The organism is Stenotrophomonas sp. STEN054 (assembly GCF_056854535.1).
In genome coordinates, this window is sequence record NZ_JBXFWG010000037.1 from 1 (window position 1) to 43180 (window position 43180).

Genomic DNA, 43180 nt, shown 5'->3' on the forward strand with positions numbered 1-43180 from the left:
GGCGCGGGTTGCGCGCCGTAGCCCTCCGGCGGGGGCGGGGGGGGGGCCCCCGCCCGCGGGCCCGGGGGCCTCCACACTCGGGGGGCCCGGCGGCCCCCCCCCGGCGAGCGCAGCGGAGACGCCTTACGCCAGCCCCAGCCAGCCGCCGATCACGCCGCGGGCTTCGTCCACGCCGGTGCGGTCCTCACCGGAGAACACCTGCACGCTGACGCTGTCGCCATAGGCCGAATGCAGTTCCTTGCGGACCTTCTGCAGGGTCTGCATCTGCTGGCTGCGGCTGAGCTTGTCGGCCTTGGTCAGCAGTGCGTGCGCGGGCATGCCACGCTGCACGGCGTAGGACAGCATCTGCCGGTCGTAGTCCTTCAGCGGGTGGCGGATGTCCATCACCACCACCAGGCCCTTGAGGGCTTCGCGGGTGCGGAAATACCGGTCGATGAAGGCCTGCCAGTGCGCCTGCAGGTCCAGCGGCACCTTGGCGTAGCCGTAACCGGGCAGGTCGACCAGGTGCGCTTCCGGGGTGATCTGGAAGAACACCAGCTGCTGGGTTCGGCCGGGGGTCTTGGACACGCGGGCCAGGGAGTTCTGCCGGGTCAGCGCGTTGAGGGCGCTGGACTTGCCGGCGTTGGAGCGGCCGGCGAAGGCCACTTCGGCCCCTTCATCGGGCGGCAGCTGCCGCACGTTGTGGGCCGAGAGGTGGTAACGGGCGCGTTCGATGAGCAATGACATGCGCCTAGGATCGCATGTTGCGGCGCCGCGCGCCCGTTCCCGGGGCCGCAGGCCGGGAAATGCTGCACTGCTGCGTTGACCGTGCGCGGAAACGGCGTTGATAATCCGGGCGATGCCGGCGGCCACGCCCCGGCCCGGTCCATACGGAGCTTTAGCATGCGCCACGCTCGCGTTCTTGCCGTATCCGCTCTTGCCACTGCCGTCGTCGTTGCCGCCGCTGCGTTCGCGCAGACCACGCTGACCCCGCTGCCCGACAACGGGCCGATCCGCACCGCCTCGCTGGAAGTGGATTTCAGCAAGACCACGTGGGGCGACGCCAAGGCCGGCCAGACCAAGGCTTCGGCCTGCGCGGCCTGCCATGGGGCCGACGGCAATTCCACGGTGGAGATGTACCCGTCCATCGCCGGCCAGAGCGAACGCTACGTGGCCCAGCAGATGGCCCTGATCGCCAACGGCCAGCGCAGTTCCGGCGCGTCGGTGGCGATGGTGCCCTTCGTGGAGAACCTCACCCCGCAGGACATGCGCGATATCGGCGCGTTCTTCGCCACCCAGAAGGCCACCGCCGGCATCGCCGACGACACCGCCGTGGCCGACGGCCCCTACAAGGGCATGAAGTTCTACGAGATCGGCCAGCAGCTGTACCGCGGTGGCGACGGCACGCGCGGCCTGCCGGCCTGCATGGCCTGCCACGGCCCCAGCGGCGCCGGCAACCCCGGCCCGGCCTACCCGCACATCGGCGGCCAGCACGCCAGTTATGTCGCCCGCCGCCTGCAGGAATACCAGGCCGGGCAGACCAACGAGACCGACAAGGCGCACTTCCAGATCATGGCCGCCGTCGCCCAGAAGCTGAGCGAGCAGGAAGTCCAAGCGCTCTCCAGTTACCTCCAGGGCCTGCACAACAAGGCCGATGACATCGCCGCCGAGGCCGTCGCCACGCAACCGGCCGCCGCCCCCTGACCGCCACTGGTCGGCCCAGGTCGCCACGGCGACCCGCGGCTGAGGTATGTTTCCTTCACGCCGGCGGCTGCGCCGGCGTTGTTATTTTCAATGGAGATGCGTGTCGATGAGGTTGATTCCCCGCCTTCTGCTGTCCCTGCTGGTGATGCTGCCGCTGGCCGCCTGCGCCGCCACCCCCGCCAATGCCCCGCTGGTTGAAGGCAAAGACTACGAGCGCATCGCCAAGTCCGGCCCGTTCCAGCCGCTGGCCGGCAAGATCGAAGTCGTTGAAGTGTTCGGCTACACCTGCCCGCACTGCGCCCACTTCGAGCCGCAGCTGGAAGCCTGGGCTGCCAAGCTGCCGGCCGACGTGCGCTTCACCCCGGTCCCGGCTGCCTTCGGCGGTGTCTGGGATGCCTGGGCCCTGGCCTATTACGCGGCCGATGAAGTGGGCGTTGCCAAGCGCAGCCACGCCGCCGTGTTCAAGGCCCTGCATGAGGACGGCTCGCTGCCGATGCAGAACGTCTCCGCCGATGAGCTCGCCAACTTCTATACCGCCTATGGCGTGAGCGCCGACCGCTACAAGCAGGCCCTGCGTGGCGATGCGGTGCAGAAAAAGGTCGCCGAAGCCCGTGCCTTCGCCCAGCGCACCCAGGTGCCGGGCACCCCGGCCATCATCATCAACGGCCAGTATCTGGTGCGTGGCAACAGCTTCGAGGACCAGCTGCGCGTGGCCTCCAAGCTGATCTCCGAAGCCCGCGCCCGCGGCGGCCGCTGAACCGATCCCGACCATCGACACGGCGCTGTCGCCGCCGCATGTCATCATTTCCCCCTGGCCGGCGCCCGCCGCTGGCCCCACTTTTCCAGATGCTGGAGACGTTTGAATGAAGACCCGTATCGCTGCTTTCGCACTTGCAGCCCTGCTGCCGATCCTGGCGGCCTGCAAGGCTGACGACGGCACCACCAACACCACCGCCCCGGCTGAAGCCGCCACCACACCGGCTGCCGCCGAGCCTGCCGCGGCCCCCGCCGCCGAGCCCGCTGCCGCCACCGAAGGCGCTGCCCCGGCTGCCACCGAGGCCGCTCCGGCCGCCGCACCGGCCCCGACCACCACCGCGCTGACCGGCCCGGCCCCGGTGGAAGGCAGCGACTACCAGGTCATCAGCAACGGCCAGCCGTTCCAGCCGGCCGCCGGCAAGGTCGAAGTGGTCGAGATCTTCGGCTACGTCTGCCCGGCCTGTGCCGCGTTCCAGCCGCTGGTTGGCCCGTGGAAGGCAGGCCTGCCGAGCGACGTGAACTTCGTCTACGTGCCGGCCATGTTCGGCGGCACCTGGGACAACTACGCCCGTGCCTTCTACGCTGCGCAGACCCTGGGCGTGCAGGAGAAGACCCACGAAGCGCTGTATGCCGCCATCCACTCGCAGCAGACCCTGAAGGGTGAGCGCGGCGCCGACTCGGTCGACGACATCGCCAAGTTCTACGCCGGCTACGGCGTGGATCCGAAGCAGTTCGCCGCCACCATGGGCAGCTTCGCGGTGAACGCCAAGACCAACTCCGCCAAGCAGTTTGCCCAGCGCAGCGCGATCAGCGGCACCCCGTCGATCATCATCAACGGCAAGTATCTGGTGAAGGGCAAGAGCTTCCCGGACATGCTGCGCATCGCCGACCACCTGATCGCCCGCGAACGCGGTGCGGCCCAGGCTCACTGATCCAAGAGGCAGTTTCCCCGGCCGTGACTTCCCCCACCACACGGACCCTGCGCTTGCTGACGGCCAACATCCAGGCCGGCTCAAGCACCCGCCGCTACAGCGACTATGTGACCCGCAGCTGGTCACATGCGCTGCCGGCGGGACGCAAGCGCAGCAGCCTGGACGCGATCGCCACCCTGGCGCGCGGCCATGACATCGTCGGCCTGCAGGAGGCCGACCCGGGCAGCCTGCGGTCGGGCTTCACCAACCAGACCCACTACCTGGCCCAGCGTGCCGGCTTCAATTACTGGAGTCACCAGCCGAACCGGCGCATGGGCGGGGTGGCGTCCAGCGCCAACGGCCTGCTGAGCAAGCTGGAACCGGTGGAAGTACAGGACCATGCCCTGCCCGGCCGCATCGGCGGGCGCGGCGTGCTGCTGGCCAAGTTCGGCGATGGCGAGGACGGCCTGGCCGTGGCCGTGGCCCACCTGTCGCTGGGCGCGGGTTCGCGGATGTCCCAGCTCGGCTTCATCGCCGAGTTGCTGTCCGACCACCCGAACGCGGTGCTGATGGGCGATTTCAACTGCCTGGCCGAGCGCCCGGAAATGCAGGTGCTTTACCAGAAGACCCGGCTGCAGCCTCCGGGCTGCGTGGTGCCGACCTTTCCCAGCTGGCGTCCGGACCGGGCCATCGACCACATCCTGGTCAGCAGCAACCTGCAGACCCGCAGCGTGGAAGCCGTACCGGCCGCGTTCTCCGACCACCTGGCCCTGGCCATGGCCATCGACGTGCCGGCTGACGCCCTGCGCTGACCTATCGCACCGGTGGGCGTGCCTTCTGCTGCTCTGGTGGTGCGGACCTTTGGTCCGCATGCTCTCCGCCGCGCGGTCATCGTGCTGCCCCGAGCGCCATCATCCGGGCGACATCTGGATCGCGCAGTCGCTACTACCGGCTGTGTAGAGTCGAGCTTGCTCGACTGCAGTTGCCTCTGCCGTCGTAGAGTCGAGCTTGCTCGACTGCTGTTCAATCCAGTCGAGCATGGCTCGACTCTACATTGCGGCCAGTCGAGCAAGCTTGACTCTACCTATGGACCTCATGACCACACCACCCTCCCCTGCCCGACGCCTGCGCCGCTGGTTGCTTTCCGGCGCACTGCTGCTGATCGCCGGCATCGCAGCGCTGTCCCTGTGGAACAGCCCGTGGGCGGCGGCACCGAAGATGCTCTGGTCATTGGCACGCATGCCACCGGCCACCGAGCTGCCCGTACCCGTGGACGGCGTGCGCCCGCGACAGATCGCCGACACCTTCGGTGCCCCGCGCGGCAGTAACCGCACGCATGCCGGCATCGACATCTTCGGCAAACGCGGCACGCCCGTGCGCAGCGTTACCGCAGGCGTAATCGCCGATGTGAGCGAACGCGGGCTCGGCGGGCGCCAGGTATGGGTGATCGGGCCCGGCCGCGAGCGCTACTACTATGCGCATCTGGAAGACTGGGCCGAGGGCCTGGCGCGAGGCCAGGTGGTACAGGCCGGGCAGCTGCTGGGCCATGTCGGCGACAGCGGCAACGCCAAAGGCACACCGCCGCACCTGCACTGGGGCATCTACGGCAAGGACGGCGCCCGCGACCCGTTGCCGCTGCTGCGTTGAGCGTAGTGACGCTGCGGCTGGACGCCACGACGGCCCCGTCGCATCATCAACCGCAGTGGCAAGGAGAGCACGCCGATGGCCCAGCTTCGCCCCACCCCGCTGTTGATCGCTACCGTGATCCTGGCCACCGGCTGCAGCACCCTGCAGGCACACCGCGACCCGTGGTGCAGGCAACTGGCTGCCTACGCCAACACCGCAAAGGTCGGTGCCCCGCGTTCGATTGAACTGGTGACCGACTGGAGCCGCTGGAGCAAGGGCTGCAAGGACGATGGCAGCGACGCGGGCAAGCAGTTCTGCCAGTGGCTGATCCCCAACACGTCGACCGAATTCGCCTCGGCCAACATCCGCCATGCGCTGGCCTGCCTGGATCCGGAGGCCACCTATGCCGGGCCGCCGCGCGCCACCCCGGTATACATGACCGGCAAGGTGCAGGTGTACGGTGCGTCCATGATCGATGAAGACGTCATGGTCACCCTCGAATATGCCGATGGCATCGAGGACCATTTGCCGCGCATGAAGATCCAGGCCGAACGGACCCCGCTGGATGACTGAGGCGGCGAAGGGACTGGCACGCCCCATCGCCATTTGTGAATAGCAACAATTCGCATTACCATAGTTGCGTTTTCCGGGCAGCCAGGACGGTTCGCCCTCCTCGCATTGCCCAGCCACCGTCCTGCAACGCAGGGCCCCGCCAGCGGCGTGAGACCCCCACCAGCCGCGGCGCCAGACCATCCGGGAAGCCGGTCGGACGCACGCACGTGCCCGTCCAGGAACCTATATGATCCGCTCGACCCCTGCTCTCCTGCCGCATCGCCTGTCCGCGGCGGTGCTCGCCGCCCTGTGCCTGGCCGCCGCGCCGGCCGCCTTCGCCGAAACCGCCGCCGACCCGACCACCCTCGACAAGGTCGTGGTGAAGGGCGAGCGCGCCGAAGGCTATTCGGTGCGCAAGACCTCGGCCGGTACCCGCTTCGACCTGGCCCCGCGCGAGATCCCGCAGTCGGTCAGCATCATCAGCCACCAGCGCATCGAGGACCAGAACCTCGACGACATCATCGACGTGCTGGGCAACACCACCGGCGTGAGCAGCACCCAGTCCGACACCGAGCGCACCGAGTTCTACGCACGCGGTTTCTACATCGACAGCTATCAGTTCGATGGCCTGCCGACGCAGATGGTGCAGAACTGGAGCTATGGTGATTCCGGCCTGGACCTGGCCCTGTACGACCGCGTGGAAGTGGTGCGCGGCGCCACCGGCCTGCTCAGCGGCGCCGGCAACCCGTCGGCGTCGGTGAACCTGATCCGCAAGCACGCCGACAGCGCCGAGCTGGCCGGCAGCGTCTCGGTCAACGTCGGCAGCTGGGGCCGCACCCGCACCACCGTGGACGTGGGCAGCGCGCTGAATGCCAGCGGCACCGTGCGTGGTCGTGTCATCGGCAGCTACCTGGACACCGATGCGCAGATGGACCGCTACAACCAGCACAAGACGCTGGGCTACATGGTCATCGACGCCGACCTGACCCCCGACACGCAGCTGAGCGTGGGCTACGACTACCAGCAGAAGCGCGCCAACGGCGCCACCTGGGGCGGCTTCCCGATGCTGTTCTCCGATGGCACCAGCACCGGCTACGACGAATCGTTCAATGCCAGCCCGAACTGGACCTACTGGGACACCACCAGCAAGCGCGCATTCGCCACCCTGGAACATGGCTTCGCCAACGGCTGGAAGTTCAAGATCGGCGCCACGCATGACGAGACAAAGGCCGACGACAAGCTGTTCTACCCGGCCTACAACGACTGGGTCACCGGCGCCTCGTACTTTGACAAGAACACCGGTGCCGGCATTTCGCCATCGGCCGGCTTCTACAACACCGAGCGCAAGGTCGACGCGATCGATGGCTTCGTCGACGGCCCGTTCCAGCTGTTCGGCCGCGAGCACCAGTTCATGGCAGGCCTGAGCTACAACAAGCGCGACTACGCCAACTACGGCGACTACCAGGTCGGCGGCGCCGGCCTCGCGTGGGATCCCTTCTCCAGCTACCTGAACTGGAACGGCAACATCAGCGAACCGGACTGGAACCCGCTGAGCCTGGCCAGCGAAGGCACCATTACCCAGAAGGCGGGCTATGCCGCCACGCGCCTGTCACTGGCTGATCGGCTGAAGCTGATCATCGGTGCACGCTATACCGACTGGAAGAGTGAAGGCGAAGGCGCCGATCGTTCGCACAAGGTGACCACGCCGTATGCCGGCCTGGTGCTCGACATCAATGACACCTACTCGACCTACGCCTCGTACACCGAAATCTTCCAGCCGCAGATGCTGAAGGACCGCAACGGCAGCTACCTCGACCCGGTCGACGGCAAGAGCTACGAGGTGGGCGTGAAGGGTGCCTGGTTCGACAACCGACTGAATGCTTCGGTGGCCGTGTTCCGCATCGAGCAGGACAACGTGGGCCAGTCAACCGGTGAGCCGGTGATTGGCGGAACCGGCGGCGAAACCGCCTACGTCGCCGCACGCGGCACGGTCAGCCGTGGCTTCGAGTTCGAGCTGAACGGCGAACTGGCACCGGGCTGGAACGCCACCTTCGGCGCCTCGCGCTACGTGGCCAAGGACATCAGCGATGCGGACATCAACACCAACCTGCCGCAGACCACGCTGAAGCTGTTCACCAGCTACACCCCGCAGTCGTTGCAGGACCTGACCGTCGGCGGCGGTGCCAACTGGCAGAACCGCATCTACTACGCGGTGCCGGCGTACGGCCGCATCGAACAGGACGGCTACGCGCTGGTCAGCGCCTTCGTGCGCTACCGCATCTCGCCGGAGTTCAGCGTGCAGGCCAACCTCAACAACCTGCTGGACAAGAAGTACTACTCGCAGATCAACGGCTACGGTGCGTTCGGCGACGGCCGCAATGGCTCGCTGACCTTCACCTGGTCGTTCTGATGCAGACGGCGCCGGGTAGCCCCCGGCGCCGTGGGTCGTTGTAGAGTCGAGCCATGCTCGACTGGCTTTCGCAAAGAGCAGCCGAGCATGGGCTCGGCTCTACAAAGGCATGAAGCAGCCGAGCATGGCTCGGCTCTACATGACCGCGAAAAGCCGCCGGGCATGGCCCGGCGCTACCGGTGAAAAGCAGGTGCCGTTCCCTGGCACCTGCCGGTCAACCTAGAACCGCAGGTCCGCGCGCATGTACCAGTAGCGGCCACGCGGGATGTCGTAGGTCGAGGCGTCGTAGCCGTTCAACGAGCACGACAGGCAGATCGGCGGATCCTTGTCGAACACGTTGTTCAGGCCCGCCGTCAGCTGCAGCCCCTTCATCCAGTCGATTTTGTAGCCCACCTGCAGGTCGTGGTACGTAGTGGCGGCCAGCGTGTTGGTGCCGGCGGCCTGGTTGCTGCACACCGGGAAGGCCACTGCATCACCGCAGTCCTCGGTCAGCTCGGAGATGTGGCGCACCGTCCAGTTGGCGCTCCAGTTGTCCAGCGTCCAGCCGATGCTGGCGTTGCTGGTCCACTCCGGAATCGAGCTGTCGGCCACTTCCACGCCCGGCTTCTGCGGCTGCCGCTGGCCGGCCGCACCGGTCGCCTCGTAGCGGCCGACGAAGGTGTTCTTCCAGCCCAGCTTGAACTGGCCGATGTCGCTCTGCGGCAGCGTCCAGAACAGGTCCACGTCCCAGCCATCGGTCTTGATCGAACCCAGGTTGGTCAGGCGGTTGTTGAAACTGTTGACCGCACCGGTGCTGGCGCGGGTGATGCCATCGCAGTAGACCGGGTCCAGCGTGTCCACGCACAGGTCCAGCTGCGTCTGCGCATTGATCGCCTGGATCGCGCCGTCGATGTTGTGGCGGTAGAAGGTCACCTCCACGTCGAAGCGTTCGGACCAGGTGGCGTTGTTGCCGAACCACGGGCTCCACACGAAGCCGGCACTGAAGCTGCGCGAACGCTCCGGTTCCAGTTCGCGGTTGCCGCCGGTGGTCACCGAGATCTGCGAGTTGGCCTGCTGGAACCCGGCCGGCACGCCCAGCGCGGCGCAGTTGGCAGGATTGCCCCGCGGCGCGGTCCCGCCCAGGCCCACCGAGCAGGGATCGAACAACTGCAGGTCGGCACGCGCGGCCGAGCCGTACAGCTCGCCGATGGACGGTGCACGGAAACCCTCGGCATAGGTGGTGCGCAGCACGAAGTCATCGGTCACCTGCCAGCGCAGACCGTACTTGGGGGTAAATTCGCCACCGAAGGTGGAGTAATCCGAATAGCGCCCGGCCAGGCTCAGGTCCAGCTTCTTGCCCAGCGACGAGTCGGCGAAGATCGGTACGCTCAGCTCCAGGTAGGCCTCGTTGACGTCGTAGGAACCGGATGTCGGCTGCGAAGGCACGCCGTTGTAGTGGCCGATCACCGTCAGCGGGTCGGGCTGGTACCAGCCTTCATAGCGCCGGTGTTCGAGGCCGGTGGCGAAGGACACCGGGCCGGCCGGCAGAGTGAACAGATCGCTGGACAGGTTGGCGGTGACCAGGCTCAGCTCGTTCTGGCTGCGGTCGCGCACCACCGGCTGGATCCAGCGCAGCATGTCCGGGGTGATCGAGCCGACGCCGCCGAAGATGTTCAGCGGCACGCAGCCGGCCGTGGCCGCGCACAGTGCCGGATCGCCCAGCGCCAGGTTCACGTTGTAGATGTTGTAGCTGCCGTAGTTGGTCTGCTCGGCCTTGTTCTTGCTGTACATGCCGTTGACGTCCCAGTACCAGCTGCGGTTCGCCGCCTGGAAGCTGCCCACCAGGCCGGTGGCGAAGTACGTGGTGTTGACCTCCTGTTCGAACACACGCGCGCCACCTTCCACCGGGCGGCGGCCGATCAGGCTCATGTTGCCGCCGGACACCAGGTCGAAGCCGAACGGGTTGTACGGGTTCAGCGCCGACACCACGATGTTGTCGGCCAGCGGATTGCCGGTGGCACCGTCCGGCCCGAAGAACAGCGGTTCCGGGCCCGCCTGGTTGGTCGATTCGCGGCGGTTGCCCAGCGCTTTGACGTACCACTGCACGTCGTCGGTGATGTCGAAGCGGAACTGTCCGAACACGCCTTTGCGCTCGGACGGCGTCAGCACCATGTTGTATTCGGCGAAGTTGAAGCGGTCGGCGCTGGTGAAGCAGTGATAGTCGTCGCTGCGGTTGCAGCCGGCGCTGCCGTCATAGCGTGGGTTGCTCACGCCGGTGTTGGGCACGATGTCCTGTTCGGCGCCGGTGTTGGGGTCGACGAAGGCGAAGCGCCCCTGCGGAATGCCGCCACTGCCGAAGGCCAGGCCGGTGCCGGGAATCGGGAAGCGCGACTGTTCGCGGTCGCGCGCATAGACCGCATCCTGCCTGGTCCAGCTCGCGCCGAGGAACAGGCTGTAGCGCTCGCCGCTGGTGCCCCAGGCCAGGTCCACGCCCTTCTGCGTGCCATCGCCCTTGCTGTACTCGCCGTAGTTCAGGGTCACCTGCCCGCCATCGAAATCGCGGCGGGTGATGATGTTGACCACCCCGGCGATCGCATCGGAGCCGTACAGCGACGAGGCACCGTCTTCCAGCACTTCGATGCGTTCGACAATCGCCAGCGGAATGGTATTGAGATCGGTGGCCGCGCCCACGCCCGACGCCGAGGATTCATTGACCCAGCGGATGCCATCCACCAGCACCAGCACGCGCTTGGCGCCCAGGTGGCGCAGGTCGACCTGCGCCGAACCGGCACCGACACCACTGCCATCCGGCGGGAAGCCGAAATTGCCGGAGGAATTGAACTTGGCGTTCAACGCCGAACCCGAACCGGTGAGCTGCTGCAGCACTTCACCGATCGAGCTCAGGCCCGTGCGTTCGATGTCGCCCCGGCTCAGCGTCTGGATCGGCACCTGGCCTTCCACTTCAGCACGCTTGATGCGGGTGCCGGTCACTTCGACGGCATCCAGGGTGGTGGCCGTCTGGGCCATTGCCCCCAGCGGTGCCAGGGCCGTCACGCACAGCGCGACAGCGACCGCCAAGGGGCGGTAATGCAGGTGATTCATTCGCTCTCTCTCCAAAGGAATGTCGGGACATGGGCTGCCGCGCTCCCCCCTGCGTGGCGGCAGCGTCTCCTTTGTAAACAAGCTGTAAAAACATTGGCGTGACCAGCGACACTCTTTCACGCCGTTCTGACGAATGAAACGCGCTCATTCCGCCCTGAAGACCAAGACAGGCCGGCGCCCTAGGAACAATCCGAAATTCCTGGGGTTGAGCGCACTCGCGCCGAAATCAAGGCGAAACTGACATTCCGGAACTGTCCAAGGTGTGCGTGATGAAGGGACATCCTGCCGTCCTGGCCGCGACACTGCTCGCGACACTGGCGCTGCTCTTCACGGGCAGCGCCCGTGCCGGCGGCGTGATCGAATGCAACAACTGCGCATCGCCCAGCGATGTGGCACTTCAATCCGGGCCGGGCCTGACGGTCATTGTGGATTTCGGGCGCGCGCAGCTGACGGCTTTCAACGTTGAATTCGATCACGCGCAGGGGCGGTGGCAGGCCAGCGAGACACCGGTTCCAGCCCAGATCCAGATGAATTTCCTGCGGATTGTGGAGTCCACACTGCCTGCCACGGACCTGCTGCATCAGCAGGTACCCGGCGGCCATCGCGAGGCACCGCATCCCTGAGCTCCGCTGAGGGAGCCGCGCTCCCTCAACGAAGCCCAAGCCCTTTCACCGCACGAAGGCGATCCGCTCCATCCCCGTGGCCTCGGCCGCCGCCAGGATCTTCGCCATGCCTTCGTATTCGGCAGACGGATCGGTGGCGATGCGCAGCTCCGGCAGGTTGCCGGCATGCTCGCTGGCCTGGGTACGCAGGCGCGCCTGCAGATCACCGATGGGCATCGGCTGGCCGTTCCAGCTCAGCTGGCTGGACGCATCCAGGCGCAGCTCGATCGGCGGTGGTGGATCCGGACGGTCGACCACCCTGTCCGTCGCCTGTGGCAGCTGCACCGCGATGGGCCGCGACAGCATCGGCGCGGTCACGATGAAGATGATCAACAACACCAGCATCACATCCACCAGCGGCGTGACATTGATCTCCGCCAAGGGGCCGCTTTTTCCTGCGCTACTGAACGCCATGTGCCACTCCTTGCACCCGGGCCGTTCGTCCACGCCGACAGTACGTCGCCGGTGCAGGCTGGCGGCAGTGTCTGCGCGCGGAGCATTCAGCTGCCGTTGCCCGGTGCGATCCGTGCACGCGATGCGAAACTGAATTCAGCCAGCGCCCGCTATGCTGGGCCCATGATCCGACGCTCTTCGACCGCCCTGTCCCTGCTCCCGCTGTCCGCATCGCTGCTGATCGGCTGCGCCAGCGCCCAGTCACTCGACGCCCAGAGCGGCCAGCTCAAGGCCGCCATCGATGCGGCCGAACGCGGCCAGCTCGAACCGCGCCAGGCCGCCGCGCTCAGCCGCCACCCGGCCTATGGCTGGGTCGAGTTCGCCCAGCTTCGCCGCAACATCGATACGGTCGATAGCGGCCAGGCCCAGGCCTTCCTCAAGCGCTATGACGGCCAAGCCGTTGCCAACAGTTTCCGCAGCGTCTGGCTGCCCTCGGTGGCGCGCCGCCAGGATTGGCCTACCCTGCTGGCCAACTGGGCGCCCACCGACAACGTCGGTCTGCGCTGCGCGCAGCTGACCGCACGCCAGGCGACCGGCAAGGTCGACCCACAGTGGATCAGCGAGGCACAGGACCTGTGGCGCAAGAACGGCAAGTCGCTGCCCGATGCCTGTGACGCGGTGTTCGCCGTACTGCAGGCGCAGGGTGGGATGAGTGATGCGCTGCGCTGGGAACGCATCGATGCCGCTGCCGACGCACAGCAGCCAGCGGTGATGCGCAGCGCCGCGCGGGGCCTGCCGGCGACCGACCTGGCCCTGGCCAGCACCTACGCCGCCTTCGTCGACAAGCCCAACGCCAGCGCGCTGAACTGGCCGCGTAACGAGCGCAGCCGGCGCATCGCCACCGACGGTCTGGAAAAGCTGGCCAAGGCCGACCCCGGTGCCACCGAACAGCAGCTGCCGCAGTACGCGCAGGCACTGGGCCTGAGCGCCGACCAGCAGGCCCAGGTGCGCTACCAGATCGCGCTGTGGACGGTGGCCTCCTACCTGCCCGACTCCGCGCGCAGGCTCAACGCCGTGCCCGAATCGGCCTACGACGAGCGCCTGCACGAATGGCGCGTGCGTGAGGCGATGTCGCGCGGTGACTGGGCGGCCGCGCTGACCGCCATCCGCAAGATGGGCAGCAAGCAGCGCAACGATTCGCGCTGGGCGTATTTCGAAGGACGCATGCTGGAAAAGACCGGACAGGCGCAGCAGGCCCAGCCGCTGTTCCGCACCGCCGCGCGCGCGCCGACCTTCCACGGCTTCCTGGCCGCCGACAAGCTGCAGCAGAACTACACGCTGTGCCCGTGGAAGCCCAACGACAGTGCGCAGGCGCAGGCCGCCGTCGCCCGCGACCCGGCCATCCAGCGCGCGATGGCGCTGTACCAGATCGATCGCAACGGTTGGGCCGTGGCCGAATGGAACAGCGCGCTGTCGCGTTTCGATGACACCCAGCGCCGCCTGGCGGTGCGCGTGGCGCAAGACAACGGCTGGTTCGACCGCGCCGTGTTCGCGCTCGGCAAGCAGCCGCAGGAACAGCGCCTGTACGACCTGCGCTTCCCGCTGCACCACGACAGCACCATCCGCCGCGAATCCTCGCGCAACGCCATCGACCCGGCCTGGGTGGCCGCGGAGATCCGCGCCGAAAGCACCTTCACCCCGCGTGCGCGCTCGCCTGCCAACGCCATGGGCCTGATGCAGGTGCTGCCGGCGACCGGTGCGGGCGTGGCGAAGAACATCGGCCTGACCGCCTACGGCGGCGCCGACAGCCTGTACGACCCGGACACCAACATCGCCATCGGCACGGCCTACCTGCGCCAGCTGATGAACAAGTACGACGGCCTGCCCTACGTGACCATCGCCGCCTACAACGCCGGCCCGACCCCGACCGCACGCTGGCAGAGCCAGCGCCCGGGCTTCGACCCGGACCTGTGGATCGAGACGATCAGCTACAAGGAAACGCGCGAGTATGTCGCCCGCGTGCTGGCCTTCAGCGTGATCTACGACTGGCGCCTCAACGGCAATGCGTTGCCCCTGAGCGACCGCCTGATGGGCCGCCTGGTGGACAAGCGCAAGGCGTTCACCTGTGCGGCGGACGCCGACCAGGGCGGGGATTGATCGACGCGGGTAGTGCCGTCCGATCCGGTAGCGCCGGGCCATGCCCGGCGAGCACGCAGCACGGCGGCACACGCCCATGCGATCATCACCGGCATGAAGATCTATCTTGTCGGCGGCGCCGTACGCGACCGCCTGCTGCAGCGCCCCGCCGGCGACCGTGACTGGGTGGTGGTCGGCGCCACCCCCGCGCAGATGGAAGCGCAGGGCTACACCGCCGTGGGTCGCGATTTCCCGGTGTTCCTGCACCCCAAGACCGGCGAGGAATACGCGCTGGCACGTACCGAGCGCAAATCCGGCCGCGGCTACCGCGGCTTCGTGGTCGATGCCGATCCTGGGGTCACTCTGGAAGAAGACCTGCAGCGCCGCGATTTCACCATCAATGCCATCGCCTGCGATGAAGCAGACGGCAGCCTGGTCGATCCCTATGGCGGCGCGCGCGACATCCAGCAGCGCGTGCTGCGCCACGTCGGTCCCGCCTTCGTCGAAGACCCGCTGCGCGTGCTGCGTGCGGCGCGCTTCATGGCCCGCTTCGCGCCGCTTGGCTTTACCGTCGCCGAGGAAACCATGGCGCTGATGCGCGAGGTCGCCGCCAGTGGCGAGCTGGACGCGCTGGTGCCCGAACGCGTGTGGCAGGAACTGCGCAAGGCGCTGGTCTGCGAGCGGCCATCGGCCTTCCTGCGCACCCTGCACGACGCGCATGCACTCGGCCCGATCCTGCCGGAACTGGAAGCGTTGTATGGCGTCCCGCAGCGCGCCGAATTCCACCCGGAAGTGGATACCGGCATCCACCAGGAGATGGTCAGCGACATGGCCGCCCGGCTGGCACCGGGCGATGACCTGGTTGGCTTCGCCGCGCTCACCCACGACCTCGGCAAGGGCCTGACGCCGCCGGACGAATGGCCGCGCCACATCATGCACGAGCAGCGTGGCCTGAAGCCGCTGAAGGAGCTGTGCGCGCGCCTGAAGATTCCCACCGAGCACCAGCAGCTGGCCGAAGCAGTCTGCCGCGAGCATTTGAACGTGCACCGCATCGACGAGCTGCGTGATGCCACCGTGCTGGACCTGCTGTGCCGTTGCGATGCCCTGCGCCGCCCCGAGCGCGTGGCCCGCATCGCCCTGTGCTGCGAGGCCGACAAGCGCGGCCGGCTGGGCTTTGAGGACGGCGACTACCCTCAGGGTGAAACGCTCAAGCGCCTGCACCAGGCGGCGTTGTCGGTACAGGCGCGGGATCTGGACCTGACCCATCTGAAGGGCCCCGCCGTTGGCGAGGCGCTGGCCAGGGCGCGGGTGAAGGCGATCGCGGCCGCGCGCTGATTGTTACAGGGAGTGCCGGCCGCTGGCCGGCAACCAGAAATCCCCGAAATCAGTGCGCCATCCCACGGGTGATCGCCGCAGCGCGATCCTTCAGCTGGGCCACCGCATCGGGAATCATCTCCATGCCCACGTCAAGGCCCGGGTTCAGCACCAGGCCCACGCCCTCGCCGATCCCCGCCAGAAGCGCGTGCACGGCAATCGGCATGGCATGGGCGAACTGCGGCAGCTGCTCGTGCCAGAGACCGGCGCGCTCGGGCGCGGTGAACACTGCGAACATCGGCTCGCCGCCCTCGCTGGTCAGCACCAGCGGCGAAATGCTCTCGTCCCAGGCGCCATCCTCGCCGATGGCCTTGTCCAGCAGCACGAACACCGGCGCGGTCAGCAGGCCATCGAGGAACTGCGAAGCAGTCAGCGTACCGTCCTGTGCCTGCAGCAGGCGGACCTCCAGGTCGTTGAGGGGTTCGAACGGCGTGTCGTGGTCCATGGTCGGTTCCGGTACGTGATTGCAGGATGCCACTTTAGCAGGCTGGCGCCTCAGGCCATGTGCCCGTGCCGCCACATCCACCCTGCCACCGCCAGCCCAGCCACCACCACCAGCATCACCGGCAGGCCGAAGCGGTGCCGGAACGGGATCGGCACCCCGCCCAGCTGCTGGTCCATGGTGTCGGTATCCAGCACCCAGCCATCCGCGCAGCCGGTACAGGCCAGCTCGTAACGGCGCTGGTAGACGAAGCCGAACAGCAGGTCGATGCGCGCCATGCGGTAGCGCAGCTGCGGGGCGAAGTCGGTTTCGGTCTGGCAGCGCAGGCAGTGGTGGGCCTCGGTCGGGCCGACCACCACCACCCGCTCCTGCTGGCCGATCATCATCACCGGTCAGCCGCCCGTGCAGGCAGGCTGGGCCAGCAACCAGGCCTGCGCGGCGGCGGCGGTGGCTGCATCGCCATCGGTGCGCTGGTCCGGCTCGATCTTCAACCCATCTCCGCCACCCTTGCGGTCCTGCATCACGCTGGTGGTCAGCAGCAGCGCGCTGCCATCGACCAGCGGCCGCATCTCGTTGGCAGTGGACAGCCCTGCAGTGGGTTGGCCAAAACTGCGTGTCTGCGGGCGACCGCGGAAAGCGAGCACGGATGCCTCGCCGGAACTGGCGGAGCGCGGTCCGATCAGCACAGCCACGGGAGCGCCCGGGTGCTTCAACTGATAGCCGGGCGCACCAAGATCGACGCGCACACGCTTGCCCAGGCGCACCGAGGATGGCGTCAGCTGCCAGCGCGATGGCCCTTCGGCCGTGGCAAAGGAACCGACATCCTCAATGGCCCCCGGCGTGGTGCGCAGCAACGGTGCCGCACCCAGCAGCATCGGCCACATGTTGCCACCGGTATTGCCGCGCAGATCCACGATCCAGCCACACCGGCTGCCAGTGTCCTGGTCGCGGATGATCGCCTGCCAGCGCTGCGCACGTTCCTTCATCTGCTGGTGTGCGGCCGGCCCCTGCATGACAGCGTAGCCGCCGATCTCCACGCGACCGATGCGCGGGTCCAGCGCTTCGACTGGCCTGATGGGTCCCGAGGCAGGTCCAGCTGCGCCATTGCTACGTTCCAGGCGTTGCGCCGTGCCATGCAGCTGCGTTGCACTGATCCAGAGTCCATGTCCCCCCGAGCTCCGGCCGGTAGCCTCCTGCAGTACCTCACGGGCCTTGGCCGGATCAGCCTGTGCCGCTTTCAGGCGCGCACGGATGACCGGCCAGTCGACTCGGTCGCGGTACAGCGATTCCTTCTCCAGCATGTCCAGCAACTGGGCCTGGGCCTCGGGCGCAGGCAGCTCGGTGGTGTTCGGGACGGTGCCATGTGCGGAGATACTGGACACTGCGACCAGTGCAATGGCCATCATGTGGTGATCAAGCGCCATTCGACGTTCCTTCGTCGGGTCGGTGAGGTGCCCAGCATACGCCCTCGGCCATGGCGCAACGTGTCGGAATTCGTACTCAGGGCTGCTGCATGCCGTGGTGGTGATGGCCGATCATGCGGGCGCGTTGGTGGCGCCGGATGCGGCCACAGGGTCATGACGCCGGGGGATGGGTGTCGACCAAGGTCGACACCTACCAGAGCGGGGCATTCCACCGGGCATGGCCCGGCGCTACCAGTCCGCGCGCAGGCCGATGTTGCCTTCGATGATCCGGCGCTTCTCGTTGCGGTCACCGCCCAGCTCACGCGTGTAGTCGGCCACGGCGTACGCGCTGATGCTGCGGTTGAAGCGCGCGACCACGCCTACGCCCGCTTCCAGCGCGCGCGAGCGCTGCGCATTGAGGATCGTGTCACTGTCGAACTGGATGCGGTCCTCGCCCGCGCGGCCGTGCCAGTAGTTCACCTTGAAGTACGGCTGCCAGCCGTTGTCGGCCAACTGGTAATCACCGGCCAGGCGCAGGCCGACGCGGCCGGTCCAGGCGTTGTCACTGTCGAAGCGCACCGCAGAGACTTCGTCGCGCCGGTCATCCAGCGAACTGCGCTGCCAGATCACCTGTACCTGCGGTTCCAGCCACCACGAGGACTGCCCGAACTGCAGCAGCGGCTTGCCCACCTCCAGCGACAATGTGGTGCCATCACCCTTGACGTCGATGCCGAGCCCGCGCGAGGAACGCACACGGCCGTCGTAGCGGCTCTGCAGGGCCACCGCGTCGAGGTAGCCGCCCTCGCTGCCGGTCAGGGTCCAGTAGAGGCCCACGTGCTTGTCATCCAGCCGGCTCTGGCCGACCTGCACGTTCTCCCAGCCCAGCGCCAGGCCGGTGGTCCTGCCCTGCGCGCGGGTGCGGCCGACCAACACGCCCACCTGGTTGCGATGGTCGTCAGCGGCGGCCGCCCACACATCCAGACCGGCCTGCACGCCCATCACATCGCCATTGAAGCCAGGCTGTGCGTCGCCCTTCCAGTGGATCTCGCTGCTCTGTCCCACCAGTCGCCCCCAGGCAGTGCGGAAGGCGCCGTTGCCGTAGAGCAGGCGCTGTTCGCCCTGCCGCTCGTGGAAGGTACCGAGGCTGGCCAGCGAGGTCTCGCGCAGCAGCGGCGGCACCACCGCGTAGGCGGCGGTTTCCAGGCGGTACAGCGGCACCACGTCGCCCTGCGCCGGTCGTGCACCCGGGCTGGGCGGGGTCGAGCCTGCACCGGGCAGGCTGCTGCCGGCCACCGGTACATCGGGTACGGCCGGGTCGCTGGGCGGTGCCACGGGCGCCGGCTCCGGCGGTGGCGGCGGCGGTGTCGTCTCACCGGCGGTCAGATCGGGATCAATCGGATCCTCCGGCGGCGGTGGCGGTGCGGGCGTGATCGGCGGCGGCGGCGCGACGTCGGGAGTGGGTGGCGGCGGCGTGGCGTTGCCGTCGCCGTTCGGTGCCGGTGTCGGGCCAGCCACCAGGGTCGAACGCAGGTACCAGTTCTCGCCCGTGCCTGCGTTGACGCCGCCCTTGAACAGGAAGTACTCATAGGCACCGGCCGATACCGGTGCGAACAGCGAGAACGCATTCGCCGCGGTGGTGCCGCCATTCAAGGCCTGCACCACCAGGATGCCGTCGGCCAACGTCGCCGCGCCACCGCCGCCGGCATTGAGGATGCCGATGCCGGTGGTGCCGGTGGCACTGCCGGCATCAATCACCAGGCGGTCGCTGCTGGAGCCATCCCCCGCCAGCACCGTGCGCAGGTACAGGCCGCCGCCCTCGCCGCGGTAATTGCCGCGGATGCTGAAGATATCGCCTGCGCCCGAGCCGGTGAGATCGATGCGCCCGGCGTTGACCACGTTGACCAGCGCGCCCGCAGCGAACGGCCGCAGCGCATGCGCGCCGTTACCCGCATAGAGCGTACTGGTGTCGTCCAGGGTAAGCGTGCCGGTGCCCGTACCGCTGTCGCCGAGCACGAGGTCGCCGTCGAAGGTCAGCTCGGTGCTGCTGGCCAGGCTGATCGCCTCCCAGTTCTGGAAGCGGGCCACGCCGGTGGTCTTGACGTTGCTGAAGTTGAGCTGGTCATTGCCGCTGCTACCGTTGAACAGCGGCACTGCACCCAGGTTGGCCTGGTTGAGGTTGCTGAGGTTGGCCACGTCATCGTCCGGTCCGCCGTCGATGGCGCCGTAGACGATGCCACCGCCATTCCAGTTGAAGGTGTCGTTGCCGGTACTGAGCAGCACCTGCCCGCGCACGGTGCCATCGGTGATGGTCACGCTGTCATTGCCGCCGCTGACGCTGATGTTGCCGCCGATGTACGCGGTGCCGGAGATGATGATGGTATCGGTGTCGAAGCCGGTGACCACGTTGCCGTCGACCGTGCCGCCGGACTGGTCCCACAGGTTCTTGTCCAGCTTCATGTTGACCCGGCCAATGCGGCCGCCGGTCATCCACGCCTGGTCGCCATCCTCGAAGGCGCCGATGATGCGGCCGCCGCTCATGCGGAACGTGTCGATGTTGTCGCCCTGCTGCAGCGCGCCGATGGTGCCGCCGGTCATGACAAAATCATCGCGGCCGCTGCCCTGCGTCACCAGGCCGGTGATGGTGCCGCCGCTGACCGTCATCCGGTCATCGCCGTTGCCCTGCTCAACGCTGTCGAGCGTGCCGCCACTGATCAGCAGCACGTCGTTGCCATCGCCCTGCAGCACGCCGCCGCTGATGCTGCCGTCCAGCATCTCCAGGCGATCATTGCCGGCACCGAACTGCACGCCGGTGCGGCCGCTGATGGTGCCGCGGTTGACCAGCACGCTGTCGCCGGCACCGATGAACTGCAGTGCGGTGGTGTTGCCGGTGCTGATGCTGCCAAGGTTGTCGACACGGCTGCCGCCACCCAGCTGCACCGCGATGCCACCGACCGAACTGATCGCCCCCTGGTTGCCGAGCTGGTGGCCGCCGGCGCCGACCAAGCTAATGGCGCTGCCGCCACCGCTCTGCTGCAGCTGTGCGCCGCTGGTGACGTCGAGGGTGATGCCGGCCTCGCCGTTGGCGCTGACCGGCACGGTCTGCGGGTTGGGCGCTGCGGCACTGCAGATGACGGTCTGCCCGGCCAGCGGGGCGACGTTGTCACAGCCCGCCCACGCGATGGGCACGGTGGCAGCCAGTGCAGCGGGGATGGCGAGGGCCTGCAGCAGGCAGCGGGTCAAGCGGCGCGGACGCGGGGCGGCAACGGACATACGGCACTCCTGGATCGGGACGTCACGTACTGCGGATATGCACACTGCTGGCGCCGCAGAGGCGCACTAAGCATTCAGGTCCCACGTTATGCCGGATGCAGCACACGTCGCGCGTGAAGTAATTCATGCATCACACCGAGTACATGTGCATGAAAGCGTTCATGTTTTTCATGCATCACGGCGACATGCAGCCACGCGTGGCGTGGCTCTACTGACGGCCGCCGTAGGTTCACGCACGAAGCGCGGGTACCACGCATGACGCGTGCGCAGGTAGATCCACGCCATGCGTGGATAACAGCTTGTCCGTGTCGCAGTCAGATCTTCAGGTAGATGCGACGCCGGTCCAGCCACCACGCCACGACCCACCACAGCGCAACGAAGGCGATCGCCTGCAGCATCGAGGCCAGTTCCAGTGCGCCCGGCATCGCCGTGGCCAGCTGCTGCCACACCCGACCCCAGACGCCGGTGGCCAACAGCACCACCGACATCATCGAGGCGCCCACGTAGGCGGTGATGGCATTGACGCCGAAGCGGCGGCCCAGCGCGGGCCAGCCCCTGCGGTCGATCAGCAGGTGCCCGAGCCATAGCGCCAGGGCCGCCAGGCCGCCGGTCCACAGCACGTAGCTCGGCGTCCACAGCTGCTTGTTGAGCGGCAGCACCGTGGCCAGCAGCAGACCCAGCACGGTGGCCGCCACGCCCAGCCCGGCCAGTGCGGAAGCGCGCCCGTTGCGCAGCAGGCCACCGGCCAGCAGGCCCAGCACGGTGCTGGCGAATGCGCCGAGGCTGCTCAACAGGCCTTCCGGATCGTGGCCGAGGCCGGTGCCGGCCTGCCACTGGTAGATGAAGGGCGCGAACAGTGTGGTATCCAGGCGGCTGGCAGGGTTGGTCCACGGCGCCAGATCGCCGATGCCCAGCAGCAGCACGGTGTAGCCCGCCAGCAGTACGACCAGCAGCGCCACTTGGATGCGCGGCCGCACGTACACCGCCACCACGCCGACCACGGCCGCACACAGCGCAATGCGCTGCAGGACACCCCAGATGCGGAAATGATGCGTGTTCAGCGCCCACCACACCAGCAGGTGCAGCAGCACGCCGGCGAGGGCGATGCGCAACGCGCGTTGCAGCACGCCACGGGCCAGCGCCGGGCGCGCGGCGGCGGCGTGCGCGCGCGGCGCTACGCTGAACGCCATCGACACGCCGACCAGGAACAGGAAGAACGGGAACACCAGGTCGGTGGGCGTGCAGCCATGCCAGTCCGCATGGCGCAGCGGCGCGAACACCGCGCTCCAGTCACCGGGGTTGTTGACCAGCAGCATCGCCGCCACGGTGAGGCCGCGCAGGGCGTCGATCGAGCCCAGCCGGCGTGGCGGCGCTGCGTCCATCAAGCCGCCTCGTACTGTCCGGCAATCCAGGTGCCGCGCACCTGCAGGGCATCATCCAGCAGCACCAGGTCGGCCTGGTAGCCCTCGGCGATGTGGCCCAGGCGGTCATCCACGTTGAGGAATTCCGCTGGATAGGTGGACGCCATGCGCGCCGCCTCGGCCAGCGGCTGGCCGAGCAGCTGCACGGTGTTGCGCACGGCCGTGGCCATGTCCAGCGCCGAACCGGCCAACGCACCGGCCGCATTGCGCACCACGCCATTGACGGCGGTGATGGTCTCGCCGTACAGCACGTAGCTGGGATCGTCCGCACCAACCGGCGGCATCGCGTCGGTCACCAGCAGCAGGCGGCCGCGCGGCTTGGCGGCCAGCGCCACGCGCAGGCTGGCCGGGTGCACGTGCACGCCATCGACGATGATGCCAATCCAGCTGTCGCGGTCTTCCAGCGCTGCACCCACGGCACCGGGCTCACGCCCCTGCAGCGGCGACATCGCGTTGTACAGATGGGTGAAGCCGCGTACACCGGCATCCAGGCCGTCGCGGATCTCTTCATAGGTACCGGCGGTATGCCCGGCCGCCACGATCACGCCGCGCTCGACCAGCGCGCGGATCGTCTCCAGCGGCACGCGCTCCGGCGCCAGCGTCAGCAGGGTCACGCCGTTGTCCAGCGACGCGGCCAGTGTGATTTCCCCGGCATCGGGCACGCGGAACTTGCTGGCATCGTGGGTGCCCTTGCGCGCCGGCGCGATGTACGGGCCTTCCAGATGGATGCCGATGACGCCCGGCACCTGCTGCGCGATCGCCTCGCGCATCGCACCGATCGCCTCGCGCATCACGTTCACGTCGTCGCTGATCAGGGTCGGCAACATCGCGGTGGTACCGAAGCGCCGGTGGGCCTGCGCGATGGTGCGCAGCGAGGCGACATCCGGCGTGTTGTTGAACAGCGCACCGCCACCGCCGTTGACCTGTACATCGATGAAGCCCGGCAGCAGCCAGCCGCCGCCGAGGTCCACCTGTTCGTCGGCCTCGCCCAGCTGCGGGGCGGCGTCGGGCAGCAGCGCGATGATGCGGCCGTCTTCGATCACCACCGCCAGGTCGTCGCGGAAATCATCGCCGGTGAGGATGCGGGCATTGCGCAGGACCGTGGCCATCAGACCGTCTCCGTAACCTTGTTCAGGTGCGGCGGCAGGTCGGGATTGAAGCCACGGCGGATCGCCAGTGCGTTGATGGCGCGGTAGAAGCTCTGCACGGTCAGCAGCGGTGCGCACAGCGGGTGCGGCGCGACCGCCACAGGCAGGTTGCCACCGGCGCCGGCCATCCACACCTGGGCGCCGCGCGCACTGAATTCCTCGACCACCGCACGGGTGCCGGCACCGGTTTCATCGGGCTGGGCAAAGGCCAGCACCGGGAAGCCGCGGCCGACCAGCGCCATCGGCCCATGCTTGACCTCGGCCGAGCTGTAGGCCTCGGCATGCAGGCTGCAGGTTTCCTTGAACTTCAACGCGGCTTCCTGCGCGGCGCCGAGACCGAGGCCACGGCCGAGCACGAACAGGTTGGTGGCATTAACCAGGCCATCGGAAACCGCACTCCAGTCGCACTGCCACGCCGCACGCAGCGCATCGGGCAGCAGGTCCAGCGCATTGCGCAGGCTGCTGTCCTGCTTCCAGTAGGCGGCCAGCTGCAGCAGCGCGGCCAGCGAGGCCAGGTAACTCTTGGTCGCGGCCACGCTCTTCTCGGTGCCGGCATGCAGCGGGATGACCGTGTCGGCCAGCTGCGCCAGCGGCGAATCCTCGACGTTGACCAGCGCGACCACGCGCGCACCGGCGGCCTTGGCGGCTTCTGCATTGCGCAGCAGGTCCGGACTCTTGCCCGACTGCGAGATGACGATGAACAACGCACCGCGCAGCTGCAGCGGTGCGGCGTAGACCGAACCCACCGATGGCGACGCCGAGGCGACCACCAGGCCCAGCTGGGTTTCCAGCAGGTACTTGCCGTAGGTGGCGGCATGGTCGGAGCTGCCGCGTGCGCAGGTCACCACGAACGGCGGCGGCGCCGCACGCAGGCTGGCGGCCAGCGTTTCCATCGTGGCGTGGTTGCGTGCGAACTGGCGGGCAACCACGTCGGCCGCTTCAGCAGCCTCGGCGAACATCAGGGTGGCGGTGGGGTCGGACAGCGACATGGCGGACTCAGGCGGGTTCGGAAGGAAGGGGGCGCACGCCGGCCGGGCGCATCGGTGCGGTGGAGCCGCGCACCACCAGCTGCGGCACGAAGCCCTGGTTCTGCAGGGCGGCCGGTGCATCGTCGTAGGCATCGCTGCGCAGCTGCGCGATCAGCAGGCGCGCGGCGTGGCGGGCGATGTCCTCGGTGGCCTGCTTGGCGGTGGTCAGCGGCGGCCACGACTGGCGCGAGAACGGGCTGTCCTCGAAGCCGGCGATGGAGAGGTCGTAGGGCACGTTCATGCCGGCCGACTTCGCGGCCGCCAGCACGCCGGCGGCGATCTCATCGTTGGAGCCGAAGATGGCGGTAGGCGGCTCACGCAGTGCCAGCAGGCGACGCGCACCACGGAAGCCATCGTCGAAGGTGTAGTCACCCTGCACCACCAGATGCTTGTCCACGGTCATGCCGTAGTCCTTCAGCGCGGCCTCGTAGCCGGCGTAGCGCTCGCCCGAGGAACGGTGCGAGGAACCACCCCAGAGGAATCCGATGCGCTGGTGGCCAAGCTGGATCAGGTGCTCGGTGACTTCGTAGGCGGCCTCGCGGTCGTCGACGAACACGCAGGCACCGTCGGCGGGGTCTTCGGTGGCAGCAATGATCCGCACCAGCTTGATGCCGCGCGCGGTCAGCGTCTGGATCAGGTCGCGACGCTCGGACATCGGCGCGGTCAGCACCAGCCCGGCCAGGCGCGAACGCTGCACCCAGTCGGCCAGTTCATCGGCCAGCATCGGCGAGCTCGAATCGCAGGGATGGATCTGCAGGCCGAAGCCGGTTTCGCGGCACGCGGCGAGCACGCCGTTCTGCACGCCGATGATGTGGTACGGGTTCGGGTTGTCGTACACCAGCCCGATCACGAACGTGGTGCCGCTGCGCAGGTTGCGCGCCGACGGATCGGGTTCGTAGTCGAGCTCGGCGATGGCACGCAGCACCCGCGCACGGGTGGCCTGCATCACCGACGGTTCGTTGTTGATGACCCGCGATACCGTCTTCAGCGAGACCTTGGCCTTTTCGGCAACGTCCTTGATGGTCGCTCTGCGCATCGGCTTTTCCTGGGGTTGGCTGCCGTCCATCATCGCCGATCAGGCCTTGTCCTGCGGCAGGCCGGCGCGATGGCCGATCACCGAGTAGAACAGGATGTAGAGGTAGCACGGCACCATCAGCAGGACGAACACCAGCTGGAAATCGATGTGCTGCTTGAGCACGGCGAACAGCTGCGGAATGATCGCGCCGCCGGCGATGCCCATCACCAGCAGGGCCGAGCCGGTTTCGGTGAAACGACCCAGGCCGCGGATGGCCAGCGGGAAGATGGCCGGCCACATCATCGCGTTGGCGAAGCCCAGCAGCGCCACGAAGGCCACCGAGACATAGCCGTGGGTGGCCCACGCGCCCAGGCAGAACAGCACGCCCAGCACCGCCGAGACGGTGAGGTAGCGCGACTGCGAGACCACCTTCGAAATCAACGCCAGGCCGACCACGTAGCCGATGAGCATGGCGAACAGGGTCAGCGAGGTGAACATCTTGGTCTGGTCCAGCGGCAGGTCGAAGCCGTGGCCGTAGGTACCGATGGCGTCACCGGCCATCACTTCCACGCCCACGTAGACGAACAGGCACAGCACGCCCAGCCACAGGTGCGGGAACTGGAAGATGCTGCGGCGCTCGGCGGCACCCGCTGCCGTCGGCGTGGCGTTGGCTTCGGACGGCTTGATTTCCGGCAACGGCGAGAACAGCACCGCCACCGCCAGCACCACCAGCACACCGGCCATGGCCAGGTACGGCGCGTGGATCTTGGCGGCGAATTCGTTGAGCAGCTGCGCCTTGGTCGCTTCATCGGCAGCGGCCACGCTGGCCGACAGATCGCCGATGCCGTGCAGCACCAGCGTGCCGATCAGCACCGGTGCCAGCATGCCGGCGATCTTGTTGCAGATGCCCATCAGCGCGATGCGGCGCGCGGCCGTTTCGATCGGGCCGAGGATGGAGATGTAGGGGTTGATGGCGGTCTGCAGCAGGGCCAGGCCGCTGCCGATCACGAACAGGCCGCCGAGCGCGCCCGGATACCAGCGCTGCGTGGCGAACTCGCCGAACAGTGCCGCGCCCGCCGCCATCACCAGCAGGCTCAGGCTGAGGCCCTTCTTCATGCCGGTGCGGCGCAGGATCCACGACGACGGCAGGGCGAGGAAGAAATACGACAGGTAGAACACCATCAGCACCAGGAAGGCACCGACCTCGCTGAGCTCGAATGCCAGCTTGACGAAGGTGATCAACGGGCCGTTGAGCCAGGTGAAGAAGCCGATCAGGAAGAACAGCACCCCGACGATGGCGATGGAGGCGGCAACGTTTGGACGCGCGCTTGCAGCAGTGACGGCGGACATCAGGTGGGCTCCTGCGGCGACGACCGCAGACGGCGGTGTCGGAGAGTGGCTGGGAACAACGTTGTCACATTCTTTCGGTGGAGCACCGCTGTTTGTCAACTTGATTGCACAGGCCTGATGCGGCCGTGCTGCACTGCGCAACAGCACCACCGTGCTCCGCGCTGAATGCGCTCTGCCCCTAGAAGCCCATGGCGCAACGGCTTGCGGGTTAACGCCGGGTCAAGACGATGTAAACGTTTACGGTGTCTCTCATTCGTTGCGGCGCAGCAACGAAAGTGTCACGAACTCGTTGACATCGTTGTCAACGCAGTTACAGACTCCGCCCCATCGACGGGCCTTTCGTGGGTCCGCTTCCTACCTGCAGCAGGAGCCCGCGTGACCGCCAGCCACCCCGCCCCGGCCCATGTCCTGTCCCGCGTCGCGCCCTCGTTCCTGGCCGCCGACGTCGGCGGCACCCATGTGCGCGTGGCAAGGGCACAGGCCAGCGGCGACGAGGCCCATCCGGTGCAGCTGCTGGAATACCGCAAGTACCGCAATGCGGACTACGCCGGCCTGAGTGCGATCCTCACCGACTTCCTCGGCGACAGCGCGCGGCCCAGCCAGTGCGTGGTCGCCACCGCCGGCTTCGCCCGCGAGGACGGCACGGTGATCACCGCCAACCTGCCGTGGCCGCTGTCGGCCCGCCAGGTGGAAGCCGAGGTCGGCCTGCAGCACGTGCACATCGTCAACGACTTCGAAGCGGTGGCCTATGCCGCAGCGCAGGTTGACGCAAGCGGCGTGCTGCACCTGTGCGGCCCCGAGACCGCGCCGCGCGGCCCGACCCTGGTGGTCGGCCCCGGTACCGGCCTGGGCGCCGCGCTGTGGATCCCTGCTCCGCACGGCCCGGTGGTGCTCGCCACCGAAGCCGGCCAGCCGACGCTGGCCGCAAGCACTGAACTGGAAATGGCCATCGTCCGCCACATGCAGCGCGACCGCGCGCACGTGTCGATCGAACATGCGCTGTCCGGCCCCGGCCTGATGAACCTGTACCACGCCATCTGCGCACTGCAGGGGCAGGCCCCGGTGCTGGCCAGCCCGGATGCGGTGACCGCCGCAGCGATGGCCGGTACCGATGCCTTCGCCCGCCAGGCGCTGGATGTGTTCTGCGGCCTGCTCGGCAGCACCATCGGCGACATGGCGCTGTTCTACGGCGCGCAGGGCGGTGTCTACCTGGCCGGCGGCATCCTGCCGCAGATCCGTGAATACCTGCATGCCAGCACCTTCGTCGAACGCTATCTGCAGAAGGGGCCGATGGGCGAAGCGCTGGCACGCATCCCGGTGAAGGTGGTCGAGCACGGGCAGCTGGGCGTCATCGGCGCCGCCAGCTGGTTCCTGCTCCACGCCAACGCCTGAACCGCAGTACGCAGCAAGCAGTACGCAGCACCGCAGTACGCACGACGCACTGGAATCGCACCATCGCGCCCGGCAGCCCCTGCTGGCGCCAGGCATGACCTGCCATTCGTTCGCCGCCGACAACGCACATCAGTGATGAGGAGAGACATCATGAACACCCGCAAGACTCTGCTTTCGGCAGCCATCGTCGGCTGCCTCGCCTTCTCGGCGCACGCCCAGCAGGCCACCCCGCAGGACCTGGACACCGTGCAGGTGGTGGGCATCCGCGCCAGCCTGGAAAAATCGCTCGACACCAAGCGCAACAACGTCGGTGTGTCCGAAGCGATCACCGCCGAGGACATCGGCAAGTTCCCCAGCACCAACGTCGCTGAAGCGCTGTCGCAGATCCCGGGCGTAACCCTGGACCGCCGCTTCGGCCAAGGCGAGCGCGTCAGCATCGACGGCACCGACCCCAGCCTCAACCTGTCCTTCCTGGACAACCACCCGGTGGCGCAGGCCATCTGGCTGTACGGCGAACAGCCCAACCGCGGCTTCGACTACACGCTGCTGGCCCCGCAGATCCTGGGCCGCGCGGAGATCATCAAATCGTCCGAAGCGCGACTGACCGAAGGCAGCCTCGGCGGCACCGTACTGATGCACACCCGCAAGCCGCTGGACCTGAAGCAGAACGAAGTGGCCGCCTCGGTGGGCTACAGCTACAGCCAGCAGGCCAGCGAAGGCAAGCCGAACGCGGCCGTGCTGTACAGCTGGAAGAACAACGACGAAACCTTCGGCGTGGCCGTCTCGGCCCAGCACTACGAAGAAGCCGTCGACCGCCAGGGCAAGGAAGTGTTCGGCTACACCAAGGCCAGCACCTTCCCCAATGCCACCGGCGTGGCTGCCGACGTGGACGTGCCGAACTCGTTCAACGCCGCCTGGTTCCAGCAGGAACGCAAGCGCGACAGCGCGGTGGTCAACCTGCAGTTCAAGCCGACCGATGAGCTCGAGTTCAATCTGAGCGGCATGTACATCAAGGAAAAGTTCGACAACTACAACCAGTCGCTCTATTCCTTCCTGACCTGGAACCCGGGCACCGTCAACGCCGTCAACCAGCTCGGCGACGTGCGCAACGGCGTGGCCACCAGCGGCCACTCCAATGCCAGCGCCATCGCCAACAGCGGCACGCTGATCTATGACAACAACGTGCGCCTGTCCGAAGTGGTCACCAAGGGCGTGGACCTGCGCGGCGCCTGGAAGGGCGAAAGCTGGGGCGTGACCGGCCAGGCCGGCCAGAGCAAGTCCGACAACAAGAACCTGGCCCAGTACTTCATCGAGCCGTTCTATAACGGCGGCTACAGCTGGAACATGGACAAGGGCATCACCTTCGATGACCCGGCAGGCGCCCGCGACCCGGCCAACTGGGGTTCGGCCGGCGGCTGGTTCGGCAACAACGGCGTGTTCTCCACCGAGAGCAAGGACACCTACGCCCAGCTCGACTTCAACGTCCAGTTCGACAGCATCTTCAACCAGCTGCAGTTCGGCGTACGCCACGGCAAGCACGATGAAGCCTTCACCCTCAACGTGTACGGCGGCGTCACCCCGGGCACGCTGGCCGACGTCGGCACCATCGGCCTGACCGATATCCAGGGCTTCACCCCCGACCAGGGCCGCCACGTGCAGGCCGGCCGCAACAACGTGCTGAACTGGGTGCGCAACAGCCCGATCGACTACAGCAACCCCGATCCGGCCAGCTACCTCAACAACAGCTGGGCGCTGACCCAGACCAACAACGCGGCCTACGCGCAGTTGAACTTCTCCAACGGCCCGCTGCGCGGCAACCTGGGCGTGCGCTACGTCGATTCCAAGACCGAAGGCAGCGGCTTCGTCTACGGCGGCACGCCGACCCTGACCGACCTGGACAGCAAGTGGCAGACCCGCACCAAGAAGGAAGACTTCGTGCTGCCGTCGTTGAACGTCGCGTGGGACACCGACAACGACTGGGTGTTCCGCTTCGCCGCCGCCAAGGTGATCGCCTGGGCGCCGTACAACCAGATGGTCAACAACACCTTCCTCAACGACACCACCCTGACCGGTTCGGGCGGCAACGCCGATCTGTCGCCGTATGAGTCGTGGAACTTCAACGCCTCGGCCGAGTACTACTACGCGCCGCAGGCCGTGGTGGCCTGGTCGGTGTTCTACAAGAAGATCGACAACTACATCGACACCTCGGCCACCATCGAGCGCCAGTACAATTCGATCCGCGATACCTCGCCGGCCACTTGGGCGAACCTCGTCGGTACCAACGGCTGCACCGCCGACGGCTACTGCGATTACAGCATCCAGCGCCCGCGAAACGCCGGCAGCGGCCACGTCAAGGGCTTCAACATCAGCTTCCAGCAGCCCTTCGGCGAAAGCGGCTTCGGCCTGACCGCCAACTACACCTACGCCAACGGTGAGAACAACACCGGCGATCCGCTGCCGTACCAGTCGCGCAATGCCATCGCCTTCAGCCCGTACTACGAGAAGGGCCCGATCAACGCGCGCCTGACCTACAACTGGCGTGACAGCTACCTGGCCGGCGGCTACGTGGCCGGTGCCGCCCCGTCCAGCGTGGACGACTACGCGGAACTGGGTGCCAGCTTCGGCTACACCTTCAACGACAACTGGTCGCTGACGGTGGACGCGCAGAACCTTCTGGACGAGACCTACTTCCAGTACCTGGGCGACAAGGAACACCTGGCTGGCAAGTACAAGAGCGGCCGCCGCTACATGGCCACCCTGCACTTCAAGTTCTAGGGCTGCACCCAGCTGCACATCGCGACGGGCCCGGATTTCCGGGCCCGTCGTACGATGGGATACCGGAATCGCCGCCTGCGCGGCGGCCACGCGCGGCACAGCGAGCCGCCCACCACAGGAGTGAGACGATGCGACCCTTCCCCCTTGCCAGCATGCTGCTGGGCCTGGCAATGCTTCCCGCTGCCGCCCGCGCCGCCGATGCCCCGGCACTGGATACCGGCCCCGGCCCACAGCTGCGCGCCGGCAGCCTGATGCTGATCCCCGCACCGGCCAACGTGCAGCGCGGCAAGGGCGCCGGCATCACCGTGTCCGCAGGCACGGCCTTGCGCGCCGACAGCGAAGCCGAGCAGCGCGTGGCGGGCCAGTTCGCCGATCTGCTCGCCCGCAGTGGCGGCCCGCGCCTGGCGCCGGCCACCGGCAAGGCCGCGGCCAAGACCGGCGGCATCCGCTTCCAGATCATTCCCACCTTCCGCGACACCGGCGAGGGCTACACGCTGGAGAGCACCGCGCAGGGCGTGCTGGTACAGGCCGGCAACGAGACCGGCCTGTTCTACGGCGCCACCACCCTGGCCCAGCTAGCCACCAGCGGCAGCCAGGGCGCGCTGCCGGCCGTGCAGATCCAGGACGCACCGCGTTTCAGCTGGCGCGGCTTCATGCTCGACTCGGCGCGCCACTTCCAGAGCCTGGACGAGATCAAGCGCGTGCTCGATGCGATGTCCGCGCACAAGCTCAACACCTTCCATTGGCACCTGACCGATGACCAGGGCTGGCGCATGGAGATCAAGCGTTATCCGAAGCTGACCGAGGTCGGCAGCTGCCGCCTGCCGGCCGGCGAGAGCGGCATCGATCCGGTGACGAAGCAGGAATACCCGTACTGCGGTTTCTACACGCATGACCAGATCCGCGAAGTGATCGCCTATGCGGCCAAGCTGCACATCCAGGTGATCCCGGAAATCGACGTGCCCGGCCACGCCACGGCCGCGATCGCCGCCTACCCGGAACTGGGTTCGATCAGCACGCCGCTGAAGCCGATCAGCGAATGGGGCGTGTTCCCCAACCTGTTCAACGTCGAGGACGGCACCGTCACCTTCCTGGAGAACGTGCTGGAGGAAGTGATCCAGCTGTTCCCGGCGAAGTACGTGCACGTGGGGGGCGACGAAGCGGTCAAGGACCAGTGGATCGCCTCCAAGCAGGTGCAGAAGCGCATGCGCGAGTTGGGCATCAAGGATGAGATGGCCATGCAGAGCCACATCATCAAGCGCCTGGAAACCTTCCTGGAAGCGCACGACCGCCGCCTGATCGGCTGGGACGAGATCCTCGAAGGCGGCCTGCCGCCGCAGGCCACGGTGATGTCCTGGCGCGGCACCGAAGGCGGCCTGGCCGCGGCCAGCAGTGGCCATGACGTGGTGATGTCGCCGGTCAGCCACCTGTATCTGGACTACCTGCAGACCGGTTCGCCGAACGAGCCGCCGGGCCGCCCGGCCCAGGTCAACCTGGCCAAGCTGTACAACTTCGAGCCGGTACCGGCCGAGCTGGCCGCCGACAAGCGCGGGCACATCCTCGGCCTGCAGGCGAACATGTTCACCGAGCACACCCGCACCTACGCACGCCTGCAGCACAACCTGTTCCCGCGCCTGGCCGCGGTGGCCGAGACGGGCTGGAGCGCGCCGGAGCATCGCGATTTCCGCGATTTCCTCGCCCGCCTGCCGGCGCAGCTGCAGCGCTACCGCGCCTGGGGCCTGGCCTATGCGCAGACCCCGTTCGAAGTGGGCGTGGGCCATACCGACGACCGCGCCGCGAACACGGTGACGGTGTCGCTGGCCAATCCGCTGGGCTATGAAGTGCGCTACAGCACCGACGGCACGCCGGTGACCGCCAGCTCGCCGCTGTACCAGCAGCCGCTGACCCGGCCGCTGCCGGCCACCGTGCAGGCCGCCGCGTTCTTCCAGGGCCAGCCGCTGGCAGCGGCACCGACGATGGCGTCCTACACCGCGCAGTCGCTGCTCAGCCGCCACAGCGAGGAGCTGCGCAGCTGCGTGGGCGAAAAGGGCCTGGTGCTGCGCCTGGAAGACGATGGCCCGCGCGAAGGTGCGCGCACGGTGTTCACCGTGGACATCTTCCAGCCGTGCTGGCGCTGGCCGGCCGCGCAGCTCGATGGCATCGGCAGCGTGCAGGTTCGTGCCGGACGCATTCCGTACTACTTCCAGCTGGCCCACGACGAGCCGGCGCGCAAGTTCGAGAAGGCCAAGGGCCGCAACGGCGAAATGCTGGTCCGTCGTGGCGACTGCACCGGCAAGGTCGTGGCACAGGTGCCGCTGCCGGCCAGCACCGATGCCGATGGCTTCGTCACCCTGCGCGCGGCGCTGCCGAAGGGCGTGTCGGGCACGGACGATCTGTGCATCAACTTCACCGGCGATACGCGTCCGGCGATGTGGGTGCTGGATGAGGTGACGCTGAGGTAGAGCCGAGCCCACGCTCGGCGGCCGTTGCTCCATCCACGCATGGCGTGGATCTACGGGTGAATGCATCCACGCATGGCGTGGATCTACTGACAACGACGTGCTACCTCAGCCGCGCCAGCGCAGCAGGATGTCGCGCAGCGGGGTCAGGGCGGTTGCCAGGCCCGACAACACGCCCAGCGTGTTGGCCAGCGCATCCATCGGGTCGGCGCTGCGGTTGCTGGTCAGTGCACCCTGCGCGAACTCGATGCCCACGCCCATCAGCACCAGGCCCACGCCCGCCCACAGCAGCGGCGTCCCGCGGCGGAACAACTGCACCGCGCTGCCGGACAGGATGAAATAGGCCAGGAAGTGCTCGACCTTGTCGCCGTTCTCGGGCAGGTCGATCGGCGGCGGCGGAATCAGGCAGACCACGATCACCACCAGCACCGCCAGCAGCCAAAGCGCGGTCCACAGCCGCGGCCGACGCAGCGGCTTGATCACCGGCAACCCTGCGCTCACAGGCGCCAGCTCAGGTCACCCAGCTCGAAGGCCGGTTCGAAATCCACCTCGCGCTGCAGGCCGATCACCTGGAAACGTTCGCCCATCTCGGTCGGCAGGGTCAGCTTCTTCACCTGGTCGCGCAGCTGGATGCGGCCCACTTCATCGGTGCGCTCCTCGGCCAGCACCAGCACCTGGTCCAGGCCATTGCCGAGCAGGAAACTGGACTGGCTGCAGTAGCCAGCCAGCTCGAAGCCCCCGTGCAGGCCGGCCTCGGCCATGGCGGTGAAATCCACCGACGCGGTGATGTCCTGCAGGCCCGGCCAGCGGTACACCTCGTTGTGCACGTGGTGGCGGTAGAACGCGCGCACGGTGCCGTCGTCGCGGTCGTGCTGGTAGAACTCGCCACGGTTGTAGCCGTAATCGACGAACAGCATCGCGCCGCGCTGCAGGCCACCCGCCACCGCCTGCAGCCAGTACGGCAGCTGCGGCAGCACTTCGGAGCGGTAGCCATCGGCGAAGGGCTTTTCAAGGTAGCGTTCGAGGTGGCGCACCGCGCCGTTGAGCAGCACATCGGCCGGCTGCGCGCCGCGCATGAAGTTGCCCTCGCCATCCAGCTCGACGGTTTCCTCGTAGACCTCGCCGTCCTTGATCAGGAAGCGCGGGGTCGGCAGCGCGTCGATCACCTCGTTGGCGAACACCACGCCGTCCCAGTCGTCATCGAACGGGCGGTCGACCCATTCCACGCGGCTGGCCAGCTCGGGCGGCAGGTTCTGCTGCAGGCGCTGCTGCTGGCGCTGGCGCAGGTCCGCGCTGGGCTCGAGGATGGCGTAGCGTGCCGGCAGCGCGTCCAGTTCGGCCAGGCGCAGCAGCACGGCCTCGGCGAAGGCACCGGTGCCGCCGCCCAGTTCCAGCATGCGCGCGTGCGCGTCCAGCTGGGCGAACACCGGGGCCAGCGCGTTGGCCACGCTGCCGGCGAACAGGCTGCCGAGCTCGGGCGCGGTGGTGAAATCGCCGCTGCCGCCGAACTTGCTCGCGCCGGCGCTGTAATAGCCCCAGCCGGGGGCGTACAGGCACAGCTCCATGAAGCGCGAGAACGGGATCGCCCCGCCCTGCGCAAGGATTTCGGCACGCAGGGCGGCCGCCAGCTGGTCGCTGTGGGCCAGGGCGTCGGCTTCAGGCAGGGGGAAGGTGGGCTGCATGGTGTCTTCGAATGCGGTGACAATGGTGCACAGGATAGCCGAGCCTTGGAGGACCCTCATGAGCGACACCGCCCCCGTGGCCCTGATCACCGGCAGCGCCCGCCGGATCGGTGCGGCCATCGCCCGCCAGTTCCACGCCTGTGGCTGGTCGGTGGTGCTGCACGCCCATACATCCAGCGCCGAGCTGCAGCAGGCCGCGTTCGACCTGGAAAACATCCGCCCGGGCAGCGTGCTGGCCCTGCAGGCCGACCTGCGCGACGCCGATGCCCTGCCCGACCTGGTCGAGCAGGCCGTGGCCCACTTCGGCCGCCTGGATGCGCTGGTCAACAACGCCTCCAACTTCTTCCCCACCCCGTTCGGCCAGGTCACCGCCGAGGCCATGGACGAGCTCTACGCGGTCAACGCCCGCGCGCCGCTGCTGCTGTCACAGGCGGCCGCGCCCTACCTGCGCCGCCAGCAGGGCTGCATCGTCAACCTGACCGACCTGCACGGCACTGACCCGATGCGCGACCACGTCGCCTACACCATGGCCAAGGCCGCGCTGGAAATGGCCACCCGTTCGCTGGCGCTGGAACTGGCGCCGAAGGTGCGGGTGAATGCCGTGGCGCCGGGCGCGATCCTGTGGCCGGAACAGGGCAAGGACGATTTCGCCCGCGAAGCGCTGCTGGCGCGCACGCCGCTGGCCCGCATCGGCACCGTCGAAGAGATCGCCGAGGCGGTGCACTGGCTGGTGGCCGAGGCCAGCTTCGTCACCGGCCACACCCTGCGCGTGGATGGCGGACGTACGGTCAGTTGACGTTCCGCCAGGCATGGCCCGGCGCTACCAGGCCACATGGATCGGTAGCGCCGGGCCATGCCTGGCGAGCGCAGCGGCAACGAACCCGATCATTCCAGCTCCACGACCTCGAACGCTTCGCCATGCTGCCTGTGCGCGCGCCACAGCGTGGCCAGATCCTGGCCACTCACCGGATCGATGAAGTCCGGGGCGATGTCCGCCAGCGGCTTCAGCACGAAGGCATGCTTCAGTTCCGGGCGCGGGATGCGCAGGTGACCGGGCCCTTCCACCACCAGGTCGCCGTAGAACACCACGTCGACATCCAGCGTCCGGTCGGAAAAGCGCGGCCCGCTGCGGTCGCGGCCATGCGCGTCTTCCAGCGCGTGCAGCCAGTCGTCCAGTTCCTGCAGCGGCAGATCGGTCTCGATCGCCACGCCGTTGTTGAGGAAAGCCGGGCCATCGAAACCGACCGCGGCCGTGCGGTAGGCCGGTGATACCCGCAGCGCGCCGAAACGCTCGCGCAGGGCCATCACCGCGGCGTGGAGGTAGCGGCGGGGCTGGACGTTGCTGCCCAGGCTCAGGAGCACGGTGGTCATGCGGTTCCGGTGACGGCGTTCAGGGGGTGGGGTGGGCATGCCATCGTCACGGCGGCCTGCCTACAATCCGGGACGCACATGATAGGACACCCACATGACCTATTGCGTTGGAATCGAGGTGGACGAAGGCCTCGTCTTCGCCGCCGACACCCGGACCAATGCCGCGCTGGACGATGTCCGCGTGCACCGCAAGCTGCACGTGTTCGAGTACCCCGGCGAGGCGACCTTCGTAGTGATGGCCGCCGGCAACCTGGCCACCACCCAGCTGCTGGTCTCGCGCCTGCAGCGTGATGCCGACGAAGCGCGCACGCCCAACCTGCGGCAGATGCGCCACCTGTTCGAGGCCGCCGCCTACGTGGGCGCGCTGCTGGTGGACAGCCAAGTGAAGTGCCAGCACACCGAACACGGCCACGACGGCGTCAACACGCAGGCCACGCTGATCTTCGGCGGGCAGATCGCCGGCGAGCAGCCGGGCCTGTACATGGTCTACCCGCTGGGCAATGCGATTGCCGCCTCGCCGGAGACGCCCTACCTGCAGATCGGCGAATCCAAGTACGGCAAGCCGATCCTCGACCGCATCCTCGGCCCGGCCACGCGGCTGGAAGACGCCGCGCGCACGGCGCTGCTGTCGCTGGACTCGACCATCCGCTCCAACCTATCGGTGGGCCTGCCGATCGACATGGTGATGCTGCGCAAGGGCGAACTGCAGGTGGGCCAGCAGATGCGCTTCACCGCCGATTCGCCGCTGTACGCCGACATCCACAACAACTGGTCGCGGCGGCTGGAGCAGGCGGTGGCGAGCCTGCCGCGGTTTCCGTGGGAAGCGCCCGGCACCGACGCATGAAACCCCCGGCCTTGGCCTGGCGCTACCGGATTAAGGTGACGGTAGCGCCGGGCCATGCCCGGCGACCCGGTGTCAACCCAGCGCTTCGGCCACCGCGCGGAACACCTGCTGCATCTGCAGCGGCTTACGCAGCACGTGCACGTCGATGCCGGGCGGGAAGGCGCTGGTGTCCAGCTCCACCGCGGCCTCTTCCAGCACCAGCGCAGGGCCGGCGTAGCCCAGCGCAGCCATCTCGCCCAGCAGCTGGCTGGCCGGCAACAGCCGCGAGCCGGCATCGGCAATGACCAGCGCCGGCATCGCTTCCTGCTGCATCCAGCGCAGCGCGGCCGGGCCGTCGGAAGCCAGCTGCAGCTGATACCCCTGGCTGGACAGCGCGTTGCCCAGCAGCGACAGCCGCGTGGCTTCGCCATCAACCACCAGGATCGACTGGCCACTGCCCAGCGCCACCAGCTGTTCGGCCGGCTCACCGCCCTCGGCCAGCTCATGCATCGGCAGCCGCAGCTCGAACCGCGTGCCTTGCCCCAGCTGGCTGCTGACGTGGATGCTGCCACCGGCACCTTCGACGATGCGCTTGCAGGAGATCAGGCCCAGCCCGGTGCCGTCGGCCTTGGTGGTGAAGAACGGATTGAACAGGTGCGACAGCGTGTCGGCATCCATGCCGATGCCTTCGTCGTCGACCACGATGCGCAGCCAGTCCACGCCCTCGCGTTCGCCGGCATGTTCGGCGGTCAGGCCCAGGCGCCCGCCCTGCGGCATCGCCTGGATCGCGTTGAGCGCCAGGTTCAGCAGCACCTGCTGCAGCTCGGTGTAATTGGCGTCGACCGCCAGCCCTTCGTCCTGCACCTTCAGCTCGAGGTTTACTGCCTCGGGCACGTTGCTGCGCAACAGCAGCGCCACGGCCTGGAACAGATCATCGATGAAGATGCGCTCGCTGGGATTGCGCGAGCCACGCACGAAGGACAGCATCGATTCGGCCATCTCGTGGCCACGGCGGCCGCACTCGGCGATGACGTCGGCCAGGTGATGCAGCTGCGGATCTTCCGTACGTGCCTTCAGCAGGTCCGGCATGATCAGCAGCGGCTGCAGGATGTTGCGCAGGTCGTGGCTGAGCCCGGCGGCAAGCAGCGAGAGGCTCTCCAGCCGCTGCGCGCGCATCAGTTCGGTTTCCACGCGCAGGCGCTCCACCGCGCTGCGCGCATCACGCACCGCACGCGCCACCGCCGACGGCAGGCGCGCCGGGTGGTGCTTGATGATGTAGTCGTTGGCGCCCTTCTGCAGGGCCGCCACCGCGTTCTCCTCGCCCATCGTGCCGGAGACGAAGATGAAGGGAACATCCGGTGCGGCCTCACGCACGATGCGCAGCGCTTCGTCACCGGAGAAACCCGGCATGCTCAGGTCCGACAGAACGATGTCCGGCGCGAAGCTGGCCAGCGCCTGGCGCAGCTCGGGACCGCTCTCCACGCGCTCGAAACGGGCGTCCAGGCCCGCGTCGAGCATCTGTTCGGACATCAGCTCGGCATCTTCCGGTGAATCTTCCACCAGCAGGATGCGCAGCGCCCCGAGGGCCGGACCGGTCAAGGGCATGGCCTTACTCGACGTCCGGTGCCTGGTTGATCAGCGCCCAGAACTTGCCCAGGGTCTGCACCGCGCCGAAGAACTGATCCACGTCCACCGGCTTCACCACGTAGGCGTTCACGCCCATGTCCCAGCTGCGCGCCAGGTCGCTTTCCTCGCGCGAGGACGACAGGATGACCACCGGCAGCCGCTTCAGTTCCTCGTGCTCGCGGATCTGCCGCAGCACTTCCAGGCCATCCATGCGCGGCATCTTGATGTCCAGCAGCAGCACGGCCGGCAGGCCCTCTTCGCGGCCGGCCCAGGCACCGCGGCGCAGCAGGTAGTCCATCACTTCCACGCCGTCCTCGACGTGCACGATGGGGTTGGCCAGGCGGGCCTCCTGCAGTGCATCGACGGCCATTTCAGCGTCGGCCGGGCTGTCTTCGGCCAGGAGGATGGTGCGCAGCGTCGTCATGCGGAAGACCCTTGGTTGACTGCATCCAGTGCCGGAGGCAGATAGAAATGGAAGGTGGCGCCAGCGTCGGGCGCGGCTTCGGCCCAGATGCGGCCACCATGGCGGGTCAGCACGCGGCGTACGCTCGCCAGGCCGATGCCGGTGCCGGGGTAGTCACTAGCCTTGTGCAGGCGCTGGAACACGCCGAACAGCTTGCCGGCGTAGGCCATGTCAAAGCCTGCACCATTGTCGCTGACCGTGAACTGATGGCCGCCATCGGCCTGCTGCTGGTAGTCCACGCGGATCTGCGCCGGATCGCGGTTGCCCGAGTACTTCACCGCGTTGCCGAGCAGGTTCAGCCACACCTGGCGCATCATGTTCTCGTCGGCCACCACGATCGGCAGCGGCGCAATGTTCCACTCCACGTGGTGGGCCACGCCGCTGTTTTCGGCATCGATCTTCAGGTTGGCATCGAGCATGGCCCGCGTGTCGGCCACCAGCGTCTGCATGTCCACCGCCTGCTGGCGCATCGCCGCGCGGCCCAGCCGCGAATAGACCAGCAGGTCGTCGATCAGTGCCGCCATGCGCCGCGCCGAACCGGAGATCACATCCAGGTAGTGATGGCTCTTCTCGTCGGCGCCCTCGCCCAGGTGCCGCGACAGCTTGTCGGAGAAACCGGCGACGTGGCGCAACGGTGCGCGCAGGTCGTGCGACACCGAGTAGCTGAAGGCCTCCAGTTCGCGGTTGACTTCCGAGACCTGGGCCACCTTGCCTTCCAGCTGGCGATTCAGTTCTTCCACGCGCCATTGCACGGCGCGCTGCACGGTCACATCGCTCACCGTCATCAGCACCACTTCATCATCGGTGTCGGGCAGCGGCATGCGCCGCGCGTTGATGAGCATGTAGCGCACCGTGCCGTCGGTGCGCTGTTCGTGTTCGAAGTCCCACAGTTCGCGCCCGCGCAGCAGCACGTCGGACAGGCGCTGCCGCACGACCGGATCCTGCCACGCGCCTTCGCCGACATCGGCCAGCAACGTGCCGTCGGCCCGCTCGTCCTGCAGCCCGTACAGTTCGGCGAACGCCGGGTTGTGCAGCTGCACGCGCAGGTCGCGGTCGAGCAGCACGATCGGCTCGCGCACGGTCTGCAGCACAGAGGCGGCCCGCGCGGCCGCGCGCAGCGATTGCCGCTCGGCCTGCAGGCGGCGGCCGATCTGCCGCTGCAGCAGCCACAGCACCAGGCCCAGCAGGCACAGCTGCACCACCAGCGAGCTCCACGACACCAGCTCGGTCTGCTTGCGCTGGCGTGCCGCCTTCTCGGCACGCGCCGCCAGCAACGCCTGCTCGCTGGCCTGCAGTTCTTCGACCAAACCGCGGATCGGGTAGCGCGTGCTCAGGTCCTGCACCAGCACGCGCTGGTCAGTGTTGGGTTCGGAGCGCGCCAGCTGGCGGGCCAGCGCCATGCGCCCTTCCAGCATCGATTCGATGCGGCCGATGCGGATCAGCTGGTCGGGATTGTCGCGGGTCATCCGGGCCAGCTCGGTCAGCCGCTCTGGAATGTCGTTGGCCTTGGCCATGCGCCCGCGCAGGCCGGGCGCATCCACGCCCTTGGACAGGGTCAGCGCCGCCGACTCGACGTCGCGAACGTCGGCCTGCAGCTGCTGAAGGGCCACGCCGACCGCCTGCGTGTGGCTGACCCAGGCCATCGCCTGTTCGTTGTCCTGCTGCAGCTGACGCAGGGTCAGCCAGGGGACGATGATGATCGCAGCAGCAGCGAGTGCCAGGGCAGGCAACCGCCAACGATCCCAGATGTCATCACTGAACACCAGCGCCATTATCCATCGTCAACGAAGCGATGGCGCCAATATAGCGCAGCCGTTCACTCCGCGAACACACGACAGGGGCGCCCCCTGCGGGACGCCCCTGTCCACTTCAAGCGAGCGCCGGTATCAGCGCTTGGCCGCGGCGTTGACCTTCAGCGCGGCCGAATCTACGCGGGTCACGCCCTTGATGCCCTTGGCAGTGGTGACGGCCTTGTCCTTCTCGGCCTGGGTGGCAACGGTGCCGCTGAGGCTGACCACACCGTTGACCGTTTCCACCTTCACTTCGGTGCCCGGGACATTGCTGCTGGCCAGCAGGTCAGCCTTCACCTTGGTGGTGATCCAGCTGTCGGTCACCGGCTCGTTGGAGTCGTGGCGATCCGCGTGGGTCATCGCCTTGTGGTCGGCCTTGGCCGGATCCTTCGCCATCGAATCCTGCGCGAACGCTGCGGAGGAAGACAGGGCCAAGCCCAGGGTGAGGGACGAAGCAATCAGGGTGCGGGTCAGGTTGCTCATCGTGCGGTGCTCCTTCTGGATGTGCTGCCAGTGTGGACAGGTGCCTGTGTTGCAGGCGTCGGGCCGGGGTCACGCTGCCGTGAATCCTCGAAACGCAGCGGTAACCGTTCAGTTTTGTCTTGCCCGCAGCCTCGTTCTACGCTTTGTCTCCCCCACCCTGCGAGCGGTCCATGCGCCCCGACCTGCAACTGGCCCTGATCGGCTACGGCCTGGCCGGCCGTGTCTTCCACGCCCCGCTCATCCAGCACACGCCCGGGCTGGCCCTGCACAGCATCGTCAGCTCGCAGCGTGACACCCTGCTGCGCCGTTTCAGCGATGTGCACGTGCGCGCCACCGCGCAGGAGGTGTTCAATGACCCGGCCGTGGACGCGGTGGTGATCGCCACGCCGAACGCGCAGCACGCGCCGCTGGCGATTGCCGCATTGGCCGCCGACAAGCACGTGCTGGTCGACAAGCCGTTCGCGCTGGACGTGGCCGAAGCGGAAACGGTGCTGGCCGCCGCGCGCGATGCCGGGCGCATCGCCACGGTGTTCCAGAACAGGCGCTTCGATGCGGATTTCCTCACCCTGCAGGCGCTGCTGGCCGAGGACACGCTGGGCGAGGTGGCTGAATGCCATGCGCATTTCGACCGCTACCGGCCGCAGGTGCGCGATCGCTGGCGCGAGCAGGAAGGACCCGGCAGCGGCCTGTGGTACGACCTTGGCCCGCACCTGCTGGACCAGATGCTGGTGCTGTTTGGATGGCCGCAGGCGATCGATGCCGATCTGGCCGTGCAGCGCGAAGGCGGCAGCGGCATCGACTATTTCCATGCGGTGCTGCATTACCCGCAGCACCGCGCGATCGTGCATGCCGGTTCGCTGGTGGCCGCGCCGACGCCGCACTTCGCGGTGCATGGTCGCGACGGCAGCTGGGTCAAGCACGGCCTGGACGTGCAGGAAGCGCAGCTGCGCCGTGGCGTGGCGCCGGGCGCGCCCGGCTGGGGCATCGACCCGCGGCATGGCGAGCTGCTGCGCTACGATGCGGAGGACAACGTGCAGCGCACGACGGTGGACAACCTGCCGGGTGACTACCGGCGGCTGTACGCGCAGTTCGCGGCGGCGATGCGTGGCGAGGGCGAGCCGACGGTGAGTGGGGGGCAGGCGCTGCAGCTGATGCGGTTGCTGGAGGCGGGGATGGTGAGTGCGCGCGAAGGACGGCGGGTGGTGTTGGGGTGATCGGCAGGGCTGCGCCCTGCACCTGCTCAACGCAACGGCAACGGCAACGTCAAAACCGTGCATTCCGTGGGTTGGCGGGGTGGCTCAGGTTGCGGGGGACGGCGCAAGTGCGTCCCTGTAGCCTCGGTCGCGCCATCCATGGCGCTCACGCTCCCGCAACCTGAGCCACCCCGCCTTCGACAGTTTCCTGCGGGCTGTTGGAACCTGCTGCTGATGGTGGACGCTGTGGGTGGGTGCCGACCGTTGGTCGGCACGGCCTCGGATCTGGCAGGTGTCGACCTTGGTCGACACAGTAGAGCCACGCCATGCGTGGATGGCGTGGAAACGATCGGCTTGGGAAAGCACGGTAGCGCCGGGGGGGGGGGGGGCCCGGGGGGCCCACACCCACGGTTAGGGTGGGCGTATTTATTGGGGTGGGCGCCACAAAGGTGTGGGTGGAGG

35 protein-coding genes are annotated in these 43180 nt (G+C 67.8%); 16 read left to right on the top strand and 19 right to left on the bottom strand.

Annotation, left to right across the window (positions count from 1 at the left end):
• Window positions 1-123: 123 nt before the first annotated feature.
• Window positions 124-726: a ribosome biogenesis GTP-binding protein YihA/YsxC gene (yihA, locus tag AC1VXD_RS14355; protein WP_079223317.1), complete on the bottom strand. Its 603-nt coding sequence runs from the start codon at window positions 724-726 to the stop codon at window positions 124-126.
• 156 nt (window positions 727-882) lie between these two features.
• Between yihA and AC1VXD_RS14360 the strand changes: the two genes are divergently transcribed.
• From AC1VXD_RS14360 to fhuE, 7 genes are all read left to right on the top strand, one after another.
• The gene (locus tag AC1VXD_RS14360) at window positions 883-1683 is read left to right on the top strand and encodes a c-type cytochrome (protein ID WP_482992604.1); all 801 of its coding nucleotides are present in this window, start codon (window positions 883-885) and stop codon (window positions 1681-1683) included.
• A 106-nt stretch (window positions 1684-1789) separates the two neighbouring features.
• Entirely contained in the window at window positions 1790-2440 is a 651-nt protein-coding gene (locus AC1VXD_RS14365) for a thiol:disulfide interchange protein DsbA/DsbL (protein ID WP_482992605.1), read from the top strand.
• Between the two features lie 106 nt (window positions 2441-2546).
• Window positions 2547-3371: a thiol:disulfide interchange protein DsbA/DsbL gene (locus tag AC1VXD_RS14370; protein WP_482992606.1), complete on the top strand. Its 825-nt coding sequence runs from the start codon at window positions 2547-2549 to the stop codon at window positions 3369-3371.
• 53 nt (window positions 3372-3424) lie between these two features.
• Entirely contained in the window at window positions 3425-4162 is a 738-nt protein-coding gene (locus AC1VXD_RS14375; RefSeq protein ID WP_174208737.1) for an endonuclease/exonuclease/phosphatase family protein, read from the top strand.
• 283 nt (window positions 4163-4445) lie between these two features.
• On the top strand, window positions 4446-4997 hold the full coding sequence (locus AC1VXD_RS14380) for a M23 family metallopeptidase (RefSeq protein ID WP_482992607.1): 552 nt from the start codon (window positions 4446-4448) through the stop codon (window positions 4995-4997).
• Between the two features lie 75 nt (window positions 4998-5072).
• Complete coding sequence (locus AC1VXD_RS14385) at window positions 5073-5549, top strand: hypothetical protein (protein WP_482992608.1); 477 nt, start codon at window positions 5073-5075, stop codon at window positions 5547-5549.
• 226 nt (window positions 5550-5775) lie between these two features.
• Window positions 5776-7938, top strand: a complete 2163-nt coding sequence (gene fhuE / locus AC1VXD_RS14390) for a ferric-rhodotorulic acid/ferric-coprogen receptor FhuE (protein WP_482992609.1) — start codon at window positions 5776-5778, stop codon at window positions 7936-7938.
• A gap of 219 nt (window positions 7939-8157) precedes the next feature.
• On the opposite strand, the gene AC1VXD_RS14395 is transcribed toward fhuE, so the two are convergent.
• The gene (locus AC1VXD_RS14395) at window positions 8158-11019 is read right to left on the bottom strand and encodes a TonB-dependent receptor (RefSeq protein WP_482992610.1); all 2862 of its coding nucleotides are present in this window, start codon (window positions 11017-11019) and stop codon (window positions 8158-8160) included.
• 269 nt (window positions 11020-11288) lie between these two features.
• Here AC1VXD_RS14395 and AC1VXD_RS14400 point away from each other — a divergent pair, with 269 nt between their 5' ends.
• Window positions 11289-11642, top strand: coding sequence for a hypothetical protein (locus AC1VXD_RS14400; protein ID WP_482992611.1), 354 nt, complete (start codon window positions 11289-11291; stop codon window positions 11640-11642).
• Between the two features lie 45 nt (window positions 11643-11687).
• Here AC1VXD_RS14400 and AC1VXD_RS14405 read toward each other — a convergent pair whose 3' ends face one another.
• Window positions 11688-12095, bottom strand: coding sequence for an ExbD/TolR family protein (locus AC1VXD_RS14405; protein WP_482992612.1), 408 nt, complete (start codon window positions 12093-12095; stop codon window positions 11688-11690).
• A gap of 162 nt (window positions 12096-12257) precedes the next feature.
• On the opposite strand from AC1VXD_RS14405, the gene AC1VXD_RS14410 reads away from it, so the two are divergent.
• Entirely contained in the window at window positions 12258-14231 is a 1974-nt protein-coding gene (locus tag AC1VXD_RS14410) for a transglycosylase SLT domain-containing protein (protein ID WP_482992613.1), read from the top strand.
• A gap of 93 nt (window positions 14232-14324) precedes the next feature.
• Window positions 14325-15545 (top strand): multifunctional CCA addition/repair protein, encoded by a 1221-nt coding sequence (locus AC1VXD_RS14415; RefSeq protein WP_482992614.1) that lies wholly within the window; start codon window positions 14325-14327, stop codon window positions 15543-15545.
• Window positions 15546-15594: 49 nt separating this feature from the next.
• On the opposite strand, the gene AC1VXD_RS14420 is transcribed toward AC1VXD_RS14415, so the two are convergent.
• The 9 genes from AC1VXD_RS14420 to AC1VXD_RS14460 all read right to left on the bottom strand — a co-directional run bounded on the left by AC1VXD_RS14420 (window position 15595) and on the right by AC1VXD_RS14460 (window position 26661).
• Window positions 15595-16029 carry an SseB family protein gene (locus tag AC1VXD_RS14420; RefSeq protein ID WP_108770003.1) on the bottom strand — a complete coding sequence of 145 codons (435 nt, stop codon included), beginning with the start codon at window positions 16027-16029 and terminating at the stop codon, window positions 15595-15597.
• 50 nt (window positions 16030-16079) lie between these two features.
• A complete protein-coding gene (locus tag AC1VXD_RS14425) occupies window positions 16080-16415 on the bottom strand; it encodes a hypothetical protein (RefSeq protein ID WP_482992615.1) in 336 nt (111 codons plus the stop codon).
• 3 nt (window positions 16416-16418) lie between these two features.
• Window positions 16419-17450: a S41 family peptidase gene (locus tag AC1VXD_RS14430; RefSeq protein WP_482992616.1), complete on the bottom strand. Its 1032-nt coding sequence runs from the start codon at window positions 17448-17450 to the stop codon at window positions 16419-16421.
• 228 nt (window positions 17451-17678) lie between these two features.
• The gene (locus AC1VXD_RS14435; RefSeq protein WP_482992617.1) at window positions 17679-20699 is read right to left on the bottom strand and encodes an autotransporter family protein; all 3021 of its coding nucleotides are present in this window, start codon (window positions 20697-20699) and stop codon (window positions 17679-17681) included.
• A 314-nt stretch (window positions 20700-21013) separates the two neighbouring features.
• The gene (locus AC1VXD_RS14440; RefSeq protein ID WP_482992618.1) at window positions 21014-22081 is read right to left on the bottom strand and encodes an acyltransferase family protein; all 1068 of its coding nucleotides are present in this window, start codon (window positions 22079-22081) and stop codon (window positions 21014-21016) included.
• Window positions 22081-23229, bottom strand: coding sequence for an N-acetylglucosamine-6-phosphate deacetylase (gene nagA, locus AC1VXD_RS14445; RefSeq protein ID WP_482992619.1), 1149 nt, complete (start codon window positions 23227-23229; stop codon window positions 22081-22083). Before nagA ends, AC1VXD_RS14440 begins: the two co-directional genes overlap by 1 nt.
• A complete protein-coding gene (locus AC1VXD_RS14450; protein WP_482992620.1) occupies window positions 23229-24257 on the bottom strand; it encodes an SIS domain-containing protein in 1029 nt (342 codons plus the stop codon). Before AC1VXD_RS14450 ends, nagA begins: the two co-directional genes overlap by 1 nt.
• Window positions 24258-24264: 7 nt before the next feature.
• On the bottom strand, window positions 24265-25332 hold the full coding sequence (locus AC1VXD_RS14455) for a LacI family DNA-binding transcriptional regulator (RefSeq protein ID WP_108770754.1): 1068 nt from the start codon (window positions 25330-25332) through the stop codon (window positions 24265-24267).
• A gap of 39 nt (window positions 25333-25371) precedes the next feature.
• The gene (locus AC1VXD_RS14460) at window positions 25372-26661 is read right to left on the bottom strand and encodes a sugar MFS transporter (RefSeq protein ID WP_482992621.1); all 1290 of its coding nucleotides are present in this window, start codon (window positions 26659-26661) and stop codon (window positions 25372-25374) included.
• Window positions 26662-27036: 375 nt separating this feature from the next.
• Here AC1VXD_RS14460 and AC1VXD_RS14465 point away from each other — a divergent pair, with 375 nt between their 5' ends.
• The 3 genes from AC1VXD_RS14465 (at window position 27037) to AC1VXD_RS14475 (ending at window position 33290) form a co-directional block, all read left to right on the top strand.
• Window positions 27037-28053: a glucokinase family protein gene (locus AC1VXD_RS14465; protein ID WP_482992622.1), complete on the top strand. Its 1017-nt coding sequence runs from the start codon at window positions 27037-27039 to the stop codon at window positions 28051-28053.
• 150 nt (window positions 28054-28203) lie between these two features.
• Window positions 28204-30828 carry a TonB-dependent receptor gene (locus AC1VXD_RS14470; protein WP_482992623.1) on the top strand — a complete coding sequence of 875 codons (2625 nt, stop codon included), beginning with the start codon at window positions 28204-28206 and terminating at the stop codon, window positions 30826-30828.
• 128 nt (window positions 30829-30956) lie between these two features.
• Complete coding sequence (locus AC1VXD_RS14475) at window positions 30957-33290, top strand: beta-N-acetylhexosaminidase (RefSeq protein ID WP_482992624.1); 2334 nt, start codon at window positions 30957-30959, stop codon at window positions 33288-33290.
• 105 nt (window positions 33291-33395) lie between these two features.
• Here the strand turns inward: AC1VXD_RS14475 and AC1VXD_RS14480 are convergent, their stop codons facing one another.
• Complete coding sequence (locus AC1VXD_RS14480; protein WP_482992625.1) at window positions 33396-33788, bottom strand: VanZ family protein; 393 nt, start codon at window positions 33786-33788, stop codon at window positions 33396-33398.
• Complete coding sequence (locus AC1VXD_RS14485) at window positions 33785-34969, bottom strand: class I SAM-dependent methyltransferase (RefSeq protein WP_482992634.1); 1185 nt, start codon at window positions 34967-34969, stop codon at window positions 33785-33787. The genes AC1VXD_RS14480 and AC1VXD_RS14485 overlap by 4 nt, the downstream gene beginning before the upstream one ends.
• A 58-nt stretch (window positions 34970-35027) precedes the next feature.
• On the opposite strand from AC1VXD_RS14485, the gene AC1VXD_RS14490 reads away from it, so the two are divergent.
• Window positions 35028-35765: a pteridine reductase gene (locus AC1VXD_RS14490; protein WP_482992626.1), complete on the top strand. Its 738-nt coding sequence runs from the start codon at window positions 35028-35030 to the stop codon at window positions 35763-35765.
• A gap of 89 nt (window positions 35766-35854) precedes the next feature.
• Here AC1VXD_RS14490 and folK read toward each other — a convergent pair whose 3' ends face one another.
• On the bottom strand, window positions 35855-36340 hold the full coding sequence (folK, locus tag AC1VXD_RS14495; protein ID WP_482992627.1) for a 2-amino-4-hydroxy-6-hydroxymethyldihydropteridine diphosphokinase: 486 nt from the start codon (window positions 36338-36340) through the stop codon (window positions 35855-35857).
• 94 nt (window positions 36341-36434) lie between these two features.
• Here folK and AC1VXD_RS14500 point away from each other — a divergent pair, with 94 nt between their 5' ends.
• A complete protein-coding gene (locus AC1VXD_RS14500; RefSeq protein ID WP_482992628.1) occupies window positions 36435-37184 on the top strand; it encodes a proteasome-type protease in 750 nt (249 codons plus the stop codon).
• A gap of 72 nt (window positions 37185-37256) precedes the next feature.
• Here AC1VXD_RS14500 and AC1VXD_RS14505 read toward each other — a convergent pair whose 3' ends face one another.
• From AC1VXD_RS14505 to AC1VXD_RS14520, 4 genes are all read right to left on the bottom strand, one after another.
• The gene (locus AC1VXD_RS14505; protein ID WP_482992629.1) at window positions 37257-38768 is read right to left on the bottom strand and encodes an ATP-binding response regulator; all 1512 of its coding nucleotides are present in this window, start codon (window positions 38766-38768) and stop codon (window positions 37257-37259) included.
• 4 nt (window positions 38769-38772) lie between these two features.
• Complete coding sequence (locus AC1VXD_RS14510) at window positions 38773-39213, bottom strand: response regulator (RefSeq protein ID WP_482992630.1); 441 nt, start codon at window positions 39211-39213, stop codon at window positions 38773-38775.
• Window positions 39210-41024, bottom strand: a complete 1815-nt coding sequence (locus tag AC1VXD_RS14515) for a sensor histidine kinase (protein ID WP_482992631.1) — start codon at window positions 41022-41024, stop codon at window positions 39210-39212. Before AC1VXD_RS14515 ends, AC1VXD_RS14510 begins: the two co-directional genes overlap by 4 nt.
• 114 nt (window positions 41025-41138) lie before the next feature.
• Window positions 41139-41525, bottom strand: a complete 387-nt coding sequence (locus AC1VXD_RS14520; protein WP_482992632.1) for a BON domain-containing protein — start codon at window positions 41523-41525, stop codon at window positions 41139-41141.
• A 170-nt stretch (window positions 41526-41695) separates the two neighbouring features.
• Between AC1VXD_RS14520 and AC1VXD_RS14525 the strand changes: the two genes are divergently transcribed.
• Window positions 41696-42739 (top strand): oxidoreductase, encoded by a 1044-nt coding sequence (locus AC1VXD_RS14525; protein ID WP_482992633.1) that lies wholly within the window; start codon window positions 41696-41698, stop codon window positions 42737-42739.
• The last annotated feature ends 441 nt before the right edge of the window (window positions 42740-43180 follow it).

Excerpts from the sequence above, each read along its gene's own strand:
- folK (WP_482992627.1), bottom strand. The coding sequence starts at position 36,340 with ATGACCACCGTGCTCCTGAGCCTGGGCAGCAACGTCCAGCCCCGCCGC.
- AC1VXD_RS14370 (WP_482992606.1), top strand. The coding sequence starts at position 2,547 with ATGAAGACCCGTATCGCTGCTTTCGCACTTGCAGCCCTGCTGCCGATC.
- AC1VXD_RS14430 (WP_482992616.1), bottom strand. The coding sequence starts at position 17,450 with ATGGCGCTTGATCACCACATGATGGCCATTGCACTGGTCGCAGTGTCC.
- AC1VXD_RS14510 (WP_482992630.1), bottom strand. The coding sequence starts at position 39,213 with ATGACGACGCTGCGCACCATCCTCCTGGCCGAAGACAGCCCGGCCGAC.
- AC1VXD_RS14410 (WP_482992613.1), top strand. The coding sequence starts at position 12,258 with ATGATCCGACGCTCTTCGACCGCCCTGTCCCTGCTCCCGCTGTCCGCA.
- AC1VXD_RS14405 (WP_482992612.1), bottom strand. The coding sequence starts at position 12,095 with ATGGCGTTCAGTAGCGCAGGAAAAAGCGGCCCCTTGGCGGAGATCAAT.
- AC1VXD_RS14420 (WP_108770003.1), bottom strand. The coding sequence starts at position 16,029 with ATGGACCACGACACGCCGTTCGAACCCCTCAACGACCTGGAGGTCCGC.
- nagA (WP_482992619.1), bottom strand. The coding sequence starts at position 23,229 with ATGGCCACGGTCCTGCGCAATGCCCGCATCCTCACCGGCGATGATTTC.
- AC1VXD_RS14415 (WP_482992614.1), top strand. The coding sequence starts at position 14,325 with ATGAAGATCTATCTTGTCGGCGGCGCCGTACGCGACCGCCTGCTGCAG.
- fhuE (WP_482992609.1), top strand. The coding sequence starts at position 5,776 with ATGATCCGCTCGACCCCTGCTCTCCTGCCGCATCGCCTGTCCGCGGCG.
- AC1VXD_RS14455 (WP_108770754.1), bottom strand. The coding sequence starts at position 25,332 with ATGCGCAGAGCGACCATCAAGGACGTTGCCGAAAAGGCCAAGGTCTCG.
- AC1VXD_RS14500 (WP_482992628.1), top strand. The coding sequence starts at position 36,435 with ATGACCTATTGCGTTGGAATCGAGGTGGACGAAGGCCTCGTCTTCGCC.
- AC1VXD_RS14485 (WP_482992634.1), bottom strand. The coding sequence starts at position 34,969 with ATGCAGCCCACCTTCCCCCTGCCTGAAGCCGACGCCCTGGCCCACAGC.
- AC1VXD_RS14360 (WP_482992604.1), top strand. The coding sequence starts at position 883 with ATGCGCCACGCTCGCGTTCTTGCCGTATCCGCTCTTGCCACTGCCGTC.
- AC1VXD_RS14475 (WP_482992624.1), top strand. The coding sequence starts at position 30,957 with ATGCGACCCTTCCCCCTTGCCAGCATGCTGCTGGGCCTGGCAATGCTT.
- AC1VXD_RS14515 (WP_482992631.1), bottom strand. The coding sequence starts at position 41,024 with ATGGCGCTGGTGTTCAGTGATGACATCTGGGATCGTTGGCGGTTGCCT.
- AC1VXD_RS14400 (WP_482992611.1), top strand. The coding sequence starts at position 11,289 with ATGAAGGGACATCCTGCCGTCCTGGCCGCGACACTGCTCGCGACACTG.
- AC1VXD_RS14440 (WP_482992618.1), bottom strand. The coding sequence starts at position 22,081 with ATGGACGCAGCGCCGCCACGCCGGCTGGGCTCGATCGACGCCCTGCGC.
- AC1VXD_RS14380 (WP_482992607.1), top strand. The coding sequence starts at position 4,446 with ATGACCACACCACCCTCCCCTGCCCGACGCCTGCGCCGCTGGTTGCTT.
- AC1VXD_RS14490 (WP_482992626.1), top strand. The coding sequence starts at position 35,028 with ATGAGCGACACCGCCCCCGTGGCCCTGATCACCGGCAGCGCCCGCCGG.
- AC1VXD_RS14395 (WP_482992610.1), bottom strand. The coding sequence starts at position 11,019 with ATGAATCACCTGCATTACCGCCCCTTGGCGGTCGCTGTCGCGCTGTGC.
- AC1VXD_RS14365 (WP_482992605.1), top strand. The coding sequence starts at position 1,790 with ATGAGGTTGATTCCCCGCCTTCTGCTGTCCCTGCTGGTGATGCTGCCG.
- AC1VXD_RS14470 (WP_482992623.1), top strand. The coding sequence starts at position 28,204 with ATGAACACCCGCAAGACTCTGCTTTCGGCAGCCATCGTCGGCTGCCTC.
- AC1VXD_RS14435 (WP_482992617.1), bottom strand. The coding sequence starts at position 20,699 with ATGTCCGTTGCCGCCCCGCGTCCGCGCCGCTTGACCCGCTGCCTGCTG.
- AC1VXD_RS14525 (WP_482992633.1), top strand. The coding sequence starts at position 41,696 with ATGCGCCCCGACCTGCAACTGGCCCTGATCGGCTACGGCCTGGCCGGC.
- yihA (WP_079223317.1), bottom strand. The coding sequence starts at position 726 with ATGTCATTGCTCATCGAACGCGCCCGTTACCACCTCTCGGCCCACAAC.
- AC1VXD_RS14460 (WP_482992621.1), bottom strand. The coding sequence starts at position 26,661 with ATGTCCGCCGTCACTGCTGCAAGCGCGCGTCCAAACGTTGCCGCCTCC.
- AC1VXD_RS14450 (WP_482992620.1), bottom strand. The coding sequence starts at position 24,257 with ATGTCGCTGTCCGACCCCACCGCCACCCTGATGTTCGCCGAGGCTGCT.
- AC1VXD_RS14505 (WP_482992629.1), bottom strand. The coding sequence starts at position 38,768 with ATGCCCTTGACCGGTCCGGCCCTCGGGGCGCTGCGCATCCTGCTGGTG.
- AC1VXD_RS14520 (WP_482992632.1), bottom strand. The coding sequence starts at position 41,525 with ATGAGCAACCTGACCCGCACCCTGATTGCTTCGTCCCTCACCCTGGGC.
- AC1VXD_RS14385 (WP_482992608.1), top strand. The coding sequence starts at position 5,073 with ATGGCCCAGCTTCGCCCCACCCCGCTGTTGATCGCTACCGTGATCCTG.